Here is a 55,500-nt window from a genome sequence, read left to right as displayed (position 1 = left end):
CCGGGGTCGGTGGTCACCCGCACGACCGGTGCTCCGGTCACCATTCGGCGAAGGACCCGTCGGCGTGGCGCCATACGGGGTTGCGCCATGCGTGCCCGGCGCGGTCGGCGGCACGGACCGCGCTCTCGTCGACGGTGACGCCCAGGCCGGGCAGGGTGGTGCGCCGGGCGTGGCCCTCGGTGAAACGGAAGGGCTCGGTGTCGAGAAGGTAGGACAGCAGGTCGGCGTCCTTGTTGTAGTGGATGCCAAGGCTCTGCTCCTGGATGAGGAAGTTCGGTGTGCAGAAGGCGACTTGGAGGCTGGCAGCGAGGGAGATGGGGCCGAGCGGGCAGTGCGGCGCCAGCTGCGCGCCGAAGGTCTCAGCGAGGGCGGCGATCCGGGTCACCTCGGTGATGCCGCCGGCGTGCGAGAGGTCGGGCTGGGCGATGGCCATGCCGGCGCTGAGCACGGGGAGGAACTCGGCCCGGCTGTAGAGCCGTTCGCCGGTGGCGAGCGGGACGGGTGTGGACGCGACCAGGGACGCGGTGAGGTGGCCGTGTTCCGGCAGCAGCGGCTCCTCGACGAACAGCGGGTGGAGCGGGCCGATTTCGTGCAGGACCCGCCGGGCGCCGGCCGGGGTGAAGCGGCCGTGGAAGTCGACGGCGACATCGCGGTGCGGGCCGAGCGCCTCGCGGGCGGCGGCCACCCGCTCCACGACGGCGGCGGTGCCCGCCGGGGTGGTGAGGGGGTCGGTGCGGCCCGCGGCGTTCATCTTGACCGCGCTGAAGCCGGCGTCGATCTGGGCGTTGATCTCATCGGTGAGCCGGGCCGGTTCGTCGCCCCCGACCCAGGCGTAGACGCGAACCGTATCGCGTACCGCCCCGCCGAGAAGCGCGTGCACGGGGGCGCCGTAGGCCTTACCCGCGATGTCCCACAGCGCTTGGTCGAGTCCGGCGACGGCGCTGGAGAGCACCGGGCCACCGCGGTAGAAGCCTCCCTTGGTGAGCACCTGCCAGTGGTCCTGGATGCGCAACGGGTCCTGGCCGATCAGCTGTTCTGCCAGGACGTCGACGGCGGCGCGCACCACTTCGGCGCGGCCCTCCACCACAGGCTCGCCCCAGCCGACCAGTCCCTCGTCGGTCTCGACCCGGCAGAACAGCCAGCGGGGCGCCACGAGGAAGGTCTCGACCCGAGAGATCTTCACCGGTCGTCCTCCACCCCGGAGCCGGTGCCGTGCACGAGGTCCAGATCGCGTACCGCCTGGTCGAGCAGGGCTCTCATGGCGGCCTCCGCTGCGTCCGGGTCCCGGTCGCGCACCGCTTCGAGGACGGCACGGTGGCTGGGCACCGGGTCCTCGCCGTGCGGTGAACTGTGGACGATCTCGTCGCGGTGGGCGAGTCCCGATTCGATGACCATCTCCATGCGTTCGAGCAGTTCGTTGTGGGTGGCGGCGAGCAGGGCGCGGTGGAAGGCCAGGTCGGCCTCGACGGCGTGGGCAGGACCGCCGTCCTGGCGGGCCATCGCGGTGAGTGCTTCGTCGAGGGCGGTCAGGTCGTCGTCGGTGCGGCGTACGGCGGCGAGCCGGACGGCGGCGGGTTCGACGATGCCGCGGACTTCGCCGAGGTTGCGCAGCAGCGACAGGTCGGAGCCGGCCCCGGTACCGCCGGCGAACTGCCAGCGCAGCACGTCCGCGTCGAGCAGGTTCCAGTCGGCCCGGGCGCGTACGAAGGTGCCGCGCCTCTGCCGCGCGTCGACCATGCCCTTGGCCGCGAGGACCTTCAGGGATTCGCGAAGGGCGGTCAGGCTGAGGTCCAACTCGCCCTGCAACGCCACGAGATCGAGTGTCGACCCCTCGGGGATCTCACCGCTGAGCACCCGGCGCGCGAGGGTCTCCACGGTCTGGCCGTGCACTCCGCGGCGCGCGTACGGGGTCATGTTGTAGTGCCTCTCTCCAGCTCGGGTGGCATGTCGGACGGGCGGGTCGTGGTCAGGCGGAGCCCTTGACGACGCTCCAGCCGCCGTCCACCAGCAAGCTCGATCCGGTGATGTAGGACGCTTCGGGCGAGGCCAGGAAGGCGATCGCGGCAGCCGCCTCCTCGGGGCTGCCGAAGCGGCCGGCGGCCGTCTCGGTGACGCTCTTGTCCCGGTCCTCCTGGGAAACGCGGTCCCAGGCGGCGGTGAGGATAGGGCCCGGGAGCACGGCGTTGACGCGTACCTCGGGGCCGTACTCCACGGCCAGCTGACCGGACAGCGAGAGCAGGGCGCCCTTGGCGGCGGCATAGGCGGGGTGGCCGGGAATGCCCTTGTGGGCGTGCACGGAGGAGATCAGCACGATGGCGCCGTGGCGCTCGCGCAGGTCGGCAAGCAGCGCTCTGACCCCGAGGAAGCCGCCCGTGAGGTTGACCGCCAGCTGCCGTTCCCAGGAGGCCAGGCTCGTCTCGTGGGCGGGGGCGACGTCGACGGTGAAGGCGTTGCTGACCAGGACGTCCACCGGTCCGAAGGTGTGCGCGGCGGCGACGAGCCGGTCCCAGTCCCCCGGCGAGGAGACGTCCGCCGTCACGAACTCCGCGGCCCCGCCGCGCTCACGGATGCCGGCGGCGACTTCCCGCCCCGCGTCCGCGGCGATGTCCGCGAGGACCACGCTTGCGCCCTCGCCCGCGAGGCGGCGGGCGGTGGCGGCGCCGATGCCGGCGGCCGCGCCGGTGACGACGGCCACCTGTCCGGCGAATCGGGCTGCGGTGACGTTCATAGGACGGGTCGGCTCCTCTGCGTTCGGGCTGGTCGGCGACTCCGGTGACGGCTGCGGGCGGGATCGGGGGCTGCCGTGCCCGGTGGGTTCGTTGACGGACCAGGATGACCAGCTCGGCATCCTGGTCGGCGGTCCTCGCCGGCAGCAGTCCGTAGTAACGGCAGGTGCGCGCCGCTGTACTCGGCGCCGCTCGCGGTGTCCCGGTAGCGGGCATCCCGGTCCAGGCCGCGCGGTCGCAGCCGCACGGCGCGGCCGGACTTGGCCACCGCGTCGCTGAACTCCTCGAAGGCGGGCCCGGGTCCGAGCTTCTCGGCTGTCCCGCACAGATCGTCGACCTTGATCACCAACGCGGGGATGCCTGACGGGAAGCGCTCGGGGTTGGCGGTCAGCCGCCCCTGGGCGTCACGGGGGCCGGAGCGCCCGGCGCGTAGGAGGTGTTCCAGTGAGGGCCAGGGATGTACGCCACGACGAGAACTGTGCGGGCGGCGCCGGAAGGTGTCAAGGATTATTACTAATAAACTAATAATTGGAGCCGCAGGCCACTCTCGACGTCCCCGATCGGGAGGTACCCGCGACGCTCGGCGACGCGGCCCCACCGTGGGAATGGCGGGGCCCGCGTCGTGGGCGGTCGGGTCAGTGGTGGAGGGGGGCGGGGGCCAGGACGGTGGTCTCCTCCTGGGCGACATGGGTGGCGGCCGTCGCGGACCTGCGAACTGCGAACCGTGCGTCAGCGCCCCGGCGACCCTGATGCGGCACCAGAGTTCGGCTTCGCCGGGGAGCGGGGCGGTCCGCACGAGCGCATCGCGCTGGCCCGCCCTCTCGGCGCGGACGGGCAGGCATCACGGAGGGCTTTTGCCCCGGCACGAGGTATTTGGACCGGGCGCCGCAAGATGCGACCCTGGAATGAGGGGGTTGCACTCGGGGGCTCGGGGACCTGGGTGCCCAGACGATCATGAAGGAGCCCTGACCATGCCACAGACACTCCAGGGCCGGAAGGTAGCGATCCTGGCCACAGACGGCGTCGAGCGGGTGGAACTGGAGGAGCCCCGCGGCGCACTGCTCGGAGCGGGGGCGCAGACCGAACTTCTCTCCCTGCACACCGGCGACATCCAGGCCCGCCAGATGGACCTCGACCCTGCGGGGACGTTCTCGGTCGACAAGCTCGTCGCCGACGCCTCCCCCGACGACTACGACGCGCTGCTCCTGCCCGGCGGCACGATGAATCCCGACCAGTTGCGCATGAGCGAGGACGCGGTCGGCTTCGTCAAGGCGTTCGCCGGGACCGGCAAGCCGGTCGCGACCATCTGCCACGGACCGGAGACGCTGGCCGAAGCCGGTGTCGTCGACGGCCGCCGCCTCACCTCGTTCCCCAGCATCCGCACCGACCTGCGCAACGCCGGCGCCGATGTGGTCGACGAGGAGGTCGTCACCGACGGCTGGCTCACCTCCAGCCGCTCCCCAGCCGACCTGCCCGCGTTCTGCGCGGCCGTGATCGACCGGTTCGCCGAGTAGTGCTCTGACTGGCACCAGGATGCGGTGGTTGCAGAGTTCCGGGACCTTCTCTGCTCCAGGCATGACCTCGCCTTCGACGGCCGGGCCCACCGCAGGGTGCCGCCGCCGCGTCCGGTCGGGTCCTTCGATCGTGCGCTGTTCTGCTCGCCGGCGCTGGGTCGGGCCTGTGCCGCGTATCCGGCGGCGGCGCGGGTTCGTCACTTCCAGGCCGGGGCGATGCTCGAATGCGGGGCCCTGCACGGGTCAGGCCGCCGCCCACAGTTCACGGAAGCGGCCGGGTACCGGAGGTCCTCCCGGAATCGGCTCGCCGCGCGAGCCGCTGGCTGATGGCAGCGGAAGTCCTCGGGACGAACGTCCGGGGATGGGTGGGCGGCCCCGACGTCTACGGCCTGACTGCGGTGATCGCCGTCGAGGGGGCGGTACGCCTCGCCGCCGGGTCCGCTCCAGCAGGCGTCCTGGCCCCGTCCCAGGCGTACGACCCCACTGGCTTCTTGGACACCCTGACCCCCCACGGCGTCACCTGGCTGGTCGCCTGACGCCACCCCTCCAGGCGGCCAGGTGCCGCTGACGCCCGCGGGATCGCGAGGCGAGGCAGGCGGGCCGCCGGCTCAGCCAGACTCCGGCGGCCCGCCACGACGGCCTCTCCCCGACCGGGATGTGCCGGACGTGTCCTGGCCACCGGTGCGGCGTACGCCTACAGGTCCACCAACAGGAAAGGAACGAAGCCCCGCCGCAAACCGCACGACGCTCCCGCCGGCGGGCTTTCACGAGCGGTCGGTCTGCCGCTTGCTCAGAGACGCGACTAGTGCTCCTGATCTGCAACGATGAGATCTGTGGAGGGTCCTGGCCGTTGGTGTCGCAGGAGCACTCCTCAGGTGAAACCGCATGTCGGCGTTCAGTGCCACGGGTGGGGTCGGACGGGTGGGGTGCTGTTCGTCGAGACAGTACGCGGCACGGGCCCGCATCAGGCGATAATGATCGTTAGCTGTCTGTGCCTATTACTTGGGGGGTCTTGTGAGTCTGAGTCCGCGCGAGGTGTTTCTCCGGCTTGTTCATGGTGTCGCCGCCGGGAAATCAAGCGAGTTGCCCAACCTGTATGGCGAGGTCACCGATGTCCGGCATCCGATGGCGACGCCGGAGTCCGAACCGTTGACGAGTCGGCGTGCGCTCCGGGAGCACTTCACGGTGCCTCCGGAAGCCCGGGAGTCCTTGCCGAAGAGGAGTGTCGTCGATGTCGTCGTCCACGAGACCGCCGATCCTGAGGTGATCGTCGCCGAGTTCGCTTACGAGTTCACGTTGCCGGACGACTCCACGGCCAAGGTGCCCTGTGTCTTCGTCATGCGTGTGCGGGACGGTCAGATCATCGAGTCACGCGACTACATCGACCCGATCCGTAGATACACGGCACGAGGGGACCTTGACCACCTCATCGCGTCGTTGCGCAAGGGCGTTTCCTGAACCCCGCACCTTCCGATGTGGGCTGTCCGAGAGTTGACCAGAAACACGGAAAGTGCTCTATCGCTTGGGCTTGGTTGCTCAGCGTGGTCACGCGACCGGGTCAGGGCGTGGTGGGGGCCGGGGTGCTGGGCGGTGTGCAGTGGGACGGGCCTGCTGGGTGCGGGGCGGGCCGGTGCGCTCAGCTGTAGTAGGTGATCTTATCGTCGAGGACCGCCATGGCCCGGGACAGCGCCGCGACGCGTTGCTCCAGGGCGGCTCGGCGCTCGCGGAGGAAGGCGACCCGATCCTGCGCGGAATGGTCGGCGCGCAGGATGGCAACGAAATCACGCAGGTCCGCGATGCCGAGGCCGGCCTCACGAAAGCACGTGACCAGACCGATCCAGAAGACGTCCTCCTCGGTGTACTCCCTGCGTCCGCCGGACGAGCGCTGGATCGGGCCGATCAGGCCTTCGCGCTCGTAGTAGCGCAGCGTGTCGAGGGAGACGCCCGTACGGTCGGCTGCTACTGCCGGAGTGAGGCGGGTGGTCACGGGGGTTCCTTTCCTGACCGCTGCTAGCGTGCTTCGGCGAAGCGCGCCAGGTGCTCGTCGTCCAGCCGCACACGGCGTGCGGCGAGTGCCTCCTCGATCTGCTCCACCCGGCTCGCGCCGACGATGGGGTCGATTCCCTGCCGCATCAGCCATGCGAGGACGACCTGGTTCTTCGTAGCCGACAGCTCGCCGGCCACGTCGTCCAGGACCGCGAGCACCCCGGCGGTGCCAGGATGATCGTAAGTCCGGGGAAGCGGCTTGTCTGTGCGCACGTAGGAGCCCCACATCAGCGAGCTGTATGACCACACGGTCAGCCCCTCCGACTGCGCGAGGTCCAGGTCCTCGTCAGCGAGCAGGCGATGGCCGGCTTCCGTGAGGCGGGTGAGCGGGCGCGGCTGGACGAGGGAGTGGCGCAGTTGCAGGGCCGTCCACGGTTCCACGCCCTGTTCCCGGGCGAGCGACCGGGCGCGCTCGACGCGCCAGGCAGTGTGGTTGGCCGCCCCGACGCGCAGAGCCGTCCCCTTCGCGACCAGCTCGCCGAAGGCACCGACCGTCTCCGCCATCGGCACGGTGCGGTCCTCGGCGTGGGCCCAGAGAAGATCGACGTGATCGACGCCGAGGCGCCTCAGGCTCTCCTCAACGCCGGTTCGCACAGCGCGGGCGGAGAGTCCTTCGGCGCTCTGCGGCCAGGTGTGTGGGACGAGCGGATTCTGCCGGACCTTCGTGGCGATCCGCACCACGTCGCGCGCGCCGGGACGGGCGCGGAGCCACGCGCCGATGACGCGCTCGCTGGCGCCTCCGACGCCGCTCGAATCGGCCCAGAATGAGTAGCAGTTCGCGGTGTCGAGCCAGACACCTCCTCCGGCGACGAAGGAATCGAGAAGCGCGAAAGCTTCGTCCGTGCCGACGCGGGTGCCGAAGTCCATCGTGCCGAGGATGAACGGGGAGTCGCTGATGGTGTTGTCCATGCCCGCCATCCTCGGATCTGGAGCGCGCTCCAGGTCAAGTCCGGTGATGAGACAGATCGGAAGCGGCTCGCACAAGGACTTGGCCGGCCGCCAGGAACGCCGCTCCTGGGGCCGACCCCGGCAGCCGCGGCCCCTGCGGTGAACGTCGGCGACAGCTCGGTCGCGCATCGCAGAGGCCAGGTCAGCGCTCCCGCCCGCGCGGCTTCAGCGGGGTCGGGGGGAGGTCCGGGGCCGGGAGGCGGGGGCCGGCGTAGCCGTGGACCTCGCCGAAGCGGTCGCCGGCGCCCCAGGCGTCGCGGGCCTCCGCGATGTCCTCACCTGACCGGCCGACGAAGTTCCACCACATCACGATGCGTTCGGCGAAGGGCTCGCCGCCCAGGAGCATCAGGGAGCTGTCGACGTCGGCGTGCAGCGGGAGGTCGGGGCGGCCGCAGCCGAGGTAGAGCATCGAGCCCGGGGAGAGGCGGACGCCGTCGGCCTCGGCTTCGCCGGACATCGAGAGCACGGCGTATTCGAAGTCGGGGTCCAGTGGCAGGCGGGCGTGGGTGCCGGCGGCGAGGGTGAGGTCGGCGCCGACGATGGGGGTGTGGGCGGTGCCCGGGGACATCGCGCCGTCCAGGGCGCCGAGGATCACCCGGGCGTGGAGTCCGCCGCCGCCGGTGATCTCGGGGAGCTCCGCGTGGTGTTCGAAGCCGGGTCCGGTGTGGCGGTGGGACTCGGGGAGGGCGACCCACAGCTGGGCGCCGTGCAGGTAGCGGGCGTGGGCGCGGGGCGACTCCTCGGAGTGGGAGATGCCGCGTCCGGAGGTCATCAGGCCGAGCTCGCGCGGGCGCACCGTCTGCTTGCTGCCGAGGCTGTCGCGGTGCAGCACCTCGCCCTCGTGCAGCCAGCTCACCGTCTGCAGGCCGGTGTGCGGGTGCGGCGGGACCTGCATGCCGGGCTCGTCGGCGATGTCGTCGGGGCCGTAGTGGTCGACGAAGCACCAGGCGCCGACCATCCGGCGGCCGAGGTTGGGGAGCAGCCGCCGCACCTGGGTGCTCTCGCCGAGCTGGACGGTCCGGGCGGTGAGCAGTTCGCGGACCGGTGCGGCGGACACGTCCTGGCGGCCGCCGCAGACCGCGGCCGCGGGCTTCACATCGAGATTGCTCATGGTCCGATCATCCCCCGGACGAGGGCCGGGGCGGCGCAGCGGGGCCCCGGGGCGTCATTCCTCGGGCGGGGCGGCGTAGGGGCCGCGCGGCAGGTCGACCAGGTGTTCCGGGATGTCGGCGAGGCAGCCGCGCAGCCGTTCGCCGAGTGCCTTGGCCTGCGGGTCGGCGCTGGTGGACGCCGCGACGCCGTCGCCGAGCAGGCCGTGGACGAGGAAGTTGACGGCCCGCAGGTTGGGCAGCTCGTAGCGGCTGACGGGCAGCGCGGCGGTCTCCGGCAGCAGGGCGCGCAGCCGCCGGACGTCGAGGTAGTCGCGCAGCCACAGGTAGGTGAGGTCGTTGCGGGCCCACAGCCCGACGTTGGCGTCCCCGCCCTTGTCGCCGGAGCGGGCGCCGAGCAGGGTGCCGAGCGGCAGCCGTACGGTCCTGGCGAGCCGCGGATCGTACGGTTCCGGCCGGCCGGTGCGCGGCGGCGAGCTGTCGGGGACGGCACCGTGCGGCGGCTGCGGCTCGGGCGGGACGGCGTCGTCCGCGGGCAGGTCGGGCAAGGCGGGTGAGGGGGACGCGGCCGGGTCGGCGGCCGGCGGGCGCGGGACCGGCAGCCGGGTGCCGTCGGCGAGCACGGTGACCTCGGTGACCTCGGCCGCGGGGATCAGCGCGGGCCAGTAGACGCCGTATTCGGTGGCCCGGGGGGTGGCGTGCTCCAGGTAGAGGCCGGGGTAGCCGGCCAGCGCGGAGCCGGCGACGGCGGTGAAGAAGCCGCGGCCCGCCACGTCCGGGTCGGGGTCCTTGACGGTGAGGGTGAGGCGGTCGCAGGCCCCGCCGTGCTCGCGCCGCAGGTCGTAGGTGGCGAAGGCGGCGGGGCCGCCGGTGGCGTCGCGCAGGGTGGCCTCGGCGAAGTCGGCCTTGGCGTCGAGGTCCAGGCCGGTCAGGACGAAGGTGGCCGCGTTGCGGTAGCCGCCGCGGTGGTTGAGGCACACCTTGAGGGTGTCGGGTGCGGGCTCGCCGATGACCCGGTCGACCGCGACCCGGTCGGGCCCCTGCTGGGCGAGCCGTACGGTGTCGAAGCGGGCGACCACGTCGGCGTTGAGGTAACGCGGACGGCCGATCTCGTAGAGCAGCTGGGCGGTGACCGTGCCGACGCTGACCGCGCCGCCGGTGCCGGGGTGCTTGGTGATGACGCTGGAGCCGTCGGCGGCGACCTCGGCGATCGGGAAGCCGGGGTGGACGGGGTCGGGGATCTCGGTGAAGAAGGAGTAGTTGCCGCCGGTGGCCTGGGTGCCGCATTCGATGATGTGTCCCGCGGTGACCGCACCGGCCAGCGCGTCCCAGTCGTCGGGCGCCCAGCCGTGGGCCCAGGCGGCCGGGCCGACCACCAGCGAGGCGTCGGTGACCCGGCCGCAGATGACGACGTCGGCGCCGGAGCGCAGCGCCTGCGTGATGCCCCAGCCGCCCAGGTAGGCGTTGGCGGTGAGCGCCTGCACTCCGGAGCCGGCCAGCGGGCGGCCGCTGGCCAGGTGGGCGAAGTCGTGGCCGCGTGCCTGGAGTTCGGGCAGCCGGCCGAGCAGGTCGTCGCCCTCGACGTGGGCGACGTCGGGGTGCAGGCCGCCGAGCGCGGCCAGTTCGCGCAGCTTGCGGGCCAGCCCTGCCGGGTTGAGGCCGCCGGCGTTGACCACGACCTTGATGCCGCGTTCGAGGCAGGTGCCCAGTACCTCGCGCATCTGCGCCAGGAAGGACAGGGCGTAACCGGCCTCCGGGTCGCGCGTCCGGGCCTTCCAGAGCAGCAGCATGGTCAGTTCGGCGAGGTAGTCGCCGGTCAGGACGTCGATCGGACCGCCCTCGACCATCTCCAGCGCGGCCGAGAGCCGGTCGCCGTAGTAGCCGGAGCAGTTCGCGATCCGCAGGGGTTCCCGCCGTACGGTCAACCGACTCTCCCGTCGCTCCGGTCCCAGGTCACCGACTCGGACGATCATCCTTGCCGCGGCTCGCGGTACGCAAGACCGCGCGGGCCTGCGGGCGCCCAGGGGCGCAGGGGCGCAGGGGCGGTGGTTGAATCGGCGTATGAGCGAAGGCGACGCGGCGGGCGGGCTGTCCGCCGACGAGATCATCGACGTGGTCGACGAGCAGGACCGCGTCGTCGGGCAGGTGCGGCGGGCGGAGGCGTACGCGCGCGGGCTGCGGCACCGGGCGGCGTTCGTGCTGGTACGGGACGGGGCGGGCCGGATCTTCGTCCACCGGCGCACCGCCCACAAGCTGGTCTTCCCCTCCCTCTACGACCTCTTCGTCGGCGGTGTGCTCGGCGCCGGCGAGTCCTACGACGAGGCCGCGCTGCGCGAGGCCGAGGAGGAGCTGGGGGTCAGCGGGCTGCCGCAGCCCGAGCCGCTGTTCCGCTTCCTCTACGCCGAGGGTCCGCACACCTGGTGGTCGGCCGTCTACCAGGTGCGCTGCGACCTGCCGGTCTCCCCGCAGGAGTCGGAGGTCGCCTGGCACGGCTTCCTCACCGAGGAGGAGCTGGCGGAACGACTCGGGCAGTGGCAGTGGGTGCCGGACGGCCTGGAGGCCTACCGCCGGCTGCTCGCCCGGTCCGGCCCGGCGGCGTAGCGCACCGCGGCGGCCGCGGCACTCCGCCGCCGCTGGGGGGCCGCACGAAGCCCGCGCAGGTGGGAGCGTACGGCACCGCATAGTGTGGACGGGTGAGCGTATTCGATCAGCTGGGCGCGGGCCGGGACGCGGTGCGGCTGTGGTTCACGCCGGGCCGGGTCCAGGACGAGGGGGAGACGCCGGACTACCGGTTCTCGCTCGCCAACGAGCGCACCTTCCTGGCCTGGATCCGTACCGCGCTCGCCCTGATCGGCGGCGGCTTCGCCGTGGACCAGTTCCTCACCGACCACCTGACGCACTGGGCGCGGGTGGCGCTGGCGCTCGCGCTGCTGGCCGGCGGTGTGGCCTGCACGCTGCGGGCGGTCAACCACTGGGTGCGGTGCGAGCGGGCGATACGGCGCGGCGCGAACCTGCCGGTGTCCCGCTTCCCGGCGGTGCTCGCGGTGCTGGTCGCGGCGATCGCGCTGGCGATAGTGGCGGTGGTGCTCGTGGGCTGGGCCGGGTGACGGCCGTCCGGCAGCCGGTCGAGAGCGACCGGGACCCGGGGCTGCAGCCGGAGCGCACCCGGCTGGCATGGCGGCGTACGACCCTGTCGTGCGCGGTGACCGCGGTGCTCGCCGGGCGCCAGGCGCTGCACGACGGGGGCGCGCCCGCGGTGCTCGCGGTCTGCCTGGCCGTGCTGGTCTTCCTGGCCTTCCTGTGGCTCGCGCACCGCCGGATGGTGCAGTTGGGGGCGCCCCAGCCGGTGCTGATGCCGTCCGGATCGGCGCTCGCGGTGGTCGCGTGCATGGTGGCGCTCGCGGTCTTCGGGGCCGTGGTGGTGTGGTGAGCCGGCACCGCGGTGCCGCGCTGCCGGGCGGGATGTGCCCGGCACCGCCTGCAACGGGGGCCGTTCCGGCGGGAAGTCAGCGGCCGCGCAGGGCGCCCGCCAGGGCGCGTACCTCCCGGTCGGCGAAGCCGGGCTCGGCGGCGACGGCGCGCACCAGCCCGTCGCGTACGGTACGGGTCCGGCCGGCGGCGACCAGGGCCAGGGACTCGGCCAGCGCTTCGGGCAGCTGGGCGTGGCGCCACGGCTCGGCCGCGTCGTCGTCGAACCAGCGGGCGGCGGGGAATGAGCCGTGCAGCTTCGGCTGGTCGTCGCCGTACCAGCGCCACACCCGGGCCGGCACCGACACGTTGACGACGTGTCCGGCCGGCAGCGTACGCACCCAGGCGGCCGACTCCGGCGACTGCTGCCAGCGCCAGTGGCCCGGGCCGGTCCTGCCGCGCACCGTCACGCCGACGTAGCGGAGCTTGCGGCGGATCACCGGCCACGGCTCGCGACTCTCGGCGATCCAGGCGGCGAGTTCGCCGTGCACGGTGTCGAAGGTGGTGCCCTCGTGGACCACGTCCACCAGCGCCAGCGGCCGCTTGCGGCGGGCCAGCGCGTACGGCTCCAGGCCCGCGGCGGCCAGGTGCGCGCGGAAGCGCCTGCGCTGCCGCTGGTCGTAGCCGCGGCCCCGGGTGTCGGTGGACAGCGGCAGCCGGATCAGCCGGCCCGGCCAGCGGGCGTCCTCCAGCGCTCCGGTGAGCAGGTCGTACATGCTGTCCAGGGAGCGGCCGACGAAGCAGAGGTCGGCGGCGCGGGAGCGGGCGAGCACCTTGCCGGTGCACGCGGTCAGTTCCGGCAGGTGCCAGAGCCGGGCCGGTCCCGTGCCGTCGGTGAGGGCGCCGAGCCGGGCCTCGGTGGTGCCTCCGTAGCGGGAGAGCGACCAGCGGAAGGGTTGGGGCGGGGTGGGCGGGCGGGCGGTCATGCCCATCAGTGCAGCACCGCGGGCGGCCGGCGGTAAAAGGGATTTCAGGGCGCCAGGATGTCCAGCTCGCGCAGCGCGCCCACGCAGACCTCCCGCATCAGCTCCTCTGCCGCGCGCGCGTCCCTGGCGCGTACCGCCTCGGCGACCCTGACGTGGAGGGTGACGGCGGCCGGGTCGGGGGCGGTGAACATCACATGGTGCTCGGTGCGGCCGGTGAGCACCTCGGCGACCACGTCGCCGAGCCGGGCGAACATCTCGTTGCCCGACGCTTCGAGCACCACGCGGTGGAAGGCGATGTCGTGGACGAGATATGCGTCCAGGTCGGCGGCGCGCCCCGCGGCGGCCATCTCGGCGGCCAGGACGGTGAGTTCGCGGCACTGCCCGGGCGTGGCCGCGGCCGCGGCCAGCCCGGCCGCGACCGGTTCCACCGCGGTCCGCAGCATCGTCAGCGACCGCAGCTGGCGGGAGCGGTCGGCGCCGGCCAGCCGCCAGCGGATGACGGCCGGGTCGAAGACGTTCCACTCCTCGGTGCGGCGCACGGTGATGCCGACCCGGCGCCGGGTCTCCACCAGTTGCATCGCCTCCAGCACCCTGACCGCCTCGCGGACCACCGTGCGGGAGACGCCGTAGCGGGCCTCCAGTTCGTCGATGCGTAGCACCGTGCCGGGGGGGTAGTCGCCGGAGGCGATGGCCGGGCCGAGCTCGGCCAGGACCCGGGAGTGCAGGCCGCCCCCCTGGTCCTGCACGTCCCGCCGGGATTCCTGCTGTGGCATGACGACAGCCTAAGCGCCGACGCAGTCGTATGACGTTTGCATCACGACATCTTGAATAAGTAGTACCTTAAGTGTTCAGCTGGCGGCACACGCGCCGCAGGACGCGGTGTGCGGCACAGGCGGAGGACGTGGAGGCAGCCCCATGACAGCTGGACCCGCAGGGCGATCGGTGGTCGTGGTCATGGGGGTGTCGGGCTCCGGCAAGTCGACGGTCGGCGCGCTGCTGGCCGAACGGCTCGGGGTGCCCTACGCCGAGGCCGACGGCTTCCACCCGGCGGCCAACATCGCCAAGATGTCGGCGGGCCACCCGCTGGACGACACCGACCGGGCGCCCTGGCTGGACGCCATAGCCGCGTGGATCGAAGAGCGCGGCGACCGGGGCGGCGTCGTCAGCTGCTCCGCCCTGCGCCGCCGTTATCGCGACCGCTTGCGGGCCGACGCGCCCGGCGTCTTCTTCGTCCACCTGGACGGTCCCGCCGAGCTGATCGCCGCCCGACTCGCCGCCAGGACGGAGCACTTCATGCCCTCGGGGCTGCTCGACTCCCAGCTCGACGCGCTCGAACCGCTGGCGCCCGACGAGGCCGGCGCCGTCGTCCCGATCGACGGCGGCCCGCAGCAGATCACCGAGCGCGCGCTGGCCGCACTCCCCCGCTGACGCCCCCTGTCCCCTGTCCCCGTCCACCTCCTTGGAGCACCCGTGTCCGCACTCAGCGTCGAGCTGCTGGCCGCCGCCACGCCACCGCCGATAGCCGACGCCGGGAACACCCGGCTCGCCCTGGCCGCGCTCGCCGGCATCGCCGTCATCGTCCTGCTCATCACCCGGTGGAAGGTGCACGCCTTCCTGGCCCTGACCATCGGCTCCGGCGTGCTCGGCGCCGTCGCGGGGGCCCCGCTGGCCAAGACCGTCGCCAGCTACTCGGCCGGCCTGGGCTCGACCGTCGCCAGCGTCGGCACGCTGATCGCGCTGGGCGCGATCCTCGGCAAGCTGCTCGCCGACTCCGGCGGCGCCGACCAGATCGTCGACACCATCCTCGCCAGGACCAGCGAGAAGCGGCTGCCGTGGGCCATGGCGCTGATCGCCGGCCTGGTCGGGCTGCCGTTGTTCTTCGAGATCGGCATCGTCATCCTGATCCCGGTGGTGCTGCTGGTGGCCCGGCGCAGCGGCCAGTCGCTGATCAGGCTCGGCATCCCGGCGCTCGCGGGCCTATCCGTGATGCACGGCCTGGTGCCGCCGCACCCCGGGCCGCTGGCGGCGATCGGCGCGATCCACGCAGACATGGGCATCACCCTGGCGCTCGGCGTGCTGGTGGCGCTGCCCACCCTGGCCATCGCGGGACCGCTCTTCGGCCGGGTCGCGGCGGGCTGGGTGGACGTCGAACCGCCGGAGCGGATGACGCCGGCCCGCGCCTCTGACGACCTGGAGCGGCGGCCGAGCTTCGCCGCCACCGTGTGCACGATGCTGCTGCCGGTGGTGCTGATGCTGGCGAAGGCGCTGGCCGACGTGATCATCGACGACCAGGGCAGCCTGGCCTACCGGATCTTCGACGTCATCGGCACCCCGCTGATCGCGCTGCTGGCCGCGGTCGTCGTGGCGATGTTCACCCTCGGCCGGGCGGCGGGCTTCACCAAGGACCGCGTCTCCGCCACCGTGGACGCCTCGCTCGGGCCGATCGCCGGCATCCTGCTGATCGTCGGCGCCGGCGGCGGCTTCAAGCAGACGCTGATCGACTGCGGTGTCGGGCAGATGATCCTCGACTGGTCGAAGGACTGGCACATCTCGGCGCTGCTGCTCGCCTGGCTGATCGCGGTGCTGATCAGGGTCGCGACCGGTTCCGCGACGGTGGCGATCATCTCGGCGGCGGGCCTGGCCGCGCCGCTGGCCGAGGGCATGTCGTCCACCCACACCGCGCTGCTGGTGCTTGCGGTCGGCGCCGGCTCCCTGTTCTTCTCGCACGTCAACGACGCCGGCTTCTGGCTGGTGAAGGAGTATTTCGGGATGGACGTCCCGCAGACGCTCAAGACGTGGTCGGTGATGGAGACCGTCATCTCCGTGGTGGCGCTCGGCTTCGTGATGCTGCTGTCGCTGGTGATCTGACCCGCCGGCACCCGAAGCAACCGGTGGGGGGCGGCGGGCCGGCGCGGCCCGCCGCCCCCCACCGCTCCCCCGTCACCAGCGCGGTACGGCCGGTGTACGCCAGCCGGGGTCGGCCTTGCGCATCGCGGCGGCGTCGTCGCGGTCGCGCATCGTGCCGTCGTCGTCCAGCCAGCGCTGGTGCAGGGCCTTCAGCGCGTCGCGGTCCAGCTCCACTCCCAGCCCGGGCAGGTCGCTCACCGTCAGGGCACCGCCGGTGAAGACGTGGCGCTCGGTGATCACGTCCTCGGTCTGCCAGGGGTAGTGCGAGTCGCAGGCGTAGTCCAGGTTGGGCACGGTGGCCGCGACGTGGGTCATCGCGGCCAGGCTGATGCCCAGGTGGGTGTTGGAGTGCATGGACAGGCCGACGCCGAAGGTCCGGCAGATCGCCGCGAGCTGCTGGGTGTTGCGCAGGCCGCCCCAGTAGTGGTGGTCGGAGAGCACCACCTGGACGGCGTCGCGGGCGAAGGCCTCCTTGATCTCCTGGAAGGTCGTCACGCACATGTTGGTGGCCAGCGGGACGCCGGTGCCGTCCGAGACCTCGGCCATCCGGCCGGTGCCGCTGGCCGGGTCCTCCAGATACTCCAGGACTCCGCCCAGTTCACCGGCCACCCGCAGCGAGGTCTCCACCGACCAGGCGCCGTTGGGGTCGAGCCGCAGCGGCCTGCCGGGGAAGGCCTCGGCCAGCGCGCGGACGGCGGCGATCTCCTGCTCGGGCGGGAAGACGCCGCCCTTGAGCTTGAACGAGCCGAAGCCGTAGGTGTCGGCGAACCGCCGGGCCTGCGCCACCACGCCCGCCGGGTCGAGCGCGGCCCCCCAGTCGTCGCGCTCGCCCTGGCCCTGCGGGTGTTCGGCGAGCCGGTAGAAGAGGTAGGCGCTGTAGTCCACGCCGTCGCGGACCTTGCCGCCGAGCAGCGCGTGCACCGGCAGGCCCAGCTTCTTGCCGAGCGCGTCGAGGCAGGCCACCTCGAAGCCGGAGATCACCGACAGCCGCAGCTTGTCGGCGGTCTGCACGCCGCGCAGCCCGCCGACGTCCACGGAGTCCGACACGTCGGCGGGGTCGCCGCAGACCCGTTCTGCCAGGGTGAACAGCCCGTTCAGATCGGTGATCCGGTGCCCGGGCAGTGCGCCCGCCAGCGGGGTCGCGAGGTCCAGATAACGGGTGTCGCCGTACGTCTCACCCACCCCGGACGTACCGTCGGTGGTGACGACCTCGATGATGAGCCTGGGGGTGTAGGGCTGGTGGACGCCCTGGGTGTTGAGCAGCGGCGGGTCGGCGATGAGGATGGGAGTCAGCCGCACCTCGGCGACCGTGAACGCGTCGGACGGACCCGCCGGAGCTGCTGTCTGCATATATGAATCACGTTCACCCATAAGTCCGGAGCCTAGGCGCGGCACCCGGGATGCGTCAACGCGCGCGGCGGCTCCAGCCCGGGAACTAGACGACATACCGACCAGTCGGTACGATTCGCGTATGAGTGAAACCGACAGCCCACGGGGCCTGGACCTCGACAGGCTGCGCCGTCATCTGGACCAGCGGCGCCCCGGCCTGGTGGCCGGCGAGCTGCAGGCCACGCTGGTCCAGGGCGGGCGCTCCAACCTCACCTACCGGGTCAGCGACGGCAGTTCCACCTGGGTGGTGCGCCGCCCGCCGCTCGGGCACGTGCTGGCCACCGCCCACGACATGGGCCGCGAGCACCGGGTGATCAGCGCGCTGGCCCCCACCCCCGTCCCGGTGCCCGGCACCGTGCTGCTCTGCGAGGACCCCGAGGTCATCGGCGCCCCCTTCTACGTGATGGACTTCGTCGAGGGCACCCCCTACCGCGGCGAGGACCAGCTGACCGCGCTCGGACCGGTACGCACCAGGGCGGTCGCGCTGACCCTCGTCGACACCCTGGTGGACCTGCACGCCGTGGACCCGGCCGACGTCGGGCTCGCCGACTTCGGGCGGCCGGACGGCTTCCTCGACCGGCAGCTGCGCCGCTGGGGCAAGCAGCTCGACGCCTCCCGCAGCCGCGACCTGCCCGGCATCGACGAGCTGCACGCCGCCCTGGGCCTGGCCCTGCCGGCCTCCCCCGCACCCGCCGTCGTGCACGGCGACTACCGGCTCGACAACGTGCTCTTCGACGACGCCGACCGGCTCACCGCCGTGCTGGACTGGGAGATGTCCACCCTCGGCGACCCGCTCACCGACATCGGCCTGCTGGTCATGTACGGCGAGCAGCACGACATCCCCGGCTTCCCGGTGCCCACCGCCGGCGGCGCCCCCGGCCACCCCCGCGCCGACGAGCTCGTCGAGCGCTACGCCCGGCGGTCCGGCCGCGACGTCTCCGCCATCGACTGGTACACCGCCTTCGCGTACTTCAAGATCTCCGTGATCCTCGAAGGCATCCACTACCGCTGGACCCTCGGCCAGACCCTCGGCGCCGGATTCGACCGGATCGGCACCGTCGTCCCGCTCTTCATCGAACGCGGACTGCGCAAACTCCAGGACCACGCCCGGGACCGGGCAGCATCGCAGCAGGAGGACTGAGCACGATGGACTTCGCCTTCGACACCCGTACGGAGGAGCTGCGGTCCCGGCTGACCGCCTTCCTCGACGAGCACGTCCACCCCGCCGAGGCCGTCTTCGCCGAGCAGTACGAGCAGGCGGGTCCCGACGCCCACTGGTCCGTACCGCCCGTCGTCGCCGAACTCAAGGCCGAGGCGCGGCGGCAGGGCCTGTGGAACCTCTTCCTGCCCGGCGAGCACGGCGCCGGGCTGACCAACCTGCAGTACGCCCCGCTCGCCGAACTCACCGGCCGCAGCCCCTTCCTGGCCCCCACCGCACTCAACTGCGCCGCCCCCGACACCGGGAACATGGAGGTGCTGGCCGAATTCGGCACCCCCGCCCAGCGCAAGGAGTGGCTGGAGCCGCTGCTGGCCGGCGAGATCCGCTCCGCGTTCGCCATGACCGAGCCCGACGTCGCCTCCTCCGACGCGACCAACATCGAGACCCGGATCGAGCGCGACGGCGACTCCTACGTCATCAACGGCCGCAAGTGGTACATCTCCGGGGCGATGAACCCCGCGTGCGCGGTGTTCATCGTCATGGGCAAGACCGACCCGGCCGCCGAACGGCACCGGCAGCAGAGCCAGATCCTGGTGCCGCGCGACACCCCGGGCGTGGACATCCGCCGGGGCATGCGGCTCTTCGGCTACGACGACGCCGACCACGGCGGGCACGCGGAAGTCGTCTTCCGCGACGTCCGGGTGCCGGCGGAGAACCTGATCGGCGTGGAGGGCGGCGGCTTCGCCATCGCCCAGGCCCGCCTCGGGCCCGGCCGCATCCACCACTGCATGCGGCTGATCGGCATGGCCGAGCGGGCGCTGGAACTCATGTGCCGCCGGGCCGCCTCCCGGATCGCCTTCGGCAAGCCGCTCGCCGCGCAGGGCGTGGTCCAGGAGTGGATCGCCGAGTCACGGGTCGAGATCGAGCAGCTGCGGCTGCTGGTGCTGAAGACCGCGTGGCTGATGGACACGGTGGGCAACCAAGGTGCCCATACGGAGATCCAGGCCATCAAGATCGCCACGCCGGCGGGCGTGCAGCGGATCATCGACCGGGCGATCCAGGCGCACGGCGCCGGCGGCGTCTCCCAGGACTTCCCGCTGGCGCGGCTGTGGGCCGGGGCGAGGAGCCTGCGGCTCGCGGACGGGCCCGACGAGGTGCACCGCCGCTCACTCGCTCGCCGCGAGCTCGCCCGATACGCCTAGCTAGGGCTCCGCCCTTCCCCCGCTGAGGCCTGCCTCCCCCGGCGGGGGCTGCTTCTCCCCGGCGGCGGGTGAGTGCCACTTGCGGTGGCCTGCCGCCTTTCTCCCCACCGTGGCTGAGCGCCCAGTTCCTCGCGCCCCTCAGGGGTGCCACTTGCGGTGGCGATCGCCTTTCACGCCGTCGTGGTTGCGCGTGCAGTTCCCCGCGCCCCTCAGGGGTGCCCTCTGGGGAGAGGGTGAGCGTTTTTCAGGGGCGCGGGGAACTGCGCGATCAGCCATCGCGATGGTGAAGGCGATCCGACACCGCAAGTGGCAACCACCCAGGGGCGCGGGGAACTGCGCGGCCCGCCCCCACCGGGCGGGAGGAAGCAGGAGACCGCACGGGGGACTGACCGGGGAGTTCGGGCGCACCACCGGCGGAGCCGATGTTCAGGGGTGGAGGGCCAGGCGGCCGGTCGTGAGGCCGGCGGAGACGCGGGTCACCGCGTCGGCGGCGGCGGTGAGGGGGAGGCGGGCGGAGACCAGGGGGCGCACCGCGCCGGCCGCGGCGAGCCGGGTGAGCTCGTCGTGGGCGCGCCGCACGGCGGCCGGCTCGCGCGCCGCGTAGAGCCCCCAGTGCAGCCCGAGAATCGCGTAGTTCTTGACCAGCGCGTGGTTCAGGCCCGGGGCCGGCACCGTACCGCCGGCGAAGCCGACGACCACGATCCGGCCCTCGAAGGCGATGCACTTGGTGGACCGGGTGTAGGCGTCACCGCCGACCGGGTCGTAGACGACGTCGGCGCCGCGCCCGCCCGTCGCCTCCTTCACCACGGCCACGAAGTCCTCCGCGTGCCGGTCGACCACGAGGTCGGCGCCCAGCCCGCGCGCTGCCTCGGCCTTCTCGGGGCCGCCGACGACGCCGATCACGGTGGCGCCCGCGGCCTTGCCCAGCTGGACGGCCGCGCTGCCCACCCCGCCGGCCGCGGCGTGGACGAGCAGCGTCTCGCCGGGCTGCAGCGCGGCCCTGCGGTGCAGGCCGAACCAGCCGGTCTGGTAGCCGATGTGCAGCACCGCCGCCTCCGCGTCGTCCAGGGCCTCGGGCGCGGGCAGCACGCCCGCGGCGGGCACGACGGCGTATTCGGCGAAGGCACCGCCGGGCAGCGCGGCGGGGCTGATGACCCGGGCGCCGACGGCGAGGCCGGTCACGCCGGAGCCGAGCGCGGCGATCTCGCCGCACATCTCGACGCCCGGCGTGAAGGGCAGCGGCGGCCGGATCTGGTACTCACCGCGGCACAGCATCGCGTCGGGGAAGTTGACGCCCGCCGCGCGGACCCGCAGCAGCACCTCGCCGGGGCCGGGCTCCGGGGTGGGGACCTCGTCGAGGCGCATCGCCTCGAGCGGCTCGCCGTTGTGGTGGACGCGCCATGCCTTCACGCTGGGGCTCCCGGTGGGTCAGGGCTGCCGCACCGAGTGCAGCAGCAGGTCGGAGAACTCGGTGGCGACCTGCTCGGCGGACAGCGGGCCGTCCGCGTGGTACCAGGTGCCGAGGTGGTGCACCGAGCCGAAGAAGAAGTCGACCACCAGGTCGGGCCGCAGGCCCGGGCGGAAGTGGCCGTCCCGCTGGCCCTCCTCGACCAGCGAGCGGAACCGCTCGTGGTAGCGGCGGCGTTCGGCCCGTACGACCTTCTGCTTCTCGGGGCTGAGCTGGTGCATCGAGCGGAAGAAGATCTTCGTGTCGTCCAGGTTCTGGATGCTGGTGACCACCACGTCGGCCGCGGCCTCCGCGAGCCGTTCCGGCACCTCGGTGTCCCGGGCCGCGATGGTGTCCAGCCGCTCGGTCTGCAGCCGCAGCACCCGGGCGTAGATCTCGTGCAGCAGGTCGTCCTTGGAGCCGAAGTAGTGGTAGAGGGCGCCCTTGGTCACGCCCGCCGCCTCGACGATCTCCTGGACGGAGGTGCGGTCGTAGCCGCGTTCGGCGAACAGCCGGGTGGCCTCGGCGAGCAGCCGCTCGGGCACGGCCGCACCGGAGCCGGTGCCCGCGGCCGTCCCCGTACCGCCGTCGTCGCTCGTCGTGCTGCGTGCCATGACCTGCCCCTCTCTCGTGCCGCCCGCCGGCATCCCGGCCGGTATGGACCCTATCCGGCGGTCGCCTTGAGCTCGCGGCGGAGGATCTTGCCGGTCGCGGTCTTCGGCAGCTCGCCGAGCACCTCGATCTCGCGCGGGTATTTGTACGCCGCCAGCCGCTCCTTGCAGTAGGCGACCAGCTCCGCGGGATCCGCCGTGGCACCCGGACGCAGGCTGACGTACGCCTTGACGCTCTCGCCGCGGTAGGCGTCGGGGACGCCGACGACCGCGGCCTCGCGGACCTCCGGGTGGGTGTAGAGCACGTCCTCGACCTCGCGCGGCCACACCTTGAAGCCGGACGCGCTGATCATGTCCTTCTTGCGGTCGACGACGTAGAGCCAGCCGTCGGTGTCCATGAAGCCGATGTCGCCGGTGTGCAGTTCACCGCCGGGGATGGCGGCCTGCGACTCGGCCGGCTGGTTCCAGTAGCCGGGTACGACCATCGGACCGCTGACCGCGATCTCGCCGGCCTCGCCGAACGGCAGTTCCGCGCCGGTGTCGTCGAGGATGCGCACCATGGTGCCCGGGCCGGGCACGCCGACCGCCAGGGTGCCGGACACCGGGTCGACCGGCGCCTCGTAGCCCGGCGGGACGCTGGCGCAGGGGGCGGTGCACTCGGTGAGGCCGTAGCCGTTGGCGAGGTAGCGGCCGCCGGAGCGCACGCGGAAGGACTCCACCACGGCGGGCGGCAGCGGCGCGCCGCCGGAGGAGATCAGCTGGAAGGACGCGAAGTCGTCCGCGGTGGCGTCCGGCCTGGCGAGCAGCGCCATGAAGGCGGTGGCGGGTCCGACGGTGTAGGCCGGGCGGTGCTCGCGGAAGGCGTCGAGGACCACCCCGGGCTCGAAGCGGTAGGCCAGCGCGACGGTGTGGCCGGCGGCCAGGCCGGCGGAGAGCTGGCAGACCATGCCGGTGATGTGGAAGAGCGGGGCCAGCGCGAAGACCACGGCGTCGGCGGGCAGTTCCTGGACGCGGATCTGGCGGTGGGCGTTGAAGGAGATGTTGCCATGGGTGTTCAGCGCGCCCTTGGGGCGTCCGCTGGTGCCCGAGGTGTAGCTGACCAGGGCGGTGTCGCCGACCGCGGGCAGCGGGACGTCGGGGCGCGGTCCGGCCGCGGCGCGGGCGGCGGCGAGCAGGTCCTCGGCGTCATCGGCGGGCAGCCGGCCCGCGGTCAGCACCCGTGGGTCGTCGCGGGTCTGCAGGTCGAGTTCGCACGCGGTGAGCGCTATACGCACCGGGGACGACGCGGCGGTGTCCCGTACGTACTCCTGCCAGGCGCGCTCGGAGCAGACCAGGGCGGCCGCACCGGCGTCAGTGAGGATGTGCGCGAGTTCGCGCTGCTTGTACATCGGGTTGACCGGGATGACGGCGCCGCCCGCCTTCCAGGCCGCGAGCAGCGCGACCGCGAACTGCGGCACGTTCTGCAGCATGACGGCGAGCCGGTCGCCGGGCGCGAAGCCGCGGGCGGCGAGGTGGCGGGCCAGGCCGTCGGAGAGCGCGTCGAGTTCGCCGTAGGTCAGCCCGCCGTCGAAGTACGCCAGCGCCCGGCGGTCGGGGCCGCTCCGCGCGGCGGCCAGGAAGCCGTGCAGCACCGAGGGCGGGTAGTCGGTGTCCGCGCGCTGCTCCTCGGTGAAGAACTGCAGCCACGGCTGGTCGGCGTATCCGCTCACTTGTCCTCGCCTTCCTTCGCCCGCAGGTCCTCGTAGCCCCGCTGGAGCTTGTTCATCCCGCCGAGCCAGCGTTCCGGCTCCGCGGCGCGGGTCGCGTAGTACCCGGCGACCTCGGGGTGCGGCAGGATCAGGAAGCGCTCCTCGGCGATACCGGCGAGCACCGCCCGTGCCACGTCCTCGGGCTCGATGGCGCTCGGCGTGAGCACCAGGGCGCCCGCGGGCCCGGTGGAGTCGAGCATCGCGGTGCGCACGCCCTGCGGGCAGACGGCGTGCACGGCGATCCCGCGGTGGCGGTAGGTGAGCGAGAGCCATTCTGCGAAGGCCAGCGCGCCGTGCTTGGTGACGGAGTACGGCGCCGCGCCGATCATCGTCAGCAGCCCGGCGGCGGACACGGTGGACACGAAGCGGCCCTGTCCGCGCTCCAGCCACTCCGGCAGCAGGGCGCGGGCGGCGCGGACATGGCTCATGACGTTGACGTCCCAGGCCAGTTCCCAGGCCGCGTCGTCGGCCTCGGGGCCGCCGCCGGTGCCGACGCCCGCGTTGGCGCAGAAGACGTCGATCCGGCCGCCGAGCGCGGTTCTGGCCGCGGGCACGATGCCGGACGCGTCGCCCGGGACGACCGCGGCGCCGATCTCGTCGGCGACCTTGTGTGCGGCGTCGGCGTCGAGGTCGTTGACGGCCACCCGGGCGCCCTCGGCCGTGAAGGCGCGGGCGAGCGCGGCTCCGATGCCGCCGCCTGCCCCGGTGACGACCACTCGGGCGTCGCGCAGTGCTTCCACCACCACAACCGTGTCTCCTTCGACTCGACTCCGGGCTGCCCCGTGCTCGCATACTAAGCAGTCGGTCACCCAATCCGGAAGGGCCGGGTGCGCGCGGCGGCGCAGCCGACCCGTATTCACCCCCAGGGGGGATGGACGCCGGCCGGGACGGCCGGGATGATGCGCGCAGAGCGGACAATCACGGGCCTTTCGGCCGCCGCCGGAACGGGCTTCCGGCAGCTCGCCGGGGCGAGGGGAGCCATGGCCGTGGCAAGCGTGCAGCCTTACTGGGACCTGACCTTCGACGCGGACGGCGACGCCGACGCCGGGCAGCGCGACGCGTTGCTGGCGCACGCCGGGGAGCGCACCGACCTCGTCCTCTTCTCGCACGGCTGGAACAACGACCTGTCCACGGCGTCGGCGCTCTACGACCGCTTCTACGGGCTCTTCCCCGCGCTGCTGTCCGACGCGCCCGGCCTGCGCCTCGGTTACGCCGGAGTGCACTGGCCGTCCATGCGGTTCACCGACGAGCCCATCCCCGACTTCCCGCACACCGCCGCCGGCCCCGGCGCGGACCTCGCCACGCTCAAACGGGTGCTGCCCGGGCATGACGCGACCGTCGACCGGATCGCGGAACTGCTCGCGAGGCGACCGGCGGACCCGGCGGCGCTGGACGAGTTCGCCGCGCGGGTCCGTACGCTGACCGGCTGCTCACTGCCGCGGGCGGCCGCGCTCGCCCAGGACGCCGGCGGCACGGAGGCGGCGGCACTGCCCGCGCTGCTCACCGACGATCCCGGGACCGTTTGCGCGGCGCTGGGCGACGCCGTCGCCGAAGTGCACGGCGCCGAGGAGCTGTTCGGCGGGCTGGACGCGATCGGCGGGAAGGTGTGGTCGGGGGCGCGGGAGCTGTTGCGGCAGGCCACGTACTTCGCGATGAAGGGGCGGGCCGGCACGGTGGGACGAGCGGGACTCGGGCCGCTGATCGGGCTGCTGGCCGCGCGGGCACCCGGCACCCGGGTGCATCTCGTCGGGCACAGTTTCGGCGCCCGGCTGGTCTCCTTCGCCCTCGCCGGGCTGCCGCCCGAGGCCCGCAACGTCGCTTCGGTGACCCTCCTGCAGGGTGCCTTCTCGCACTCGGCCTACTCCCCCGACGGCGCGCTGCACGGCCTGCAGTCCCGCGTCGACGGCCCCGTCGTGGCCTGCCACTCCACTCACGACCAGGCACTCGGCGTCTTCTACCCCCTCGCCTCCCGCCTGTCCGGCGACGACCGGTCCCTGCTGGGTGACGACCGCTGGGGGGCACTCGGCCACGACGGCTTCCGCGGCCTCCCCGACGCCCCCTCCGTCCCCCTGGCCACGGCCCTGAACACCCCCTTTGCCTCCGGACGTTGCACCAGCGTCGACGCCTCCGCGGTGGTCCGCTCGGGCGGCCCTCCCTCCGGCGCGCACAACGACATCTGCCACCCGGAACTGGCCGCGCTGACGCTGCGGGCGGCGGCGCTGCTCTGAACATGCCATCCGGGGGTGCGGTGGGCCGCCTGAGGGGGGTGCCACTTGCGGTGGCGATCGCGGCCTTCCCGCCGTCGTGGTTACGCGCGCCGTTCCTCGCACCCTGAGGGGTGCCCTCTCGGGAGAGGGTGAGCGTTTTCAGGGGCGCGGGGAACTGCGCGACAAGCCACCGCGCACCGCAAGTGCGACACGCCACCGCACGTGGCAACCACCACTAGAAACCACCGCGCGACCAGCCCCCACGGCGGGAAAGAAGCGGCGCCACCGCACGTGGCAAGGACAGCCGGGGGCAGGCGCAGCCGGAGCGGCGCCTGCTCCCGTCTCGCAGAAGCCCCCGCGGCTAGCGGTGCGCGGGGAATTCGACGACTTGCTGGTACGTCGGGCGGTTCTGCCAGCTGATGCGGTCGTCGGTGATACCGCCCAGCGGGCGCTGGACGATGGAGTCGGCGCACCACTGATCGCCGGCGCCGCACCCGTCGTCGCCGGGATAGACCGTCGTCGCCGGGACGGCGGCGGCCTGCTTGAGCGTGGTCAGCAGCACGTCACGGCAGGCGGCCGGCTGCCCGCCGCCGCAGTACGTGCGCGCCAGTGGCCCCGCCACCGGCACGCCCAGCACCTGCCGGATGTCCTTGTCGACATAGCTCCACCAGCCGTACTGGAAGGCGCTTCCGGCGTGCGACCCGGTGGGCCCGTGCCCGGCGGACGGCGACTCGTCGACGGTGAGGTCGGCGGTGAGCGCCGTGTAGAGGCCGCCGCCCAGGCCCGGCTGGAATTCGCCCTGGACGAGCAGCGGCCACCACGCGTCCATGACGCGGATCGCGTCGGCGTCGGCGTAGGTGTGGGAGCCGGGCGAGGTCTCGTGGCGTTTGGTGCCCGCCGCGCTCCAGGCGGTCAGCTGCTGCACGGCGGCGGCCTCCTGCGGGTCGGTGACCGGCGCGCGGTTGATGACCTGGAGCAGTTCCGGCAGCACGTCCTCGCCGCGCAGGTCGGTCAGCGCGGCGTCGTCCATGGCCTTGACCAGCGCCGAGCGGGTGACACCGCCGGTCCTGACCAGGGCCTTGACGCGGTCGTCGAGGAGGTCGGCGCGGTGTACGGCGCCGTTGCCGAAGCCCGCCGAGGTGTAGCCGGGGGCCTGCTTGTTGTTCCAGGAGACGTAGTAGTCCTGGTCGACGGACTGCGGGTGCTGCGCAGGCGGCGTGTAGGTCGCGGTGTTGGCCACCGGGTCCCAGCCGCGCCAGTCGTACGCGGCCTGGGCCCAGACCGGGAAGGACGCGTCGACGCCGTCCGCCCGCACCGGGTTGGTGCCGCTGTTGTAGTACGCGGTCTGCCGCGAGTCGGCGTAGAACCAGTTGAAGGTGTAGTTGATGTCCCGCGCGGCCTTCTGGAAGGACGCCGCGTCGTGGACGAAGCCGGGGTCGTTGAGTTCCTGGAAGCCGAGGATCGAGTCGGCCTCGTGGCGGTAGGAGCTGCGCAGCTGGGTGTAGGCGACGGCTTTGCCGCCGACGGTGGCGCGGTATTCGACCGGGCCGTAGGCGGTGCGCCAGACCTGCATGCGGTAGGAGCCCGCGGCGGTGGTGTCGGCGAGGGTGGGCTTCCAGGAGTTGGTGCGCTCCAGCTTCTCCATGGCGACGCAACTGCCGTGGAAGATGTAGTGCGTGGCGTCCTGGCACAGCTCGACGGCGTAGGTGTCGGTGACGTCCTGGGACGCGGAGGTGGCGCTCCAGGCGTAGTCCTGGCCGCGGCCCAGCTCGATGTACATGCCCAGGCCCGCGAAGGAGGCGCCACGGGCGCTGATGCCCGGGCCCTGCAGTTCCTGGAGCATGAGCAGCTGTGGCGCGAAGTAGCCGGTCTGCGGACCGAAGACGGCGACCGGGTGGCCGCTGGCGGTGTGGGCGCCGCTGACGACCAGGGCGTTGGACATGCCCTTCTTGGTGGAGAAGAGGTTGCCGGGCAGCACCCCGGGGCTGCTGGTCGTCGCCTGGGTGGCGCCGCCGGTGGCGTCGTAGACCAGCGGCTCGGCGACGACCGAGCCGGCGTCGGGCAGCGCCTGGCCCTTGGCGGTGGCCGGCTCGCCCGCGTAGGGGAAGCCGGTGCCGTCGTGGACGGTGGCGGTGGCCTCCGGGTCGTCCCGTTCGCGGAAGGACTCCCAGACCTTGGTGCCCTCGGCGACGCCGTACTGCTGCTGCGCGGCCAGCAGGGACAGCGCCGACTGCACCTCGCCGCCGCCGCCGGTACCGAAGAGCGCGCCGACCACCGAGGCGAGCGCGATCAGGTCGGTGAGCTTGAAGGGCTCTATGGCGCCGGCGTTGGTGATGGCGTCGACATGCCCGGTCAGCACGTATTCGCCGGGGAAGTACCGCCCGTTCTTCGACGCGGTGATGTAGGAGTTGATGCCGTCGACGTACGCCTGCGCGTCGGCGAGTGCCTGCTGGCCGCGGGCGCCGCCGGAGTCGGCCAACTGGTCGACCTGGGACTGGAGGTCGGCCTCGGTGTAGGGGGCCTGCTTCCAGAACTCCTGCTCGAGGCCGCGGTTGGCGGCGGCGCCGCCCGCGAACGACGAGAGTTCGCCGCGTCCGACGTGCCGGAAGAGGTCCATGAGCCAGAGCCGGTCCTGCGCCGCCGCGTAACCCGCGCCGAATTCCGTGCCCTGCCGGGTGGTGCCCTTGATGTGCGGCACCCCGGTCTTCTTGTCCCGGGTGATGGTCACATCGGAGCGCGGGCTGGCGATCGAGGCGATCTGGTTCAGCGGTACGCCGAAGGACGAGTCGTTGAAGAAGCTGGTGATGGTGGCGTCGGTGAGGGTCGGGTAGCCGTTCGCGAGGTTCGCGTACGGGCCGAGCTGGTCGGCGGTGTGCGCGGGCCGGGTGCCGAGTGCCTTGTTCGCCAGGATGTCGGCGAAGGTGGCGTTGCCGTTCTCGCCTGGCGGCAGGATGTCGGCGCACTGCCCTGCGCAGTAGTCGCCGGAGTCCGCGGCGTGCGCCGCCAGTGGCACCGGGGCCACCAGCGTCGCCGCGAGCGCCAGCAGCGCTCCTGCGGTGGCCGTTCTGAGCGTGCGGATCCTGCCGATCCGTCGTGGGGTCCGTAGCGGCATGTCTGCTCCGTAAGTTGTTAGGCGGCCCGGGAGGGCCGGGTGTGGCTGATGTCTGCTTGCCTTCAGTGGCTTCGAAGGAGTGGCCGCCCGGCTCTCCGGGGCGCCCTGGCTGCTGATTGAGATATGCGCGCTTTGTGCGGTCGCTGATTACGGAGATGACAGCGGGGTGTTCCTCGGGCCGACGGCATGCCGTGCGGAGCGAGGAGGGGCAGGTGAGTGATGGAAAGGCCCAGGCCTGGGCGGGCGTTGACGCGGGGAAGGGGCACCACTGGGCGGCGGTGGTCGACGAGACCGGCACGACGCTGTGGTCGAAGAAGGTCGTCAACGACGAGTCGGCGATCTTGACCGCGCTCGGCGAGATCCTCAACCTGGCGGACCACGTCCACTGGGCGGTGGACATCTCCGGGACGTCCTCCGCGCTGCTGCCGGCCCTGCTCGCGGCGCACGGTCAGCAGGCCGTCTACGTGCCCGGCCGAACGGTCAACCGCATGTCGGGCGCCTACCGGGGCGAAGCAAAGACCGATGCCCGCGACGCCTGCGTCATCGCCGAGACCGCCCGACACCGCCGGGACTTCGCCGTGATCGACGTCCCCGCCCAGCCGGCTGCCGATCTGGCCCTGCTGACCGCCCACCGGTCCGACCTCGCGGCCGACCGGGTGCGGATGATCAACAGGCTCCGCGACGTGCTGACCGGTGTCTTCCCCGCCCTTGAGCGGGCCTTCGACTACTCGGCGCACAAGGGCGCCCTGGTCCTGCTGACGGGTTACCAGACCCCGGCAGCCATCCGGCGCCGCGGCCGGGCACGGCTGGCAGCATGGCTCGCCAACCGCAGCGTCCGCAGCGCCGACGTGGTCGCCGCGACCGCTCTGGAGGCCGCGGAGGCCCAGCAGACCGCGCTTCCCGGCGAGGGCGTCGCCGCGCAGATCGTCGCCGACCTCGCGGCGCAGATCCTGGCCCCGGACGACCGGCTGAAGAGGATCGACAAGCAGATCCGTGAGACGTTCCGTGCCCACCCGCAGGCCGAGATCATCGAATCCCTGCCCGGTATGGGACCGATCCTTGGGGCCGAGTTCATCGTCGCAGCCGGCGACCTCCCGGCCTACGCCGACGACGGGCATCTGGCCTCGGCGGCCGGGCTGGTTCCCGTCCCGCGCGACTCGGGTCGCCGCACCGGCAACCCGCACCGGCCCCAGCGTTACAGCCGCCGCCCGCGCAGGGTGTTCTACATGTCGGCGCAGACCAGCATCATCCGCGAGGGACCGAACCGGGACTTCTACCTCAAGAAGCGCGGTGAGGGCTGCAAACACGTCCAGGCCGTCATCGCCCTGGCACGCCGACGAGCGAGCGTGCTCTGGGCACTGCTGCGTGACGGACGGACGTTCACCTCCGCCCCGCCGGTCACGCAAACGGCTTGACTTCATCATTGAGACTCCTTCCGGAAGCCGGTGCGCGGAGGTTACCGCCGGTACGTCGGCCCCGGAAGATGAACATGCGTCAGGTTTTCGGATTCCGCCCGACCCGGCCGTACGAGCGGGGCCCGGCCCGCGCCCCCCGGTGCTCAGCGAGCGCGCAGCACGAACACCCCCCAGCCCAGGTAGCGGCGGTTCCACTCCAGGTGGGTGCGGCGGCCGTGGTCGAGGAACTCCCGCATGTCGGCCGCGTCCGGGTGGTCGGCCGGGGTGTCGCGCAGCCAGTCCGCGATGGTGAACCACTGCCCGGCGGCGTAACGGTCCCAGCTGTCGCCGTCGGCGAGCACCATCTCCAGCAGCTCCATGCCCGCCGCCTCGAACCGGTCGAGGGTGCCGACCAGCGACGTGAAGTCGTCGGCCGCGAAGCCCGTCGCGTCCAGGGCGCCCTGCGGGGCCGGCGCGGTCCAGTACGGCTCGCCGATCAGCATCAGGCCGCCGGGCCGCAGCGCGGGGCGCAGCAGCTCGATCGTGCCGGCCAGGCCGTTGCCGATCCAGGTGGCGCCGATGCAGGACGCCACGTCGAAGGCGGCGGGCTCCGCCGCGTACGCTCCTGCGTCGCCGCGCTCGAAACTCACCCTGTCCGAGACGCCGAGTTCGGCGGCCCGCTCCCTGGCGGCGGTCAGGAAGACCTCGCTCAGGTCGACGCCGACCCCGCCGGTGCCGTACCGCTCCGCATACCGGGTGAGCATCTCGCCCTTGCCACAGGCCAGATCGAGCTGCCGCTGCCCGGGCTGCAGCCGGCAGAGGTCACCGAGGAGCATCAGCTTCTCCTCGGTGATGGGGTTGAGGATGCGGTGCCGGGACTCGGCGATCTCGTGGTGGCGCAGGCTCATACGTCTCCTCGGTCAGCTGCCCGGCGCTCCCGCCGGTGCGTCAGGCATCCTGCCGCAGCGCCTCGGCGGTGGCACGGTCGGCAGGCAGGAACGCCTCCAGTTTGAGCTCGGCGATCGTGACGTCGGCCGCGGTGGCGAAGACCGCGACGGTGGTCATCAGTCGCAGCAGTCCGCGGCCGGCGGAATCCAGCTCCATGGGCACGGTGAAGCCGAGCAGCGCGTCCGGCTGCTCCGCCGTCCTGGCCGGCGCCGGTACGTATCCCGCGAGCTCGTCGTGCAGCGCGGCCAGCCGGTCGTCCGGATTGCGCCGCTGCTCCTCGCGCAACGCCTCGATGACGTGGCGTGCCCACTGAGGGAAGTTGCGGATCCGCGGGGCCATGCCCGCCGGATGCAGGGCCAGCCGCAGGATGTTCGGCCGGGGTCCGAGCAGCGCCGGGTCGGCGCCCTCGGTCATCAGCCCGAAGGCGGAGTTGGCGCCGATCAGCTCCCCGTAGCGGTCGACGATGATCGCCGGGTACGGCAGATGGCCGGTCAGGATGTGGTCGAGCGCTTCGAGCGCGGGGGCGAGCGCCGGATCGGCGAGGTCGCGCTGCGGGTGCACCGGCGCGTATCCGGCCGCCAGCAGCAGGCCGTTGCGTTCCCGCAGCGGCAGGGCGAGCGAGTCGGCGATCCGCGCGACCAGCGCCCGACCCGGCGCGGACCTGCCGTTCTCGATGAAGCTGATGTGCCGCTGGGTGGTGCCCGCGCGCAACGCCAGTTCCAGCTGGCTCAGATGGCGGCGGCCACGGCTGGCGCGCAGCGCCTGCGGGAAGGCCTGCACGGCGGGCTGGGCGGGGCTCTGGGGGGCGGTCACGGCTCCTTTCTAACCCGGGTCGCGCGCAGCGGCCATTCCCTGCCGGGAATTGAGGAGCGGCCCGCGGCGGCCCACGATCGGCGGCATGACACGCACGTTCACCCCGACCACCGGTCCCGCCGGCACCGCGGCACCCGGGACCGTCTCCGCCGACACCGTACGGATGGGCGTCTTCGTCCCCAGCACGAAGGTCCACTGGGGCGAGTCCACCGACCCCAGGGAGGCCGTCTCCTTCGGTGTGCGCGCCGAACGCACCGGCTTCGACTCGCTGTGGGCCACCGACTCGCTGCTCACCCCGCGCCTCGAAGCGCTGACCGTGCTGGCCGCGCTCGCCGCCGTGACCGAGCGCGTGGCGCTGGGCACCGGCGCGCTGCTGCCCGCGCTGCGTACGCCCGTCCAGGCCGCGCAGACCATCGCCTCGGTCGACCTGCTCTCCGGCGGGCGGCTGGTGCTGGGCGTCGGCGCCGGCTACCCCGGCGGCTTCGGGAGGCCGGTCTACGCGATGGCCGGCACGCCGTGGCCGAACCGCTTCGCCCGGCTCGACGAGACGGTGGAGCTGTGGCGCCGGCTGTGGACCGGCGAGGGTCCGGTGACCTTCCACGGGGAGGTGCTGCACTTCGACGACCTCGTACCGGCCACCCGCGCCTTCCGCCCGGGCGGCCCGCCGGTCTGGCTCGGCGGCGCCACCCCGGCCGCGCTGGCCCGCGCCGGGCGACTCTACGACGGCTGGCTGCCGTATCCCCCCGACCCGGCGGACTACGGTACGGGGCTGGCCGCGATCCGGGACGCCGCCGGGGAGGCGGGCCGCGGCGGCACGCCGTTCGCGCCGGCGCTCTTCGTGAACGTCCTGATCACCGACGCCGCGGACGGCGGCCGTGCGGCCATGGACGCGTACGCCCTGGCCAACTACCGGCGGCCGGTGGCGGAGCTGGAGAAGATCCAGGCGATCGCGGCGGGCACGCCGGAGGCCGTGGTGGAGCGCCTGGGGCGCTATGTCGCGCAGGGAGCGCGGCATCTGGTGATCCGGATCGCCGCCCCCGACATCCCCGCCCAGCTCGGCCAGCTGGACCGGCTGGTGGCGCTGCGGCCCGCGCTGAACTCCCTGCTCGCGGGCGCGACCGGCGGGCCGGCGGCGGCGGACGTGCGGCGGCGTTGACAGCCGGGGTCGCCGGAACCATGCTGAGCAAGCGCTTGGAAACCCGCGACCCCGGAGGCCTTGACCATGTCCCAGCAGCCCCGCGTCTTCGCTTCGCCCGACGAACTGCGGGCCGCCGTCGGCGAGCAACTCGGCTGGACGGACTGGCTGGAGATCGACCAGAAGCGCATCGACGCCTTCGCCGAGACGACCGGTGACCACCAGTGGATCCACGTCGATCCGGAGCGCGCGGCCGAGGGCCCGTTCGGCACGACGATCGCGCACGGCTTCCTGACGCTGTCGCTGATCCCGTCGCTGACCCCGCAGCTCCTCCGGGTCGAGGGCGTGCGGATGGGCGTCAACTACGGCGTCAACAAGGTCCGCTTCCCCTCCCCCGTCCCGGTCGGCTCCCGGCTGCGCGCGACCGCGGCGGTGGCCGAGCTGACCGAGGTGGGCGGCGGCCTGCAGATGGTCACCCGGGTGACGATCGAGCGCGAGGGCGGCGACAAGCCGGTGTGCGTCGCGGAGACGGTCGCGCGCTTCTACCTCTGACCGGCTTCGGCCCCTGCATGACCGGCCTTGCCTGCCGCTGACCGGCCTCGTCCAGCGCCGCCCGGGCCTTGCCTGCCGCTGACCGGCCTCGTCCGCCGCTGCCCGGGCCCTGCCTGCGTCTGACCCGGCCTCACCGCTCAGTCCTGCGCGACCCGCAGGGCCCGCTCGGCCGCCGGGCCGTCCCCGGCTCGGACCATCCGCAGCACGAGGTCGGCGTAGAGCGCGCCGACCTCGTCGGGCGTACGCCGGCCGGCCGGGTTGAACCAGCGGGCCACGTCGATGCACAGCGACAGCACCGCCAGCGTGGTGCCGGAGACCTCGGGCACATCGAACTCACCGGCGGCCACACCGGCGGCGACGATCGCGCGGATCGCGTCCTCGCTCTGCCGCCGCAGCGCCACGATCTCGGCGTAGTGGTCGGGGGCGAGCGCGCCCAGTTCGTACTGCACCACGCGCCCCGTGGTGTGGTGCTCGGCGTGCCAGCGCACGAAGGCGCGGACGGCCGCGTCGAGCCGGTCGGCCGCGCTTCCCGCGCCGTCCCGCGCCTCGCCGAGCATGGCGAGCGAGCGCTGGTGGCCGACCCGGCTGATCTGGTAGAGCAGCTCTTCCTTGGTCTTGTAGTGGATGTACAGCGCCGCCGGGCTCATGCCGGCCCGGCCCGCGATGTCCCGGGTGGTGGTGGCGTGGTAGCCGCGCTCCGCGAACGCCTGCACCGCGGCGATCACCAGCCGCCTGGCAGCGTCGGGGGTGATGTCCTCCCACGCCTCGCCGGTTGCCGCCTCCGCACTCATCGCACGCTCCTCTGACCCGGTCTGTTGACAGGGTCACACCCTACCTGGCGGGTGAGCAAGCGCTTAGGGAATCTCCGGGGATCTTGCCCGGCCGGTCCGGTGCCGCCGGGCCGTCCGGGCTGCCGGTCCCTCGGAAGGCGTGGCGGCCGGCGGGTCAGAAGGCGGAGACGCCGGTGAGCGAGCGGCCGATCAGCAGCTTCTGGATCTGGCTCGTGCCCTCGTAGAGGGTCATGACCCGGGCGTCGCGCAGCAGTTTGCCGACGGGGTACTCGTCGATGTAGCCGTAGCCGCCGAAAACCTGCAGCGCGTTGTTCGCGCAGCGCACCGCCGCCTCGCTCGCGTGCAGCTTGGCGACCGACGACTCCGTCGCGAAGGGCTGCCCGCGGTCGATCAGGTCGGCGACCTGCCAGGTCAGCAGCCGGGCCGTGGCCACGTCCACCGCTATGTCGGCGATCATCTCCTGCACCAGCTGGTGCCCCGCGATGGGGACGCCGAACTGCTCGCGCTGCCCGGCGTAGCCGACCGCCGCCTCCAGGCAGGCCTGCGCGATGCCCACGCAGCCGGCCGCGACCGACATCCGGCCCTTGGCCAGCGCCGACATCGCCACCGAGAAGCCCTTGCCCTCGGGCCCGAGCATCGCGTCGGCCGGCACCCGTACGCCGTCGAGCACGATCTCTGCCGTCGCCTGGCCGCGCAGCCCGAGCTTGCCGTGGATGGCGCGGCGGCCGAGGCCCGGTGTGTCGGCGGGCACGAGGAAGGCGCTGACACCCCGGTGCCCTTCCTCGGTGCTGCCGGTGCGGGCGAAGAGCAGGACGACGTCGGCCCAGGTCCCGTTGGTGATGAAGGTCTTGCCGCCGGTGATGACGTACGCCTCCCCGTCGCGCACCGCGCGGGTGGTCAGGCTCCCGGCGTCGGAACCGGTGCCCGGCTCGGTGAGCCCGAAGCAGCCGATCGCCTCGCCCGAGGTGAGCCGGGGCAGCCAGGCGCGTTTCTGCTCCTCGGTCCCCCAGTGCGCGACGGACTTGGCGACCAGGCCGAGGGAGACGGACACGATGCCGCGCACGGAGGAGTCCGCGCGGCCCAGCTCCTCGGTGACCAGGCAGTACGCGACGTGGTCGCCGCCGGAGCCGCCGTATTCCTCGTCGATGGTCAGGCCGAGGAAACCGACCGCGCCGAGCTTCTTCACGATCGCACGGTCGACCGCCTCCGCCCGGTCCCATTCCGCGGCGTGCGGGGTGACCTCGCGGTCGGTGAAGTCCCGGGCGAGCGCCCTGATGTCGGACTGCTCGGCGGAGAGTCCGAAGTTCACTGCCATATCCGCGCTTCCCTCCGTGCCCTCACCGGTGCTCCCGTCCGCGGTCCTGTCCCGCGTCCGCCGCCGGGCGATGGAAACTACCACCGCTAGTTTATGGCGGGCAGCCTCTACTATGTGCCGCATGGCCCGCCCCCGCAAGCCCCTGCTCAGCCGCGACCGCATCGTGACGGCGGCGCTCGCGCTCGTCGACGGCGAGGGCCTGGCGGCCCTGTCGACCCGGCGGCTGGCCGCGGAGTTGGGCGTCAGCGGGCCCTCGCTCTACAACCACTTCTCCACCAAGGAAGCGATACTCGACGCGGTCGCCGACACGGTGGTCGACCAGGTCGACCTGTCGATGTTCAGCGGGGGCACGGACTGGCGGAAGGCGCTGCTCGACTGGGGCCGCTCCTACCGCGCGGCCCTGACCGAGCACCCGAACATCGTGCCCTTCCTCGCCACCGGCCCCGGCCTGCGCCCGGCGGGCCTGCGGATGGCCGACGCCGTCTTCGGCGCCATGGTGGAGGCGGGCTGGCCTCCGGCCCAGGCGACCCGGATCGGGGCCCTGATGCGGTATTTCGTCACCGGTTCCGCGCTCGGTTCCTTCGCGGGCGGCTTCGTGGGCGACGCGGAGGCCTACGACCCCGCCGACTACCCCCACCTCGGACAGGCCCATCTGCTGGCCAGGAACCGGGAGCGGGTCGACTCGGGCGCTTTCGAGACCGGGCTCCGGGCGCTGCTCGACGGCCTGGCGCTGCAGTACGCGGACGCCAACACCCGGGCGTCCGCGGAAGGCTGACGAAGGGCGGGCGGCGGCTGGCAGGATGACGCCATGTCGACATCGGATTCACCCCTGGCGGCCACGCAGCGGCTCATCCAGGTCAACTACCGCAAATACGACGGCACGCTGCACTGGAATCTGCGGATGCGGCGGCTCGGCGAGGACGAGCACGGGATATGGCTCGGGCTGCCCGCCGACAGCGTGATGCGCAAGGGCCACAACCCCGAGGTGCCGGTGCCCGAGGCCCATGTGCTGCTCTTCCCGCGCGAGGCGTGGTGGACGGCGACCTTCAACGCGGCCCCGCGCGCGACCGAGATCTACTGCGACATCACCACCCCGCCGCGGTGGCCGTCGGAGGACGAGGTCACCATGGTCGACCTCGACCTCGACGTGCTGCTCAAGCGCGCGGCGCCGGCGCCGATCCTGGTCGACGAGGACGAATTCGCCGAGCACCAGGTGCGCTACGGCTACCCGGCCGATGTCGTCGCCGCGGCCGAGGAGTCGGCCCGCTGGCTGATGGGCGCGATAGCGCGCGCCGAGGGGCCCTTCGACGGGGTGCACAAGTGCTGGCTGGCGATGGTGGGCGGGAGCGCCTAGCCCCGGGGCCGGTGGGCCGGGGCGACCCTCGGTGCGGTGGTCTGGCTGGTGTGGGCGGGAGGTGTCGCGATCCTGGTCTCGCCGGCGGGCGGGGCCTCAGAAGACGACCAGCGTCCTGCCGCCGCGCCCCGCGGTCATCGCCTCGAACGCCGCCGGGATGCCGTCGAGGCCGATGTGCTCGGTCACCATGCCGGACAGGTCGAGGCGGCCCTCGCGTACGTGCCCGGCGAGGACGGGGAGATCCTTCGCCGGGTCGCAGTTGCCGTACACGCACCCTGACAACGTCCGGCCGAAGTAGAAGAGTTCCAGCGCGGTGAAGGTCACCTTCTGGTCCTGGCCGCCGATGCCGACGACCGTCGTGCGGCCGCCGCGCCGGGTGGAGGACCAGGCGGTGCGGATGGTGTCGGCCCGGCCAACGCATTCGATGGCCACGTCGGCGCCGTGACCGCCGGTCAGGCCGCGTATGCGCTTGGCCGTGTCCTCGCCGGCGACGACGAAGTCGGTGGCGCCCGCCGTCCTGGCCAGTTCCTCCTTGCCGGGGGCGACGTCGACGGCGACGATCTGTTCCGCACCCGCGAGCCGGGCGGACTGCAGCACCGCGAGGCCGACCCCGCCGACGCCGTAGACGGCAACCGACTCGCCGGGGCGTATCGCCGCCGCGTGGTGCACCGCTCCGTAGCCGGTGAGCACCGCGCAGCCGAGCAGGGCGGCGTCGGTCAGCGGCACGCCCTCGGGCAGCGGGAGGACGGCGGCGGCCCCGACGACGGTCTCCTCCGCGAAGGCCGCCGTGCCAAGACCCGGATGCAGCGGGCTGCCGTCGGCGGAGAGGGTCGCGTAGGGGGTGGTCGCGGCGTTGCCGGAGTTCGCGCACAGCCACACCTCGCCGAGCCCGCAGAAGTGGCAGTTGCCGCAGGCCGGCGCCCAGTTGAGCACCACCTGGTCACCGGGGGCCACGTGGTCGACGCCGTCGCCGACCGCGACGACCGTGCCCGCGCCCTCGTGGCCGAGGACGGCGGGTACCGGCTGGCGCAGCGTGCCGTTGGACAGCGAGAGGTCGGAATGGCAGACGCCGGCCGCCGCGAGCCGTACCCGTACCTGGCCGGGGCCGGGGTCGGGCAGGTCGATCTCGGTGACGACCAGCGGTGCGTTGACGGCTGGCAGGACGGCTGCGCGGACCACGGGGTCTCCTGATCGGTTCGGCGATGGGCTGGGGCGGGTGGGTGCCGGTGGAGCGGTGCACCGGTCGGGCCGGTGCACCGGGTGGGCCGGTGTACCGGGTGGGCCGGTGTACCGGGTGGGCCGGTGTACCGGGTGGGCCGGTGTACCGGGTGGGTCGGCGACGTCACGTGGGACGTGCCGGGCCGGGCCACGGCGTCAGAACTGCAGCGACTTGGTCTGGAGGTATTCGGCCAGGCCGTGCGCGCCCAGCTCGCGGCCGACGCCGGACTGCTTGTAGCCGCCGAAGGGGGCCCGCGGGTTGAACCGGCCGCCGTTGATGTCCACCTGGCCGGTGTCCATCCGGCGCGCGAAGGCGACGGCGGCGTCCTCGTCGGCGCCCCAGACCGCCCCCGCGAGCCCGTAGACCGTGCCGTTGGCGATCCGCAGCGCGTCCTCCTCGTCCTCGTAGCGGATCATGACGACGACCGGGCCGAAGATCTCCTCCTGCGCGATCGCCATGTCGGCGGCGACGTCGGCGAAGACGGTGGGCCGGACGTAGTAGCCGGTCTCCTTGCCGTCGGGGGCGTCGGGGCCGCCGGCCACGATCCTGGCGCCCTCCTCCACTCCGCGCCGGATGTAACCGCGCACCCGGTCGCGCTGCTTGGCGTTGACGACCGGGCCGAGGCGGTCGCCCGGCAGGTACTTCGCGGTGGAGGCGGCGGCGATGGCGACGGCCTCGTCGTAGCGCGCGGCGTCCACCAGCATCCTGGTCCAGGCGCTGCACGTCTGGCCGGAGTTGGCGAAGACGTTGGCGAGGCCGACGTTGACCGCGCGGGCCAGGTCGGCGCCCGGCAGGATGACGTTCGCGGACTTGCCGCCCAGTTCGAGGGCGACGCGCTTGACGGCGGCGCCCGCCGCCGCACCGATCTGCCGGCCGACCGCGGTGGAGCCGGTGAACGACACCAGGTCCACGCCCGGATGCTCGGCCAGCGCTTGGCCTGCGACCGGGCCGAGCCCGGTGACCAGGTTGAAGGCTCCCGCCGGCAGTCCCGCCGCGGCCAGGATGTCGGCGAAGAGCTGGGCCACCAGCGGGGTGTCCTCAGCGGGCTTGAGCACCACCGTGCAGCCGGCGGCGAGCGCGGGGGCGACCTTGGCGACGATCTGGTGCAGCGGGTAGTTCCACGGCGTGATCGCGCCCACCACGCCGACCGGCTCCTGGAGCACCCGCGAGTTGCCGACCTGCTCCTCGAAGGGGTGTGCTGCGGCCAGTTCGGCGTAGGAGGCCATCACGGCGGTGGGCAGGTCTGCGTGCACGGCGGTGGCGAAGGCCGGTGGCGCTCCCAGCTCCGCCGACACGGTGGCGGCGATCTCCTCCCGGCGGGCGGCGAGCAGGTCGCGTGCCGCGCCGAGCACCGCGGCCCGCTCGGCGGGCGGGGTGGCCGCCCAGCCCGGCAGTGCCGCGCGGGCGGCCCGTACGGCGGCGTCCACGTCCAGTGCGCTGCCGGCCGGCACGCGTGCGATGACCTGCTCGGTCGCCGGGTCGATGACGTCGATGGTGCCTTCGGTGGCCGCGGGCCGCCACTCACCGCCGATGAACACCGCGTCCTGCCCGCGGTAGACCCCGGCCGCGCCGCCCGCGTCCCCGGTGCCGCCCGCCACGCCCGTCCCGTACGCCTTGCCCGTGCCGCCGCCGTCAGCCATGACCGTCCACCTGCCGCCTTCTCGTCGCCACTGCGTCCGACGCCCAAACTAGCGCCGATAGTTTTACGGTGCCAGGCCCTGCCGCGTTCCCTCGGTCACCCCTGGGCCGGCGGCCGGGCCGGCCGGCGGCGTACCCGCGACGGGCGACGGCGCCGGGACGCCCCGTGGTGCGGCGGCGTGCCCCTCGCCGTCGTGGGGCGGCCCGGCCGGTCAGCCCGCCGCCTCCACCTGTATCGGGAAGCCGTTGAGCACCGCGGTGCCGGACAGCGGGTCGAGGCGGCTGCCGTCCAGCAGCTGGTTGACATTGGCGCCGGGCTCGCGGGAGGCCGTGGCCAGCCGGGTGCCGTTGCGGTCGTGACCCCAGCCGTGCGGCAGGCACACCACACCGCGTCGCAGGGTGTCGGTGATCTCCACCGCCGCGGTGATCTCGCCGCCGTCGCCTTTGATGCGGGCGAGAGCGCCGTCCGCCAGGCCGAGCCGGGCGGCGTCCTCGGGGTGCAGCTGGGCGGTGCAGCGGTTGCTGCCGCCGGTCAGCGCCGGCACATTGTGCATCCAGCTGTTGTTGGACCGCAGATGCCGGCGCCCGATCAGCACCAGCGACTGCCCGTCGCCGCCGCGGGCGACCGCCGCCCGCAGCCGCGGCACGTCGGCGGCGATCGGCGCCGCGGCCAGCTCGACGGTGCCGGAGGCGGTGCGCAGCACTGCGGGCAGCCGCGAGCCCAGCGGACCCAGGTCGATGCCGTGCGGGTGGTCGAGGAGCCGGGCCAGGGTGAGGCCTTCCGGGTCCGCGCCGAAGCCGTCGCCGTAGGGTCCGAGCCGCAGCATCAGATCGAGCCGCCGCTCGTAGCCGGTGCGGCCGTCGAGCTGGGCGGCCACTTCGGCGGCGTCCCTGCCGTGCACCGGCGAGTGCGGGTCGGCGGTCTCCGAGCCGAGCCGGCGCTGCACGGCCTGGCTGTCGACCAGCGCCGGGTCGGCGTCGGGGCCGCCGTGGCCGAGGACGGCGAGGATCAGCCGCGCCAGGATCTCCGGCTCGTCCGGGGATCCGGCGGCGAGCGGCACGGCCGGCGGGCTGTAGCGGACGGTGTTGCGCACCGCGAGGGTGCTGAACGCGAAGTCGTAGTGCGCGCTGCGGGCCGGCGGAGGCGGCGGCAGCACGACATGGGCGTGCCGTGACGTCTCGTTGAGATACGGATCGACGCTGACCATGAAGTCCAGCCCGGCCAGCGCCCGGTCCGTCCGCAGGCCGTCAGGTGCGGAGAGCACCGGGTTCGACGCCACCACGACCAGCCCGCGCAGCCGGCCCTCCCCCGGCGTGTCGATCTCCTCGGCGAGGGCAGCGGTGGGCAGTTCGCCCTTGACCTCGGGGTGTCCCGACACCCGGCTGCGCCAGCGCCCGGTGGTGAAGCCCTTGCCGGGGCGTGCCGGCCGGGGCGCCCTGGCGGTGGCCGCGAGCGGGAACATCGCGCCGCCCGGTCGGTCCAGATTCCCGGTCAGCGCGTTGAGCACGTCCACCAGCCAGCTCGCCAGGGTGCCGAACTCGACGGCGGTGCTGCCCAGCCGCCCGTAGACCACGGCCCGCTCGGCGGCGGCCAGGTCCCGCGCGAGGGTGCGGATGTCCGCGGCGGGGACGTCGCAGTACGCGGCGACGGCCTCGGGGGTGAACTCCGCGGCGAGGGCGCCGACCTCCGCCACACCGCTGAGGTGCGGTGCCAGGTCACCCGGGTCGGCGAGGCCTTCGGCGAACAGCACCTGCACCATGGCGAAGAGCAGTGCCGCGTCCGTGCCTGGCCTGGGCGCCACGTGGCGGTCCGCGGCCGCGGCGGTCCTGGTGCGGTTGGGGTCGATGACGACCAGCCGCCCGCCGCGCCGCCGCAGCGCCTTGAGCTTGCCGGGGAAGTCGGCGGCGGTGGCCAGACTGCCGTTGGAGACCAGCGGGTTGGCGCCGATCAGCACCAGGTGGTCGGTGCGGTCGAGGTCGGGGACCGGGATCGCGTTGGGGTCGCCGAAGAGATAGCCGCAGCTCACGTGCTTGGGCATCTGGTCCAGGGTGCTCGCGGTGAAGACGCTGCGGGTGCCCAGCGCCCCCACCAGCTGCGCCGGGTAGAGGGCGCCGGCCATCGTATGGACGTTGGGATTGCCCAGGACGACGCCGACGGCCTCGCCGCCGTAGGTGTCCTTGACCGCGCCGATGCCCGCGGCGACGGCCTCGAACGCCTCGGCCCAACTGGCCTCGGCCAGCTTGCCGTCCCTGCGCACCAGCGGGCGGGTCAGCCGGTCGGGGTCGGCGTCGAGAGCCCCGAACAAGGCGCCTTTCGGGCAGATGAATCCGGCGCTGAAGACGTCCTCGCGGTCGCCGCGGGCATGCGTGACCCGTTCCTGGTCGACCGTCAGGACGAGGCCGCAGGTGGCCTCGCAGAGCGGGCAGATGCGCAGAGCGGTACGGGTCATCGGTGACTCCCCCTGGACGGCGACGGCACTGGCGCGCGTTGGTCTTCGACACTACTGATCGATACTGACAACGACACTACTCGCGGGTACCGACAACGCGTCCCGTCCTGCGGGCCGGTGTTCGGGGGCGGCCGACCCGGGTGCTCGGGGGCGGCGGCCCCGCCCGTTCCGCGGCCGGCGCCGTCAGTCGAGGACCGTGGCCAGATAGGCCAGGACCAGCTGCTTGGTCTCGGCGACGACCCGGGGGTCCCCGTCCGGATCGGTGCGGAAGGCGAGTTGGAGCGCGGCGTCCGCGGCCTCCACCGCGATCGCCAGCGCGAGCCGCAGCCGCGGGTCGGCGGGGTCGGTGGTGAGCCGGTCGCCGAGCAGCGCGGGAAGCCGCTCGGCCAGGTCGTGGTTGCTCTCGCCCGGCACGCCGAAATCCAGCAGGGCGAAGCCGGGGGCGGTGCGCTTCATCGCGGTGTACTCGTCGACCAGCACCTCGACCGCCGCCCGCCAGCCGTCGCCGGAGCCGGGCTCCGCCAGCCTGGCCGCGGTCCGGTCGAGGAAGTCGTCCAGGTTCCGGTGGGCCAGCGCGTCGGCCATCGCGCGCTTGTCGGCGAAGAAGCGGTAGACCGAGCCGATCGGCACTCCGGCCCGGGCGGCGACCGCCCGGGTGCTGAGCCGTTCGTAACCGGCCTCGTCGAGCAGCCGCGCGCAGGCGTCGAGTATCCGTTCCAGCCGCTCGGTGCTGCGCCGCTGTACGGGCGCGCGGCGCAGCAGCCCGCCGTCGGCGTCCGGTGGGCCCCCGGCGCCCGCCATCGGCGTCAGCTCCCGGCTGCGAGCGCGTCGAACAGCGTGCGCAGGTCGGCGAGCGCCTCCCCCAGGGCGGCCTGAGGGTCGTCGGCCCTGACGATCGCCATGGCGCTCTCGCTCAGACCGCCGTAGAGCATCGAGGTCAGCGGGGCGGCGGGGCGTTCGAGGATGGCGCCCTTCCTGATCGCGCGGGCGATGCCTTTGCGGGTCAGCTCGCGGCAGTTGACGCCGAGGTCGCGCATCGCCTCCCAGCCGAGCGCGCCGGGCGCGTCGAAGAGGGTGATGCGCTGCACCTCGGGGTCGAGCGAGGCCTCCAGATAGGCCCGGCAGCCCTCGAGGACCGCTTCCCACGGGTCGTCGGCGACGGCGACGTACGCGGCCGTGATGCGGGCGGCGAGGCGTTCCTGCTCGCGGGCGTAGACGGCGCTGAAGAGCTGCTTCTTGCCGGCGAAGTGGTGGTAGAGGGCGCCCTTGGTGACGCCGGCCCCTTCGCAGACGGCGTCGAGCGAGGTGGCGGCGTATCCGGAGTTCGCGAAGAGCGTCCGCGCGGCGGCCAGCAGGTCCTCGACGGTCGCGTCGGAGCGCTCCCGCTGCGTCGGGCGTACGCGTGGCCGGCGTCCGCCGCTGTCTGTCGCCGTACCCGCTGCCGCCACGGCCATCCTCCTGCTCCTGTCGGCCGGCCCGCGCCGGGGCGCCGGTGCCGGCGCCGTCTTGCCCCCGTTCTCGTCGGTCCGCTGCCCACCCTAGCCAAAAGCGGGCCTTGACAGCGACATACCTTCGGTATGTATGTTCCGTACCGCCAGTATGTTTCCCGTCATCAAGGCAAGGACGGCCATGTCCTCACTGTCCTCACCCGCTTCCGCCTCTTCCGCACCGCCGGCCGCGGGGCCGCCGCCCCCGCAGGGCACGGGCGCGCGTCCCGGAGTCGTCCTGCTGCTCAGCGCGGGTGCGACCTTCATCGCGTTCCTCGACACCACCGTCGTCAACGTCGCCTTTCCCGACCTGGCGCGGAGCTTCCCCGCCGACGGGGTCTCCGACCTGTCCTGGGTGGTCAGCAGCTACGCCGTGCTCTTCGCCGCCCTGCTCACCCCGGCGGGCCGGATCGCCGACGCCTTCGGGCGCAAGAGGCTCTTCCTGTCCTCGCTGGCCGGCTTCACCGTCGCGTCCGCACTGTGCGCGTGCGCGCCCGGCCTGCCGTGGCTGATCACCGCACGCGCCCTGCAGGGCGCGACTGCGGCGGGCATGATCCCGGCCGCCCTCGGCCTGCTGCTCGCCACGACCCCGCCTCAGCGGCTCCCCGCGGCCATCGGCGCCTGGGGAGCGGCCGGTTCGATGGCCACCGCGGCCGGGCCCGCCCTCGGCGGCGTCCTGGTCGACGCCTTCGGCTGGCGGGCGGTCTTCCTGATCAATGTGCCCGTCGGCGCCGCCCTGGTCCTCGCCGGCCTGCGCGGCCTTCCCGAGCCCGCCGGTGCCCGGCGGCGGCTCCCCGACCCGCTGGGCACGGCCGCGGTCACCGCGGGCATCGCCCTGCTCGTGCTGGGGCTCACCAAGGGCAGCGACTGGGGCTGGACCCGCACCGGCACGGTGGCGAGCGTGGCGGGCGGCGCGGCGCTGATCGCCGTCGCGCTGGTCCGCTCCACCCGCCACGACGCCCCCGCCGTCGAGACGGCCCTCTTCGGCAACCGCACCTTCGCGGCGGCCTCGGCCGCCGCGGCCTTCACCGGTGCGGCGCTCTTCGGCTGGCTGCTCAGCAGCCCGCTGTTCCTGACCAGCGTCTGGCACTACTCGGTGCTCGAAGCCGGATTCGCCGTCACCCCCGGGGCGCTGACCTCTGCGGTCGCCGCGCTCGCGGTGGGCAGCCGGGCCAAGCCGCACCAACTCCCGGCCGTGGTCGGGGTGTCGATGGCCGCCTTCGCCGCGGTCGGCGTGTGGTCGTATCTCGGCCTGGGCAGCGACCCCCGCTTTCTGACGCTGTGGCTGCCGGTGGGCCTGATCGGCGGCGCGGCCTTCGGCGCGGCGCTGACCGCGCTGTCCGCCGCGGCCGCCGGGTCGCTGCCGCCGCGGCAGTTCGCCTCCGGGGTCGGCATGACCACCACCGCACGGCAGGTGGGCGGCGCCCTGGGGGTCGCGGCCACCGCGTCGGTGATCGCCGCGCACGGCATCGCCGGGCCGCAGGCGTACCGCGACGTCTTCCTGGTCTGCGCCGCGCTGGCCGCGGTCGCCGCCTTGGTGGGCCTGGCCATGGCCCGCACCCTGGTGAAGGAGTCCTGACATGACCCACGCGTCGAGCCCCGGCGAAGGGACGCCCGCAACCGCCCCGGCGGCCGGTTCCGGGTCGGCAGCCAGCGGTCCTACGGCCGGTTCCAGGTCGGCAACCAGCGCCCCCGCGGCCAGGACCGGTTGGGCGGCCGCCTATCCCGCGGAGGCCGCGGACCCGCACTGCCTGGCGGAAGGCGAGGGCGCCGAACTGCTGCGGGGCGCGCCCTGGCGGCGGTTCGCCGTGGTGGGCGACAGCCTCGCCGAGGGCCTGGGCGATCCGCAGCGCGGCTACCGCACCGGGTCCTGGGCGGACCGGACCGCCGAGGCGCTGCTCACCGCCGCCCCTGACGCCGTGCACACGAATCTCGGGATGCGCGGCCTGACCACCGCCCAGGTACGCGAGCGGCAGGCGGATCGCGCCGCGGCCTTCGCACCCGACCTGGTCGCGGTCGTCTGCGGCGGCAACGACCTGCTGCTGCCGGGCTTCTCCCCGGCCGTGGTCGCCCGTGAGATGGACCTGCTCTTCGGGCGGCTCGCCGCCCCCGGGACGACGCTGCTCACCTTCGCGCTGGCGAACGTGGCCGCGGCGGTGCCCGAACTGCGCGGCGGGCCGCTGGAGAAGGGCGTCGCCCGGCTCAATGGCATCGTCCGCAGATCCGCCGAGCGCCACGGGGCGGTGCTGGTCGAGATGTACGACCACCCCGCGGTCGGCGACCGCGACCTCTACAGCGCGGACCTCGTGCACGCCACCGCCCGCGGGCACGCGGTCATCGCCGCGGCCACGATACGGGCGCTGAGCAGGCAGATCACGGCCGGAGCAGGGAGTTGTCCACAGGCGTGAGGCGGGGGGTTGCCGTCCTGATTCCTATGGTCCAGCATAGGAATCAGGACGACACGGCGGGGAGCGCGGCATGGACATCGACCAGGACGGCAAGGGCCTCGAGTATTCGGCGGGCTTCGGGAACGAGCACAGCAGCGAGGCCGTGCCCGGCGCGCTCCCGGTGGGGCGCAACGCACCGCAGCGCGCCCCGTTCGGGCTGTACGCCGAGCAGCTGAGCGGCACCGCCTTCACCGAGCCGCGCGCGCACAACCGCCGCAGCTGGCTCTACCGCATCCGCCCGTCCGCCGCTCACCCCCCTTTCGAGCGAGTGCCGAACGGTGAGCTGCGCAGCGGCCCCTTCCTCGACGTGGAGCCCGATCCCAACCGGCTGCGCTGGGGTCCGCTGCCGCTACCCGAGGAGCCGACCGACTTCGTGCAGGGCCTGGTCACCGTCGGCGGGAATGGTGACGTGCTGCGCCGTGAGGGCATCGGCATCCACTGGTATGCCGCCAACCGCCCCATGCGGCAGCGGGTGTTCTCCTCCTCCGACGGGGAGTTCCTGATCGCGCCGCAGCAGGGCGCGCTGCTGCTGCGGACGGAGCTGGGAGTACTGCGCGCCGAGCCGGGCCATGTCGCGCTGATCCCGCGCGGCATCCGCTTCCGGGTCGAGCTGCCGGACGGCACCGCCCGCGGCTATGTGTGCGAGAACTACGGGCGGCCCTTCCAGCTGCCGGAGCTGGGACCGATCGGCGCCAACGGGCTCGCGAACGCGCGGGACTTCCTGGCCCCGGTCGCCGCCTACGAGGACGGGGACGAGGAGACCGAGGTCCTGAACAAATTCGGCGGCAATCTGTGGTCGGCCCGCTACGGCCACTCACCGCTGGACGTGGTCGCCTGGCACGGCAGCCACGTGCCGTATCTGTACGACCTGCGCCGCTTCAACGTGCTGGGCTCGATCAGCTACGACCACCCGGACCCGTCGATCTTCACCGTGCTGACCTCGCCGTCCGACACCCCGGGGCTGGCCGGCGCGGACTTCGTGGTCTTCGCACCGCGCTGGCTGGTCGGCGAGGACACCTTCCGGCCGCCGTACTTCCACCGCAACGTGATGTCGGAGTTCATGGGCCTGATCGAGGGCGCCTACGACGCCAAGGCCGAGGGCTTCGTCCCCGGCGGCGCCTCCCTGCACAACATGATGTCCGCGCACGGCCCGGACCGGACCACCTTCGACCGGGCGAGCACCGCGGACCTGGTCCCGCAACGGGTCGACGACGGGCTGGCGTTCATGTTCGAGACCCGCTGGCCGGTCGTGCCCACCGAGTCCGCCCTGTCGGCGGGCCATCGGCAGCAGGGCTACGACAGGGTGTGGGAGGGGCTGGAGAGAAACTTCCGGCTGTGACCGCCGTGACCTGGTTCGCCCCCGACTCGCTGGTCCTGAACCGCAAGCTGCCGCTGTGGTATCAGGTCTCGCAGTCGCTGCGCGCCTCGATACTGGGCCGCCGCCCGGACGACCCGCTGCGGCTGCCGACCGAGGACGACCTCGCCGGGCACTACGGCGTGAGCGTGCTCACCATGCGTCAGGCGCTCAAGGAGCTGGAGGAGGAGGGCCTGATATCGCGGCACCGCAGGCGCGGCACCTTCATCGAGCCGGCGGCGCGGCGCGGAGCGCCGGTCCGCCTGCTGGGGTCGGTGGACGCGATCGTGGCCCAGCAGTCCGGCGGGCGCACGGCGGTCCTCCAGCACGGCCCGGCGGCGCTGCCGCCGGAGGTGGGCGAGCACTTCGCCGATCTGACGGAGGCGGTCGCCTACCGGCGGCTGCGCTGCGACGAGGCGGGCGAGCCCACCAACTGGGCGGAGAATTTCGTCCGGCCGGAACTGGCCGCGCGGATCGACCTGGCCGACCTGGAGCGCTGGCCGATGACCAAGGTGCTGCGGGACGTGCTGGGGGTGCGGATCAGCCGGATCATAGACACGGTGGAGGCGCGGCTGGCCTCCCCGGAGACCGCCCGGCTGCTCCAGGTGCCGCTGCTGAGCCCGATCCTGCACTACACCGGCGTCACCTACGACGAGTCGGGCCGGGCGGTGGACGTGGTGCGGATCCACTACCGGGGAGACCGGTTCTCGTTCACCGTGACCATGGAGGCACGCTGAGCGGGCTCAGTAGCATGCATGCGGTGAGCGACGACGCGCCTGTGCTGCACGATGTGATGCCGTGGTCCGTGCGCCCGCTGCGGATCGGCCGCGGCTGGCCCATGGCGCCGGACGCCAACACGCTGCGCGACCGCTGGGCGCTGTTCACCGCGGCGCGGGGCGAGGCGGAGCGGGACGCGCTGCTGCACCCCACCCGGACCCGCGGGCTGCACACCCGGGTCGGCCAGCTGCCCGGCCACCGCACACCGACCACCGCGCTGGCCCGGGAGGACGGCCGCTGCCCCGAGCCGGTCCTGATCCAGCACGGCGCCCATGACCGGCAGTGGCTGATACCCGATCACCGGCTGATCGACGCGGCACGGCCCGAGCTCTGGCGGGTGCTGGACGACCAGCAGATCTTCGCCGTCGAGCAGGCGTATCTGCCGGAGGCGCACGAGCCTGCCGTGGCCTTCTCCGCGCTGCTGCCCGACGGCCGCTCGCCCGCCGGCCGCCCGGGCCGGATACGCCCGCTCTTCCGGCAGCCGGGCGGCAGGGACCCCAACCTCGCCCCCGGCCTGCTCGGCCTGCTCTCGGCGCGGCTGGCCGCCGAGGTCACCGCGCGGGACGTCCTGGCCTGGGTGGCCGCCGCGGCCCGCCCGGCGCCCGGCGGCTGCGAGGTGCCCTTCCCCGCCGACCCCGGCGACTGGCGCAGCGGCGTCGCACTGGGCGGCCGCCTGCTGTGGCTGCACACCCGCGGCGCCCGGCTCGCCGACCCGGCCGAGGGGCGCGACCCGGCGGCGCCCCGGCTGCCCGGCGGCAGCCGTCCCTACGTCCGGGCGCCGCTGCCCGCGGCACCGGGCCAGGAGGAGCTGGAGTACGACCGGGAGCAGCGCGAACTGCGGATCGGTGCGGGCCGGATCTCCCCGGTCGCGCCTGCCGCCTGGGATCGTAGGGTCGGCGGGGTGCGGGTCCTGGAGGCGTGGTGGGAGCGGCGTACGGCGCCGGGCGCGCCTGGTTCGCTCGAAGCGCTGCGACCGCCGCGCTGGACCCGGCACTGCACCTCGGACCTGCTGGAAGTGATCAGCGTCCTGACCCTGCTCGCCGAGTCGGACGGCGCGCGGGACGCGCTGGCCCGCAGCCTGGCGGACCGGCCCGGCCGCACGATCACCGCGAGGGCACTGCGCGACGCGGGCGTCCTGCCGGTGCCGGCGGCCAGGCGCAGGCCGGCGTCCGTACTCGACCATCGTGAAGAGGGACCTGACGGGCAGTTCGCGCTGGTGTGAGGGCCGCGGGGCACGGAAGTCCGCATCCGCGTGGCCGGCCGGCGGGGAGAGGCGGGCGCGGCTGACGCGGGAGTGGGACGAGGGCGCACCGGAGCACTACGGAAGAGCGCGCGAACAGCGGAAACCGTTCAGCGGCGGTTGCCGAAGAGCGATCTGCGCAGCCGTCGGAGCGGGGCGAAGAGCGAGACCCTGGCACCACGATTGGCCGTGGTGTGCACGGTGTTGCGCGAGGTGAGCTCGCGCATCAGCACGGTCGCCTCCTCGGTCTCGCGCTGCGGCAGGGCCGGCCCGGCCAGTATCGCCAGGTGCCGGTCGAGACGCGCACTGGACGCACCCGTTCCCGCACTGATGGCAGGCACTCGCGGCCTGCCGTGCATCGCTATCTGTTCCATGACTCTCCCCACCCTGACGAGGGCACCCGGCCCGGGCAGGCTAACCCTATCGCCCCGCCGCGTCACGTGCGCATCCCACGTCCGACCCGGATGCCCGATTCACCTACTTCTCAAGGGTGTTGACACCATCGGGGGCTCCGCAGTCGAACAGTGAACGGAACCGTACACCTGTTCCGCCACCCTCGGTGACCAGCGGACGTCCGGCGCGGGCGGCGTCCGCGGCCGGGCGGAAAAACACTGGGCCAAAAGGGCGCGGGTGCCCGATCATGGACACATGTCCGCGACACCCCGTGAACCGAGGAGGCAAGTGCCGCCCACCACCGGACCAGGATCGGGCCGGGCCGCCGAGCCGACCGCGCCGCACCGCGCCCTTCCCATCCATCTGCGTCTCGACGACAGCGACTCGCCGTCGGACGTGGTCGACGCGCTCTTCCTCGGCCGGTTCACCTCCGGTGAGCACCCGTTCGCCCGGGGCGCGTCGCTGGAGAGCGTCAAGTCCGGGCTGACACTGCTGCCGCCGGACGCCACCGTGCTGCGACAGGCGCGCGACAAGGACCGCAGCGCCACCCTCGCCGAGGGCGACGGCTGGACGATCCTCATCTCGCGCTGGAACCGCGGCGCCGACGTCACGGTGGCGGCGGCCACCGACGAACTCGCCGAGCAGGTGCTCAAGTCGTCGGTGGACGACGCGGAGGACGAGCCGGAGCCGGAGCCGGAGAGCGTCACCATGGGCTTCTGGTACGTCTCGCCGCGCCGCGGACCGCACCGCACCACCCGGCAGATCTCCGCGGCCACCTGGGAGGAGCTGCGCGGCAACTACACCGCGCAGGTCGCCGACGCGATGGACGGCCTGATGAAGCTCAGCGTGGACGACATCACCGGGCGGCTCCTGCTGCTCCACGGCCCGCCCGGCACCGGCAAGACGTCGGCGCTGCGCACCCTGGCGCGTTCCTGGCGGGAATGGTGCCAGGTCGACTGCGTCCTGGACCCGGAGCGGCTGTTCAACGACGTCGGCTACCTGATGGACATCGCCATCGGCGAGGACGACGGCACCGCGGGCGGGCGCTGGCGGCTGCTGCTGCTTGAGGACTGCGACGAGCTGATCCGCGGTCAGGCCAAGCACCAGACCGGCCAGGCGCTGTCCCGGCTGCTCAATCTCACCGACGGCCTGCTCGGCCAGGGCCGCAACGTGCTGGTGGGCATCACCACCAACGAGGACCTGGAGCGCCTGCACCCCGCGGTGGTCCGCCCGGGCCGCTGCCTGGCCAGGATCGAGGTCGGCCCGCTCAGCCGCGACGAGGCGGTGAACTGGCTCGGCACCCCGGAGGGCGTCGGCCGGGACGGCGCGACGCTCGCCGAGCTGTACGCCCTGCGCCGCGGCACCACCTCGGCACTGCCGGTCCCCGCCCAGGCCGCTGACGGCCTGTATCTGTGACCCGGCGGCCCCGCCGGCCCCCGGCGTCCTCTGATCGCTAGTCGCCGTAGGCGGCGCGCAGCGCCTCCTCGACGGCGGCGCGGGCCGCCGCTCGGTCCAGGCCGAGGCGGCGAGTGCGTTCCACATACGCCGTCGCGGCCGCGGCCACCTCGCGGGCGCGGGCGTCGGCGGCGGCCACGAAGGTGCCGTGCCGGCCGCGGGTCTCGATCACACCGTCCGCCTCCAGGGCCCGGTAGGCCTTGGCGACGGTGTTGGCCGCGAGCCCCGACTGCTCGGCGAGGCCCCGGACGGTGGGCAGTTTGTAGCCGACCGGCAGCCGTCCCGCGCGGGCCTCCTCGGCGATCTGCCCGCGCAACTGCTCGTACGGCGGCACGGCCGAGTCCGCGTCGATGGTGATCTCCAGCGTCATGTCGGGGATCCTGGCACAACGGGTGCCGCCAGTGGCACGGCCCGGTCCGCCCCGGCGGGGTCGTAGGCGATCGTGTCGCCGCTCTCGTGCAGATGCGTCAGGAAGGGCACCCCCGCGCGATAGGCGTCCAGGCCCGCGCGGCAGTAGGCGACCATGTCGTGCGGCAGGTCGTCCAGCGGATACCAGCCCAGGCCCGAGCACTTGTCCGGCTCGCGGTTGACCGGCTCGGTGCCCGCGGGGAGCCGGGCGGTGAAGAACCAGCCGATCCTGGGCCTGCCGTAGGGGCTGCGGTGCTGCATCACCACCGCCGCCTCGACCTCGTGCGGTGCCAGGTCGATGCCGATCTCCTCCGCGGCCTCGCGGATCATCCCGGCCCTGACGTCCTCGCCGTCCTCCAGGTGGCCGGACGGCGCGTGCAGCAGCCCGTCGGCGTATCCGGTGCCTGCCCGGCGGCTGAGCAGCACCTCCTGGCCGCGCAGCAGGATCAGGTGGACGTCGACGATCTCGGTGTGGCGCTGCGGCGGGGCGGGCCTGACCAGCGCGGCATACCGCTCGTCCTCGACCTCGCGTCCCCACAGCGACGGGTCGGACCCGAGCTGGTGGATGGTGGTGGACCCGCCGAGGCCCGCGGTCAGCCGGGCGAGGGTGTCCGCGGTGATGCCGGCCGGGCTGACGGTGCCCCAGCGGCCCTCGATCAGCACGAGCCTGCCGCCCGGCCGCAGCAGCCGCGTCCACCCCCGGAGCACGGCGGCCGGGTCGGGCAGCGTCCACAACACGTGGCGGACCAGCACCACATCGAAGCGGCGGGGGCCGACCGGCGGCCGGGTCGCCTCGCCGACGACCGCCTGCGCGCCGGTGCCGGCCAGCTTCACGCGCGCCCGCGCGATCATCCGTTCCGACAGGTCGACGGCGGTGACCCGGTGGCCGTCCCGCGCCGCGAGCAGCGCGAGACTGCCGGTGCCGCAGCCGAGGTCGAGCACGTCCGAGGGCGCCGCGGGCAGCCAGGACCGCAGCCGTATCGCCCAGGCGTCCCTGACCTGCGGGTCGCGCAGGCCGTGGTCGGGCTCGTCGTCGAATCGGTCGGCTTCGGCGTCCCAGAACTGCCGTCCCGCGGTGTCGGTGGTCATGCGATCAGCCTGCCATCCGGCACTGACAGAGCGGCCGGTCACCGCGGGCCCTGCCGGTCCCGCGACGGCCGCTCACCGGCCGGGGCGGGTTCATGGGCGGTTCACCAGCTGGGGCGAATCGGCCCTGCGGGGGCGAGCCTGATCAACTCGTCGCGCAGCGCCAGCAGCCGGCGTTCGCCCACCATCTCCGCCCAGGGCCTGATCGCTTCGGCGGCGGACGCCTCGGCCGCGCGGGCGCAGCGCCATCCGCGGTCGGTGAGCAGGACCAGCCGGGCCCGCGCGTCGTCGGGGTGCGGCCGGCGCTCCACGTACCCCTTCTGTTCCAGCTCGTCGACGATCTGGCTCGCCGCCTGCCGGGTGAACCCGAGGTGCGCGGCGATCTCGGTGACGGTCGCGCCGTCCGGGGCGAGCCGGGTGAAGACGAAGCCGTGCGTGGGGCGCAGATCGTCGAAGCCGTGGGCCACCACGCCGGTGTGGATGTCCTGGACGAGGGAGCCCGTCGCGCTGAGCAGCGCGGCGGTCAGGCTCATCGCATCGGAGTACTTCATCGGGTCAGCTTGACACAGTGGGCAAGCTGCTTGAGTATATGAGAAAGCAGCTTGAGCAAGTTGCTTGAGTAAGTCTCTTGCCTGTCGGGCGGACCGCGGTGCGGCACGCCCCGATCTGTCCCTTGGGGGTCGTCATGCCGTTCGTCACCGCGGACAAGGCCGTTGTCCACGACATGCACGGAGTGCGCTTCGTGTCCTATGCGGCATCCGCGCTGGGCAGCGAGGAGTTGTGCGCCTGGCGCGGGGAGGTGCCCGCCGGGAGCGGCGGCCAGGCCCACACGATCAGCCGGGAGGAGGTCTTCCTCGTCCTGTCGGGCTCGCTGGAACTCACCATCGACGGCGACGCCCGACTGCTCGGCGCGGGGGACGTGGCCATCGCCCCGGCCGGCTGCACGCTCAATGTCGCCAATCCGACGCGGGAACCGGCCGGGATGTGGGTGACCACGAGCACCGGGCTGACAGCCACGCTGCCCGACGGTTCGCGGATATCGCCGCCGTGGGCCAGTTGAGTACGGCGCTCACGTCGTGGGATGACGGCCTGGCCGTAGATTGTCGGATCACGGTGTGGTGCGGCCTGGCACCGCGTCGCCCCGGTGTGGGAGTCAGTGGTGGAGCAGCTTGGCACGACCGATCGTGAACGTCTGGCCGCGTACGGCACCGTCTCCACGGCTCTGGCCCTGTGCAGTGACGAGCAACTGGCCGACCTGGTGGACGCGGCGACACCGTTGGGCTCCGGGATCGGCGGGCGTTCCTCGCTTCTGGAGGTCGACGGGACCCCGGTCTTCGTCAAACGGGTGCCGCTGACCGACCTGGAGAGGCTGCCGGAGCACGCGCGGTCGACCGCGAACCTCTTCGGGCTGCCGGCCTTCTGCCAGTACGGCCTCGGCGGGCCGAGCTCCGGGGTCTGGCGGGAGCTCGCCGTGCACATCATGACGACGAACTGGGTGCTCACCGGGGAGAACCCCGGCTTCCCGCTGACGTACCACTGGCGGGTGCTGCCGGACTCGGCGCCCTTGCCCGAGGAGCTGGCCGACGTCGACCGGGTGGTCGCCTACTGGGACGGCGGGTCGCAGGTGCGCCGCCGGATCGACGAACTCCGGGAGTCCTCGGCGAGCGTGACGCTGTTCCTGGAGTACATCCCGCAGAACCTGCGGGAATGGCTCGGCGAGCAGGTGAAGGCCGGCGACGAGGAGGTGACCGAGACGTGTCTGCGGGTGGAGCAGGCGCTGCACGCGGGCACGTCGTTCATGAACACCCGCGGACTGCTGCACTTCGACGCCCACTTCGAGAACATCCTCACCGACGGTCGGCGCCTGTACTTCGCCGACTACGGCCTGGCCCTCTCCTCCCGCTTCGAACTGTCCGAGGAAGAGGCCGGCTTCTTCGACCGGCACCAGGTCTACGACCGCTGCTACACGCTGACGTCCCTGGTGATCTGGCTGGCCAGCGCCTTGAACGGCTCCGGCGGCGAGGACGCCGACGCGCTGCTGCGCGCGTACGCACGGGGTGAGGGGCCCACGGGGATACCCGCCGCGGCCGCGGCGATCCTGAGCCGTTACGCCCCGCTCGCCGCCGTACTCAAGGAGTTCAACCGCAGGCTCCGGCAGGAGAGCAGGCTGACCCCGTATCCGCTGGAGGAGATCCTCCGGATCAGCGCGAGGGACGGCGTGTCGCTCACCTGACGGGGGGTGCGGGCACCGGGTCGCCGGCCAGGGTGGCCGGGTGGACGGCGGTGGGGCCGAAGCGGTGGCGGGCGCGGTCGGCGGCGGCCTCCACGGCGCGGGCGCGGACGTCGGCGGAGTCCAGGCTGAGCTGGCGGGTGGTGTCGGCGACGGGCCGCAGGCGGTCGGCGGTGAGGGCGTAGCCGCGCACCCGCGCGCGTTGCAGGCCGAGCGAGGCCAGGACGCCCAGGGCGGTGACGGTCAGCAGCGGTGAGTGGGCGGTGGGTTCGGGCAGCGTGCGGGTGCGGGTGGTGGCGCTCTGGTCGGCGTAGCGGAGGGTGAGCGTGAGCCGGCCGGTGACCTGGGCCTCGTTCCGCAGCCTGCGGCCGAGTTCGCCGGCCAGTCCGAGCACGGTGCGGTGGTGCTGGGCGGGATCGAGGCAGTCGCGGTCGAGCACCAGGTCGGCGGTCATGCGGGCCGCGGGCGCCTGCGGGGTGACCGGGCGGGGGTCGT

The 55,500-nt window shown here is 73.3% G+C and carries 54 protein-coding genes (2 of these 54 running past the window's edge); 24 read left to right on the top strand and 30 right to left on the bottom strand.

All coding sequences use genetic code 11. From position 1 onward, the window contains the following. The 4 genes in view from OG702_RS28810 to OG702_RS28795 are tightly spaced (at most 52 nt apart) and all read right to left on the bottom strand, a layout consistent with a single transcriptional unit that may run on beyond the window. A protein-coding gene (locus OG702_RS28810; protein ID WP_327291860.1) for a hypothetical protein crosses the window boundary here: on the bottom strand, window positions 1-44 show its beginning. It extends 814 nt beyond the left edge of the window; 44 of the gene's 858 nt are visible here — the first part of the coding sequence; it begins with the start codon at window positions 42-44; the stop codon falls past the left edge of the window. Continuing rightward, window positions 38-1,183 carry a galactonate dehydratase gene (gene dgoD / locus OG702_RS28805; protein WP_327291859.1) on the bottom strand — a complete coding sequence of 382 codons (1,146 nt, stop codon included), beginning with the start codon at window positions 1,181-1,183 and terminating at the stop codon, window positions 38-40. The genes OG702_RS28810 and dgoD overlap by 7 nt, the downstream gene beginning before the upstream one ends. Next, window positions 1,180-1,914 (bottom strand): FadR/GntR family transcriptional regulator, encoded by a 735-nt coding sequence (locus tag OG702_RS28800; protein WP_327291858.1) that lies wholly within the window; start codon window positions 1,912-1,914, stop codon window positions 1,180-1,182. Before OG702_RS28800 ends, dgoD begins: the two co-directional genes overlap by 4 nt. 52 nt (window positions 1,915-1,966) lie before the next feature. Then, window positions 1,967-2,728, bottom strand: a complete 762-nt coding sequence (locus tag OG702_RS28795; protein WP_327291857.1) for an SDR family NAD(P)-dependent oxidoreductase — start codon at window positions 2,726-2,728, stop codon at window positions 1,967-1,969. A 969-nt stretch (window positions 2,729-3,697) separates the two neighbouring features. Here OG702_RS28795 and OG702_RS28790 point away from each other — a divergent pair. From OG702_RS28790 to OG702_RS28780, 3 genes are all read left to right on the top strand, one after another. Further along, window positions 3,698-4,240 carry a type 1 glutamine amidotransferase domain-containing protein gene (locus OG702_RS28790; protein WP_327291856.1) on the top strand — a complete coding sequence of 181 codons (543 nt, stop codon included), beginning with the start codon at window positions 3,698-3,700 and terminating at the stop codon, window positions 4,238-4,240. A 326-nt stretch (window positions 4,241-4,566) separates the two neighbouring features. Beyond that, window positions 4,567-4,776, top strand: a complete 210-nt coding sequence (locus OG702_RS28785; RefSeq protein WP_327291855.1) for a hypothetical protein — start codon at window positions 4,567-4,569, stop codon at window positions 4,774-4,776. 478 nt (window positions 4,777-5,254) lie between these two features. Continuing rightward, on the top strand, window positions 5,255-5,698 hold the full coding sequence (locus tag OG702_RS28780; protein ID WP_327291854.1) for a nuclear transport factor 2 family protein: 444 nt from the start codon (window positions 5,255-5,257) through the stop codon (window positions 5,696-5,698). 178 nt (window positions 5,699-5,876) lie between these two features. On the opposite strand, the gene OG702_RS28775 is transcribed toward OG702_RS28780, so the two are convergent. The 4 genes from OG702_RS28775 to OG702_RS28760 all read right to left on the bottom strand — a co-directional run bounded on the left by OG702_RS28775 (window position 5,877) and on the right by OG702_RS28760 (window position 10,268). After that, the gene (locus OG702_RS28775) at window positions 5,877-6,227 is read right to left on the bottom strand and encodes a MerR family transcriptional regulator (RefSeq protein ID WP_327291853.1); all 351 of its coding nucleotides are present in this window, start codon (window positions 6,225-6,227) and stop codon (window positions 5,877-5,879) included. 23 nt (window positions 6,228-6,250) lie between these two features. After that, window positions 6,251-7,204, bottom strand: a complete 954-nt coding sequence (locus OG702_RS28770) for an aldo/keto reductase (protein ID WP_327291852.1) — start codon at window positions 7,202-7,204, stop codon at window positions 6,251-6,253. A gap of 172 nt (window positions 7,205-7,376) precedes the next feature. Beyond that, a complete protein-coding gene (locus tag OG702_RS28765) occupies window positions 7,377-8,345 on the bottom strand; it encodes a pirin family protein (protein ID WP_327291851.1) in 969 nt (322 codons plus the stop codon). 54 nt (window positions 8,346-8,399) lie between these two features. After that, window positions 8,400-10,268, bottom strand: coding sequence for an acyclic terpene utilization AtuA family protein (locus OG702_RS28760; protein WP_327291850.1), 1,869 nt, complete (start codon window positions 10,266-10,268; stop codon window positions 8,400-8,402). Between the two features lie 136 nt (window positions 10,269-10,404). On the opposite strand from OG702_RS28760, the gene OG702_RS28755 reads away from it, so the two are divergent. From OG702_RS28755 to OG702_RS28745, 3 genes are all read left to right on the top strand, one after another. Next, window positions 10,405-10,944: an NUDIX hydrolase gene (locus tag OG702_RS28755; RefSeq protein WP_327291849.1), complete on the top strand. Its 540-nt coding sequence runs from the start codon at window positions 10,405-10,407 to the stop codon at window positions 10,942-10,944. A 92-nt stretch (window positions 10,945-11,036) separates the two neighbouring features. Then, on the top strand, window positions 11,037-11,450 hold the full coding sequence (locus OG702_RS28750; protein ID WP_327291848.1) for a YidH family protein: 414 nt from the start codon (window positions 11,037-11,039) through the stop codon (window positions 11,448-11,450). Continuing rightward, window positions 11,447-11,773, top strand: coding sequence for a DUF202 domain-containing protein (locus tag OG702_RS28745; RefSeq protein WP_327291847.1), 327 nt, complete (start codon window positions 11,447-11,449; stop codon window positions 11,771-11,773). The genes OG702_RS28750 and OG702_RS28745 overlap by 4 nt, the downstream gene beginning before the upstream one ends. A gap of 76 nt (window positions 11,774-11,849) precedes the next feature. Here the strand turns inward: OG702_RS28745 and OG702_RS28740 are convergent, their stop codons facing one another. Together OG702_RS28740 and OG702_RS28735 are read right to left on the bottom strand one after the other, a co-directional pair. After that, window positions 11,850-12,737, bottom strand: a complete 888-nt coding sequence (locus OG702_RS28740) for a hypothetical protein (RefSeq protein WP_327291846.1) — start codon at window positions 12,735-12,737, stop codon at window positions 11,850-11,852. Between the two features lie 44 nt (window positions 12,738-12,781). Then, entirely contained in the window at window positions 12,782-13,510 is a 729-nt protein-coding gene (locus tag OG702_RS28735) for a FadR/GntR family transcriptional regulator (protein ID WP_327291845.1), read from the bottom strand. A 142-nt stretch (window positions 13,511-13,652) separates the two neighbouring features. Here OG702_RS28735 and OG702_RS28730 point away from each other — a divergent pair, with 142 nt between their 5' ends. Together OG702_RS28730 and OG702_RS28725 are read left to right on the top strand one after the other, a co-directional pair. Next, on the top strand, window positions 13,653-14,165 hold the full coding sequence (locus OG702_RS28730) for a gluconokinase (RefSeq protein ID WP_327291844.1): 513 nt from the start codon (window positions 13,653-13,655) through the stop codon (window positions 14,163-14,165). A 42-nt stretch (window positions 14,166-14,207) separates the two neighbouring features. Continuing rightward, window positions 14,208-15,605: a GntT/GntP/DsdX family permease gene (locus tag OG702_RS28725; protein ID WP_327291843.1), complete on the top strand. Its 1,398-nt coding sequence runs from the start codon at window positions 14,208-14,210 to the stop codon at window positions 15,603-15,605. A 72-nt stretch (window positions 15,606-15,677) separates the two neighbouring features. On the opposite strand, the gene OG702_RS28720 is transcribed toward OG702_RS28725, so the two are convergent. Beyond that, window positions 15,678-16,994, bottom strand: a complete 1,317-nt coding sequence (locus tag OG702_RS28720; protein WP_327291842.1) for a glucarate dehydratase family protein — start codon at window positions 16,992-16,994, stop codon at window positions 15,678-15,680. 121 nt (window positions 16,995-17,115) lie between these two features. Here OG702_RS28720 and OG702_RS28715 point away from each other — a divergent pair, with 121 nt between their 5' ends. Both OG702_RS28715 and OG702_RS28710 read left to right on the top strand, forming a co-directional pair. Beyond that, a complete protein-coding gene (locus OG702_RS28715; protein ID WP_327291841.1) occupies window positions 17,116-18,174 on the top strand; it encodes a phosphotransferase family protein in 1,059 nt (352 codons plus the stop codon). A gap of 5 nt (window positions 18,175-18,179) precedes the next feature. After that, the gene (locus OG702_RS28710; protein ID WP_327291840.1) at window positions 18,180-19,394 is read left to right on the top strand and encodes an acyl-CoA dehydrogenase family protein; all 1,215 of its coding nucleotides are present in this window, start codon (window positions 18,180-18,182) and stop codon (window positions 19,392-19,394) included. 426 nt (window positions 19,395-19,820) lie between these two features. On the opposite strand, the gene OG702_RS28705 is transcribed toward OG702_RS28710, so the two are convergent. From OG702_RS28705 to OG702_RS28690, 4 genes are read right to left on the bottom strand one after another with little or no spacing between them, the layout of a single operon-like run. Further along, on the bottom strand, window positions 19,821-20,804 hold the full coding sequence (locus OG702_RS28705; protein WP_327291839.1) for an NADPH:quinone oxidoreductase family protein: 984 nt from the start codon (window positions 20,802-20,804) through the stop codon (window positions 19,821-19,823). An 18-nt stretch (window positions 20,805-20,822) separates the two neighbouring features. Further along, window positions 20,823-21,455, bottom strand: a complete 633-nt coding sequence (locus OG702_RS28700; protein ID WP_327291838.1) for a TetR/AcrR family transcriptional regulator — start codon at window positions 21,453-21,455, stop codon at window positions 20,823-20,825. A gap of 50 nt (window positions 21,456-21,505) precedes the next feature. Then, entirely contained in the window at window positions 21,506-23,161 is a 1,656-nt protein-coding gene (locus tag OG702_RS28695; RefSeq protein ID WP_327291837.1) for an AMP-binding protein, read from the bottom strand. Further along, window positions 23,158-23,940 carry an SDR family oxidoreductase gene (locus tag OG702_RS28690; protein ID WP_327293416.1) on the bottom strand — a complete coding sequence of 261 codons (783 nt, stop codon included), beginning with the start codon at window positions 23,938-23,940 and terminating at the stop codon, window positions 23,158-23,160. Before OG702_RS28690 ends, OG702_RS28695 begins: the two co-directional genes overlap by 4 nt. A 240-nt stretch (window positions 23,941-24,180) precedes the next feature. On the opposite strand from OG702_RS28690, the gene OG702_RS28685 reads away from it, so the two are divergent. Continuing rightward, window positions 24,181-25,428, top strand: coding sequence for a serine-threonine protein kinase (locus tag OG702_RS28685; protein ID WP_327291836.1), 1,248 nt, complete (start codon window positions 24,181-24,183; stop codon window positions 25,426-25,428). A gap of 340 nt (window positions 25,429-25,768) precedes the next feature. On the opposite strand, the gene OG702_RS28680 is transcribed toward OG702_RS28685, so the two are convergent. Next, window positions 25,769-28,519, bottom strand: a complete 2,751-nt coding sequence (locus tag OG702_RS28680; RefSeq protein WP_327291835.1) for a penicillin acylase family protein — start codon at window positions 28,517-28,519, stop codon at window positions 25,769-25,771. Window positions 28,520-28,731: 212 nt separating this feature from the next. On the opposite strand from OG702_RS28680, the gene OG702_RS28675 reads away from it, so the two are divergent. Then, window positions 28,732-29,934 carry an IS110 family transposase gene (locus OG702_RS28675; RefSeq protein ID WP_327291834.1) on the top strand — a complete coding sequence of 401 codons (1,203 nt, stop codon included), beginning with the start codon at window positions 28,732-28,734 and terminating at the stop codon, window positions 29,932-29,934. 143 nt (window positions 29,935-30,077) lie between these two features. Here the strand turns inward: OG702_RS28675 and OG702_RS28670 are convergent, their stop codons facing one another. Together OG702_RS28670 and OG702_RS28665 are read right to left on the bottom strand one after the other, a co-directional pair. After that, the gene (locus OG702_RS28670) at window positions 30,078-30,821 is read right to left on the bottom strand and encodes an SAM-dependent methyltransferase (protein WP_327291833.1); all 744 of its coding nucleotides are present in this window, start codon (window positions 30,819-30,821) and stop codon (window positions 30,078-30,080) included. 40 nt (window positions 30,822-30,861) lie between these two features. Then, window positions 30,862-31,674 (bottom strand): helix-turn-helix transcriptional regulator, encoded by an 813-nt coding sequence (locus OG702_RS28665; protein ID WP_327291832.1) that lies wholly within the window; start codon window positions 31,672-31,674, stop codon window positions 30,862-30,864. Between the two features lie 85 nt (window positions 31,675-31,759). Here OG702_RS28665 and OG702_RS28660 point away from each other — a divergent pair, with 85 nt between their 5' ends. After that, entirely contained in the window at window positions 31,760-32,830 is a 1,071-nt protein-coding gene (locus tag OG702_RS28660; protein WP_327291831.1) for an LLM class flavin-dependent oxidoreductase, read from the top strand. Between the two features lie 66 nt (window positions 32,831-32,896). Continuing rightward, complete coding sequence (locus OG702_RS28655; protein ID WP_327291830.1) at window positions 32,897-33,361, top strand: MaoC family dehydratase; 465 nt, start codon at window positions 32,897-32,899, stop codon at window positions 33,359-33,361. A gap of 137 nt (window positions 33,362-33,498) precedes the next feature. Here OG702_RS28655 and OG702_RS28650 read toward each other — a convergent pair whose 3' ends face one another. Next, on the bottom strand, window positions 33,499-34,152 hold the full coding sequence (locus tag OG702_RS28650) for a TetR/AcrR family transcriptional regulator (protein WP_327291829.1): 654 nt from the start codon (window positions 34,150-34,152) through the stop codon (window positions 33,499-33,501). Window positions 34,153-34,306: 154 nt separating this feature from the next. Next, window positions 34,307-35,461, bottom strand: coding sequence for an acyl-CoA dehydrogenase family protein (locus OG702_RS28645; protein WP_327293415.1), 1,155 nt, complete (start codon window positions 35,459-35,461; stop codon window positions 34,307-34,309). 118 nt (window positions 35,462-35,579) lie between these two features. Here OG702_RS28645 and OG702_RS28640 point away from each other — a divergent pair, with 118 nt between their 5' ends. Together OG702_RS28640 and OG702_RS28635 are read left to right on the top strand one after the other, a co-directional pair. After that, on the top strand, window positions 35,580-36,242 hold the full coding sequence (locus OG702_RS28640; RefSeq protein ID WP_327291828.1) for a TetR/AcrR family transcriptional regulator: 663 nt from the start codon (window positions 35,580-35,582) through the stop codon (window positions 36,240-36,242). 33 nt (window positions 36,243-36,275) lie between these two features. Continuing rightward, window positions 36,276-36,821, top strand: a complete 546-nt coding sequence (locus OG702_RS28635) for a DUF402 domain-containing protein (protein ID WP_327291827.1) — start codon at window positions 36,276-36,278, stop codon at window positions 36,819-36,821. Window positions 36,822-36,917: 96 nt separating this feature from the next. Here OG702_RS28635 and OG702_RS28630 read toward each other — a convergent pair whose 3' ends face one another. From OG702_RS28630 to OG702_RS28610, 5 genes are all read right to left on the bottom strand, one after another. Further along, a complete protein-coding gene (locus OG702_RS28630) occupies window positions 36,918-38,000 on the bottom strand; it encodes a zinc-binding dehydrogenase (RefSeq protein WP_327291826.1) in 1,083 nt (360 codons plus the stop codon). A 195-nt stretch (window positions 38,001-38,195) separates the two neighbouring features. Further along, window positions 38,196-39,578 (bottom strand): aldehyde dehydrogenase family protein, encoded by a 1,383-nt coding sequence (locus OG702_RS28625; RefSeq protein WP_327293414.1) that lies wholly within the window; start codon window positions 39,576-39,578, stop codon window positions 38,196-38,198. A gap of 312 nt (window positions 39,579-39,890) precedes the next feature. Further along, window positions 39,891-42,128, bottom strand: a complete 2,238-nt coding sequence (locus OG702_RS28620; protein ID WP_327291825.1) for a molybdopterin-dependent oxidoreductase — start codon at window positions 42,126-42,128, stop codon at window positions 39,891-39,893. A gap of 183 nt (window positions 42,129-42,311) precedes the next feature. Then, on the bottom strand, window positions 42,312-42,929 hold the full coding sequence (locus OG702_RS28615; protein ID WP_327291824.1) for a TetR/AcrR family transcriptional regulator: 618 nt from the start codon (window positions 42,927-42,929) through the stop codon (window positions 42,312-42,314). A gap of 5 nt (window positions 42,930-42,934) precedes the next feature. Next, window positions 42,935-43,582, bottom strand: a complete 648-nt coding sequence (locus tag OG702_RS28610) for a TetR/AcrR family transcriptional regulator (RefSeq protein ID WP_327291823.1) — start codon at window positions 43,580-43,582, stop codon at window positions 42,935-42,937. Between the two features lie 175 nt (window positions 43,583-43,757). On the opposite strand from OG702_RS28610, the gene OG702_RS28605 reads away from it, so the two are divergent. The 5 genes from OG702_RS28605 (at window position 43,758) to OG702_RS28585 (ending at window position 49,415) form a co-directional block, all read left to right on the top strand. Next, the gene (locus tag OG702_RS28605) at window positions 43,758-45,194 is read left to right on the top strand and encodes a DHA2 family efflux MFS transporter permease subunit (RefSeq protein WP_327291822.1); all 1,437 of its coding nucleotides are present in this window, start codon (window positions 43,758-43,760) and stop codon (window positions 45,192-45,194) included. A 1-nt stretch (window position 45,195) separates the two neighbouring features. Beyond that, window positions 45,196-46,023 (top strand): SGNH/GDSL hydrolase family protein, encoded by an 828-nt coding sequence (locus tag OG702_RS28600; protein ID WP_327291821.1) that lies wholly within the window; start codon window positions 45,196-45,198, stop codon window positions 46,021-46,023. A 70-nt stretch (window positions 46,024-46,093) separates the two neighbouring features. Beyond that, window positions 46,094-47,401 (top strand): homogentisate 1,2-dioxygenase, encoded by a 1,308-nt coding sequence (gene hmgA / locus OG702_RS28595; protein WP_327291820.1) that lies wholly within the window; start codon window positions 46,094-46,096, stop codon window positions 47,399-47,401. A 5-nt stretch (window positions 47,402-47,406) separates the two neighbouring features. Continuing rightward, window positions 47,407-48,153, top strand: a complete 747-nt coding sequence (locus tag OG702_RS28590) for a GntR family transcriptional regulator (RefSeq protein WP_327293413.1) — start codon at window positions 47,407-47,409, stop codon at window positions 48,151-48,153. A gap of 14 nt (window positions 48,154-48,167) precedes the next feature. Next, the gene (locus OG702_RS28585) at window positions 48,168-49,415 is read left to right on the top strand and encodes a type ISP restriction/modification enzyme (RefSeq protein WP_327291819.1); all 1,248 of its coding nucleotides are present in this window, start codon (window positions 48,168-48,170) and stop codon (window positions 49,413-49,415) included. 128 nt (window positions 49,416-49,543) lie between these two features. Here OG702_RS28585 and OG702_RS28580 read toward each other — a convergent pair whose 3' ends face one another. Beyond that, a complete protein-coding gene (locus OG702_RS28580; RefSeq protein WP_327291818.1) occupies window positions 49,544-49,807 on the bottom strand; it encodes a hypothetical protein in 264 nt (87 codons plus the stop codon). A 274-nt stretch (window positions 49,808-50,081) separates the two neighbouring features. Here OG702_RS28580 and OG702_RS28575 point away from each other — a divergent pair, with 274 nt between their 5' ends. Beyond that, entirely contained in the window at window positions 50,082-51,242 is a 1,161-nt protein-coding gene (locus OG702_RS28575; RefSeq protein WP_442814570.1) for a DUF5925 domain-containing protein, read from the top strand. A 37-nt stretch (window positions 51,243-51,279) separates the two neighbouring features. On the opposite strand, the gene OG702_RS28570 is transcribed toward OG702_RS28575, so the two are convergent. From OG702_RS28570 to OG702_RS28560, 3 genes are all read right to left on the bottom strand, one after another. Beyond that, a complete protein-coding gene (locus tag OG702_RS28570; RefSeq protein WP_327291816.1) occupies window positions 51,280-51,651 on the bottom strand; it encodes a GntR family transcriptional regulator in 372 nt (123 codons plus the stop codon). Further along, window positions 51,648-52,778, bottom strand: coding sequence for a methyltransferase domain-containing protein (locus tag OG702_RS28565; RefSeq protein WP_327291815.1), 1,131 nt, complete (start codon window positions 52,776-52,778; stop codon window positions 51,648-51,650). The genes OG702_RS28570 and OG702_RS28565 overlap by 4 nt, the downstream gene beginning before the upstream one ends. Before the next feature lie 101 nt (window positions 52,779-52,879). Continuing rightward, entirely contained in the window at window positions 52,880-53,326 is a 447-nt protein-coding gene (locus tag OG702_RS28560) for a MarR family winged helix-turn-helix transcriptional regulator (protein WP_327291814.1), read from the bottom strand. A 134-nt stretch (window positions 53,327-53,460) separates the two neighbouring features. Between OG702_RS28560 and OG702_RS28555 the strand changes: the two genes are divergently transcribed. Further along, on the top strand, window positions 53,461-53,835 hold the full coding sequence (locus OG702_RS28555; protein ID WP_327291813.1) for a cupin domain-containing protein: 375 nt from the start codon (window positions 53,461-53,463) through the stop codon (window positions 53,833-53,835). Between the two features lie 99 nt (window positions 53,836-53,934). Continuing rightward, window positions 53,935-55,008, top strand: coding sequence for a protein kinase family protein (locus OG702_RS28550; RefSeq protein WP_327291812.1), 1,074 nt, complete (start codon window positions 53,935-53,937; stop codon window positions 55,006-55,008). On the opposite strand, the gene OG702_RS28545 is transcribed toward OG702_RS28550, so the two are convergent. Further along, a protein-coding gene (locus tag OG702_RS28545; protein ID WP_327291811.1) for a DNA polymerase Y family protein crosses the window boundary here: on the bottom strand, window positions 55,001-55,500 show its 3' end. 508 nt of this gene lie beyond the right edge of the window; 500 of the gene's 1,008 nt are visible here — the last part of the coding sequence; its start codon lies off the right edge, out of view; it ends in the stop codon at window positions 55,001-55,003. The two genes, OG702_RS28550 and OG702_RS28545, sit on opposite strands and share 8 nt — an antisense overlap.

This window comes from Streptomyces sp. NBC_01198 (genome assembly GCF_036010485.1).
GTDB lineage: Bacteria > Actinomycetota > Actinomycetes > Streptomycetales > Streptomycetaceae > Actinacidiphila.
This window is presented reverse-complemented; position numbering and strand designations above follow the sequence as displayed.

Bases quoted from the DNA above. Each gene is read 5' to 3' on its own strand.
- OG702_RS28800 (WP_327291858.1), bottom strand. From the start codon at position 1,914: ATGACCCCGTACGCGCGCCGCGGAGTGCACGGCCAGACCGTGGAGACC.
- OG702_RS28795 (WP_327291857.1), bottom strand. From the start codon at position 2,728: ATGAACGTCACCGCAGCCCGATTCGCCGGACAGGTGGCCGTCGTCACC.
- OG702_RS28790 (WP_327291856.1), top strand. From the start codon at position 3,698: ATGCCACAGACACTCCAGGGCCGGAAGGTAGCGATCCTGGCCACAGAC.
- OG702_RS28785 (WP_327291855.1), top strand. From the start codon at position 4,567: ATGGCAGCGGAAGTCCTCGGGACGAACGTCCGGGGATGGGTGGGCGGC.
- OG702_RS28770 (WP_327291852.1), bottom strand. From the start codon at position 7,204: ATGGCGGGCATGGACAACACCATCAGCGACTCCCCGTTCATCCTCGGC.
- OG702_RS28765 (WP_327291851.1), bottom strand. From the start codon at position 8,345: ATGAGCAATCTCGATGTGAAGCCCGCGGCCGCGGTCTGCGGCGGCCGC.
- OG702_RS28755 (WP_327291849.1), top strand. From the start codon at position 10,405: ATGAGCGAAGGCGACGCGGCGGGCGGGCTGTCCGCCGACGAGATCATC.
- OG702_RS28740 (WP_327291846.1), bottom strand. From the start codon at position 12,737: ATGACCGCCCGCCCGCCCACCCCGCCCCAACCCTTCCGCTGGTCGCTC.
- OG702_RS28735 (WP_327291845.1), bottom strand. From the start codon at position 13,510: ATGCCACAGCAGGAATCCCGGCGGGACGTGCAGGACCAGGGGGGCGGC.
- OG702_RS28730 (WP_327291844.1), top strand. From the start codon at position 13,653: ATGACAGCTGGACCCGCAGGGCGATCGGTGGTCGTGGTCATGGGGGTG.
- OG702_RS28720 (WP_327291842.1), bottom strand. From the start codon at position 16,994: ATGCAGACAGCAGCTCCGGCGGGTCCGTCCGACGCGTTCACGGTCGCC.
- OG702_RS28715 (WP_327291841.1), top strand. From the start codon at position 17,116: ATGAGTGAAACCGACAGCCCACGGGGCCTGGACCTCGACAGGCTGCGC.
- OG702_RS28710 (WP_327291840.1), top strand. From the start codon at position 18,180: ATGGACTTCGCCTTCGACACCCGTACGGAGGAGCTGCGGTCCCGGCTG.
- OG702_RS28700 (WP_327291838.1), bottom strand. From the start codon at position 21,455: ATGGCACGCAGCACGACGAGCGACGACGGCGGTACGGGGACGGCCGCG.
- OG702_RS28685 (WP_327291836.1), top strand. From the start codon at position 24,181: ATGGCCGTGGCAAGCGTGCAGCCTTACTGGGACCTGACCTTCGACGCG.
- OG702_RS28680 (WP_327291835.1), bottom strand. From the start codon at position 28,519: ATGCCGCTACGGACCCCACGACGGATCGGCAGGATCCGCACGCTCAGA.
- OG702_RS28670 (WP_327291833.1), bottom strand. From the start codon at position 30,821: ATGAGCCTGCGCCACCACGAGATCGCCGAGTCCCGGCACCGCATCCTC.
- OG702_RS28660 (WP_327291831.1), top strand. From the start codon at position 31,760: ATGACACGCACGTTCACCCCGACCACCGGTCCCGCCGGCACCGCGGCA.
- OG702_RS28655 (WP_327291830.1), top strand. From the start codon at position 32,897: ATGTCCCAGCAGCCCCGCGTCTTCGCTTCGCCCGACGAACTGCGGGCC.
- OG702_RS28650 (WP_327291829.1), bottom strand. From the start codon at position 34,152: ATGAGTGCGGAGGCGGCAACCGGCGAGGCGTGGGAGGACATCACCCCC.
- OG702_RS28640 (WP_327291828.1), top strand. From the start codon at position 35,580: ATGTGCCGCATGGCCCGCCCCCGCAAGCCCCTGCTCAGCCGCGACCGC.
- OG702_RS28635 (WP_327291827.1), top strand. From the start codon at position 36,276: ATGTCGACATCGGATTCACCCCTGGCGGCCACGCAGCGGCTCATCCAG.
- OG702_RS28620 (WP_327291825.1), bottom strand. From the start codon at position 42,128: ATGACCCGTACCGCTCTGCGCATCTGCCCGCTCTGCGAGGCCACCTGC.
- OG702_RS28615 (WP_327291824.1), bottom strand. From the start codon at position 42,929: ATGGCGGGCGCCGGGGGCCCACCGGACGCCGACGGCGGGCTGCTGCGC.
- OG702_RS28610 (WP_327291823.1), bottom strand. From the start codon at position 43,582: ATGGCCGTGGCGGCAGCGGGTACGGCGACAGACAGCGGCGGACGCCGG.
- OG702_RS28605 (WP_327291822.1), top strand. From the start codon at position 43,758: ATGTCCTCACTGTCCTCACCCGCTTCCGCCTCTTCCGCACCGCCGGCC.
- OG702_RS28600 (WP_327291821.1), top strand. From the start codon at position 45,196: ATGACCCACGCGTCGAGCCCCGGCGAAGGGACGCCCGCAACCGCCCCG.
- hmgA (WP_327291820.1), top strand. From the start codon at position 46,094: ATGGACATCGACCAGGACGGCAAGGGCCTCGAGTATTCGGCGGGCTTC.
- OG702_RS28585 (WP_327291819.1), top strand. From the start codon at position 48,168: ATGCATGCGGTGAGCGACGACGCGCCTGTGCTGCACGATGTGATGCCG.
- OG702_RS28580 (WP_327291818.1), bottom strand. From the start codon at position 49,807: ATGGAACAGATAGCGATGCACGGCAGGCCGCGAGTGCCTGCCATCAGT.
- OG702_RS28575 (WP_442814570.1), top strand. From the start codon at position 50,082: ATGTCCGCGACACCCCGTGAACCGAGGAGGCAAGTGCCGCCCACCACC.
- OG702_RS28570 (WP_327291816.1), bottom strand. From the start codon at position 51,651: ATGACGCTGGAGATCACCATCGACGCGGACTCGGCCGTGCCGCCGTAC.
- OG702_RS28565 (WP_327291815.1), bottom strand. From the start codon at position 52,778: ATGACCACCGACACCGCGGGACGGCAGTTCTGGGACGCCGAAGCCGAC.
- OG702_RS28560 (WP_327291814.1), bottom strand. From the start codon at position 53,326: ATGAAGTACTCCGATGCGATGAGCCTGACCGCCGCGCTGCTCAGCGCG.
- OG702_RS28555 (WP_327291813.1), top strand. From the start codon at position 53,461: ATGCCGTTCGTCACCGCGGACAAGGCCGTTGTCCACGACATGCACGGA.